The 57671-nt window shown below is 39.5% G+C and carries 55 protein-coding genes, 2 tRNA genes and 7 pseudogenes (1 of these 64 cut by a window edge); 33 read left to right on the top strand and 31 right to left on the bottom strand.

Annotation, left to right across the window (positions count from 1 at the left end; translation table 11 throughout):
* Positions 1–971: 971 nt before the first annotated feature.
* The 3 genes from AAZO_RS36820 (at position 972) to AAZO_RS04355 (ending at position 3606) form a co-directional block, all read left to right on the top strand.
* Entirely contained in the window at positions 972–1259 is a 288-nt protein-coding gene (locus AAZO_RS36820; protein ID WP_338027035.1) for a hypothetical protein, read from the top strand.
* A gap of 15 nt (positions 1260–1274) precedes the next feature.
* Positions 1275–1949, top strand: coding sequence for a site-specific integrase (locus tag AAZO_RS36815; protein ID WP_228371502.1), 675 nt, complete (start codon positions 1275–1277; stop codon positions 1947–1949).
* A gap of 1006 nt (positions 1950–2955) precedes the next feature.
* Complete coding sequence (locus AAZO_RS04355) at positions 2956–3606, top strand: hypothetical protein (RefSeq protein ID WP_013190320.1); 651 nt, start codon at positions 2956–2958, stop codon at positions 3604–3606.
* Positions 3607–3661: 55 nt separating this feature from the next.
* Here the strand turns inward: AAZO_RS04355 and AAZO_RS04350 are convergent, their stop codons facing one another.
* The 3 genes from AAZO_RS04350 to AAZO_RS04340 form a co-directional block, all read right to left on the bottom strand.
* Positions 3662–4333 (bottom strand): DCL family protein, encoded by a 672-nt coding sequence (locus tag AAZO_RS04350; protein ID WP_013190319.1) that lies wholly within the window; start codon positions 4331–4333, stop codon positions 3662–3664.
* 59 nt (positions 4334–4392) lie between these two features.
* Positions 4393–4728, bottom strand: a complete 336-nt coding sequence (locus AAZO_RS04345) for a hypothetical protein (protein ID WP_013190318.1) — start codon at positions 4726–4728, stop codon at positions 4393–4395.
* A gap of 73 nt (positions 4729–4801) precedes the next feature.
* Positions 4802–5257, bottom strand: a complete 456-nt coding sequence (locus AAZO_RS04340; protein ID WP_144031235.1) for a hypothetical protein — start codon at positions 5255–5257, stop codon at positions 4802–4804.
* A 47-nt stretch (positions 5258–5304) separates the two neighbouring features.
* Here AAZO_RS04340 and AAZO_RS04335 point away from each other — a divergent pair, with 47 nt between their 5' ends.
* Both AAZO_RS04335 and AAZO_RS04330 read left to right on the top strand, forming a co-directional pair.
* A complete protein-coding gene (locus AAZO_RS04335) occupies positions 5305–6339 on the top strand; it encodes a hypothetical protein (RefSeq protein ID WP_013190317.1) in 1035 nt (344 codons plus the stop codon).
* 301 nt (positions 6340–6640) lie between these two features.
* Positions 6641–6865 (top strand): hypothetical protein, encoded by a 225-nt coding sequence (locus AAZO_RS04330; protein WP_013190316.1) that lies wholly within the window; start codon positions 6641–6643, stop codon positions 6863–6865.
* Positions 6866–7088: 223 nt separating this feature from the next.
* Here AAZO_RS04330 and AAZO_RS04325 read toward each other — a convergent pair.
* A tRNA-Ala gene (locus tag AAZO_RS04325) sits at positions 7089–7161 on the bottom strand.
* Between the two features lie 230 nt (positions 7162–7391).
* Positions 7392–7478 (bottom strand) — tRNA-Ser (locus AAZO_RS04320).
* Positions 7479–7585: 107 nt separating this feature from the next.
* Here AAZO_RS04320 and AAZO_RS04315 point away from each other — a divergent pair.
* The 8 genes from AAZO_RS04315 (at position 7586) to AAZO_RS04280 (ending at position 13438) form a co-directional block, all read left to right on the top strand.
* A complete protein-coding gene (locus AAZO_RS04315; RefSeq protein ID WP_013190315.1) occupies positions 7586–7954 on the top strand; it encodes a 2Fe-2S iron-sulfur cluster-binding protein in 369 nt (122 codons plus the stop codon).
* A gap of 9 nt (positions 7955–7963) precedes the next feature.
* Positions 7964–8557 (top strand): thermonuclease family protein, encoded by a 594-nt coding sequence (locus tag AAZO_RS04310; RefSeq protein WP_013190314.1) that lies wholly within the window; start codon positions 7964–7966, stop codon positions 8555–8557.
* 278 nt (positions 8558–8835) lie between these two features.
* Positions 8836–9645 carry an inositol monophosphatase family protein gene (locus AAZO_RS04305; protein ID WP_013190313.1) on the top strand — a complete coding sequence of 270 codons (810 nt, stop codon included), beginning with the start codon at positions 8836–8838 and terminating at the stop codon, positions 9643–9645.
* A gap of 85 nt (positions 9646–9730) precedes the next feature.
* Positions 9731–10651, top strand: a complete 921-nt coding sequence (locus tag AAZO_RS04300; RefSeq protein ID WP_013190312.1) for a J domain-containing protein — start codon at positions 9731–9733, stop codon at positions 10649–10651.
* Positions 10651–11865 (top strand): ATP phosphoribosyltransferase regulatory subunit, encoded by a 1215-nt coding sequence (locus tag AAZO_RS04295; RefSeq protein WP_013190311.1) that lies wholly within the window; start codon positions 10651–10653, stop codon positions 11863–11865. The genes AAZO_RS04300 and AAZO_RS04295 overlap by 1 nt, the downstream gene beginning before the upstream one ends.
* A 64-nt stretch (positions 11866–11929) precedes the next feature.
* Positions 11930–12157, top strand: coding sequence for an indolepyruvate ferredoxin oxidoreductase subunit alpha (locus AAZO_RS04290; protein ID WP_013190310.1), 228 nt, complete (start codon positions 11930–11932; stop codon positions 12155–12157).
* Positions 12158–12334: 177 nt separating this feature from the next.
* Positions 12335–13063 carry an ABC transporter ATP-binding protein gene (locus AAZO_RS04285; RefSeq protein WP_013190309.1) on the top strand — a complete coding sequence of 243 codons (729 nt, stop codon included), beginning with the start codon at positions 12335–12337 and terminating at the stop codon, positions 13061–13063.
* A 135-nt stretch (positions 13064–13198) separates the two neighbouring features.
* Positions 13199–13438, top strand: coding sequence for an AAA family ATPase (locus AAZO_RS04280; RefSeq protein ID WP_013190308.1), 240 nt, complete (start codon positions 13199–13201; stop codon positions 13436–13438).
* Positions 13439–13602: 164 nt separating this feature from the next.
* On the opposite strand, the gene AAZO_RS36810 is transcribed toward AAZO_RS04280, so the two are convergent.
* The 3 genes from AAZO_RS36810 to AAZO_RS36800 all read right to left on the bottom strand — a co-directional run bounded on the left by AAZO_RS36810 (position 13603) and on the right by AAZO_RS36800 (position 14820).
* The gene (locus AAZO_RS36810; protein ID WP_228371500.1) at positions 13603–13968 is read right to left on the bottom strand and encodes a hypothetical protein; all 366 of its coding nucleotides are present in this window, start codon (positions 13966–13968) and stop codon (positions 13603–13605) included.
* Positions 13969–14049: 81 nt separating this feature from the next.
* The gene (locus tag AAZO_RS36805; protein WP_228371499.1) at positions 14050–14526 is read right to left on the bottom strand and encodes a hypothetical protein; all 477 of its coding nucleotides are present in this window, start codon (positions 14524–14526) and stop codon (positions 14050–14052) included.
* 15 nt (positions 14527–14541) lie between these two features.
* Positions 14542–14820, bottom strand: coding sequence for a hypothetical protein (locus AAZO_RS36800; protein WP_081462690.1), 279 nt, complete (start codon positions 14818–14820; stop codon positions 14542–14544).
* A 364-nt stretch (positions 14821–15184) separates the two neighbouring features.
* On the opposite strand from AAZO_RS36800, the gene AAZO_RS04260 reads away from it, so the two are divergent.
* From AAZO_RS04260 to AAZO_RS43330, 6 genes and pseudogenes are all read left to right on the top strand, one after another.
* A complete protein-coding gene (locus AAZO_RS04260) occupies positions 15185–15424 on the top strand; it encodes a hypothetical protein (protein WP_013190306.1) in 240 nt (79 codons plus the stop codon).
* 80 nt (positions 15425–15504) lie between these two features.
* A complete protein-coding gene (locus AAZO_RS04255) occupies positions 15505–16278 on the top strand; it encodes a carbonic anhydrase (RefSeq protein ID WP_013190305.1) in 774 nt (257 codons plus the stop codon).
* Positions 16279–16452: 174 nt separating this feature from the next.
* Positions 16453–16746 carry a Mov34/MPN/PAD-1 family protein gene (locus AAZO_RS28665; protein WP_144031234.1) on the top strand — a complete coding sequence of 98 codons (294 nt, stop codon included), beginning with the start codon at positions 16453–16455 and terminating at the stop codon, positions 16744–16746.
* Between the two features lie 8 nt (positions 16747–16754).
* Positions 16755–16882 (top strand): annotated as a pseudogene (locus AAZO_RS36795) (cytochrome c oxidase subunit 3); the annotation flags it as partial.
* A gap of 334 nt (positions 16883–17216) precedes the next feature.
* Positions 17217–18182, top strand: a pseudogene (locus AAZO_RS28660) (IS701 family transposase).
* A gap of 105 nt (positions 18183–18287) precedes the next feature.
* A pseudogene (locus tag AAZO_RS43330) lies at positions 18288–19434 on the top strand (DNA cytosine methyltransferase).
* Between the two features lie 164 nt (positions 19435–19598).
* On the opposite strand, the gene AAZO_RS36790 reads toward AAZO_RS43330, so the two are convergent.
* Positions 19599–20030, bottom strand: coding sequence for a hypothetical protein (locus AAZO_RS36790; RefSeq protein ID WP_013190304.1), 432 nt, complete (start codon positions 20028–20030; stop codon positions 19599–19601).
* 253 nt (positions 20031–20283) lie between these two features.
* Here AAZO_RS36790 and AAZO_RS36785 point away from each other — a divergent pair, with 253 nt between their 5' ends.
* Positions 20284–20472, top strand: a complete 189-nt coding sequence (locus AAZO_RS36785; protein ID WP_228371498.1) for a hypothetical protein — start codon at positions 20284–20286, stop codon at positions 20470–20472.
* Between the two features lie 410 nt (positions 20473–20882).
* Here AAZO_RS36785 and AAZO_RS42205 read toward each other — a convergent pair whose 3' ends face one another.
* From AAZO_RS42205 to AAZO_RS42180, 6 genes are all read right to left on the bottom strand, one after another.
* A complete protein-coding gene (locus tag AAZO_RS42205) occupies positions 20883–21197 on the bottom strand; it encodes a hypothetical protein (protein ID WP_338027031.1) in 315 nt (104 codons plus the stop codon).
* 6 nt (positions 21198–21203) lie between these two features.
* Positions 21204–21446: a hypothetical protein gene (locus AAZO_RS42200; RefSeq protein ID WP_338027030.1), complete on the bottom strand. Its 243-nt coding sequence runs from the start codon at positions 21444–21446 to the stop codon at positions 21204–21206.
* Positions 21447–21477: 31 nt separating this feature from the next.
* Positions 21478–21753: a hypothetical protein gene (locus AAZO_RS42195; protein WP_338027029.1), complete on the bottom strand. Its 276-nt coding sequence runs from the start codon at positions 21751–21753 to the stop codon at positions 21478–21480.
* A gap of 37 nt (positions 21754–21790) precedes the next feature.
* On the bottom strand, positions 21791–21925 hold the full coding sequence (locus AAZO_RS42190; RefSeq protein ID WP_338027028.1) for a hypothetical protein: 135 nt from the start codon (positions 21923–21925) through the stop codon (positions 21791–21793).
* A 24-nt stretch (positions 21926–21949) separates the two neighbouring features.
* A complete protein-coding gene (locus tag AAZO_RS42185) occupies positions 21950–22180 on the bottom strand; it encodes a hypothetical protein (RefSeq protein ID WP_338027027.1) in 231 nt (76 codons plus the stop codon).
* Between the two features lie 214 nt (positions 22181–22394).
* Positions 22395–23159: a DNA phosphorothioation-associated putative methyltransferase gene (locus tag AAZO_RS42180; RefSeq protein WP_338027026.1), complete on the bottom strand. Its 765-nt coding sequence runs from the start codon at positions 23157–23159 to the stop codon at positions 22395–22397.
* A gap of 625 nt (positions 23160–23784) precedes the next feature.
* Between AAZO_RS42180 and AAZO_RS04220 the strand changes: the two genes are divergently transcribed.
* Positions 23785–24003 carry a hypothetical protein gene (locus AAZO_RS04220; RefSeq protein ID WP_013190303.1) on the top strand — a complete coding sequence of 73 codons (219 nt, stop codon included), beginning with the start codon at positions 23785–23787 and terminating at the stop codon, positions 24001–24003.
* Between the two features lie 69 nt (positions 24004–24072).
* On the opposite strand, the gene ribD is transcribed toward AAZO_RS04220, so the two are convergent.
* From ribD to AAZO_RS04200, 4 genes are all read right to left on the bottom strand, one after another.
* The gene (gene ribD, locus AAZO_RS04215) at positions 24073–25200 is read right to left on the bottom strand and encodes a bifunctional diaminohydroxyphosphoribosylaminopyrimidine deaminase/5-amino-6-(5-phosphoribosylamino)uracil reductase RibD (RefSeq protein WP_013190302.1); all 1128 of its coding nucleotides are present in this window, start codon (positions 25198–25200) and stop codon (positions 24073–24075) included.
* A gap of 44 nt (positions 25201–25244) precedes the next feature.
* Positions 25245–25880 carry a rod shape-determining protein MreD gene (gene mreD / locus AAZO_RS04210; protein WP_013190301.1) on the bottom strand — a complete coding sequence of 212 codons (636 nt, stop codon included), beginning with the start codon at positions 25878–25880 and terminating at the stop codon, positions 25245–25247.
* A 134-nt stretch (positions 25881–26014) separates the two neighbouring features.
* Positions 26015–26812, bottom strand: a complete 798-nt coding sequence (gene mreC / locus AAZO_RS04205; RefSeq protein WP_013190300.1) for a rod shape-determining protein MreC — start codon at positions 26810–26812, stop codon at positions 26015–26017.
* Positions 26813–26904: 92 nt separating this feature from the next.
* Entirely contained in the window at positions 26905–27912 is a 1008-nt protein-coding gene (locus AAZO_RS04200) for a rod shape-determining protein (protein ID WP_013190299.1), read from the bottom strand.
* 441 nt (positions 27913–28353) lie between these two features.
* Here AAZO_RS04200 and AAZO_RS04195 point away from each other — a divergent pair, with 441 nt between their 5' ends.
* Complete coding sequence (locus AAZO_RS04195) at positions 28354–28716, top strand: single-stranded DNA-binding protein (protein WP_013190298.1); 363 nt, start codon at positions 28354–28356, stop codon at positions 28714–28716.
* Between the two features lie 71 nt (positions 28717–28787).
* Here the strand turns inward: AAZO_RS04195 and AAZO_RS04190 are convergent, their stop codons facing one another.
* Positions 28788–29534 (bottom strand): SIMPL domain-containing protein, encoded by a 747-nt coding sequence (locus AAZO_RS04190; protein ID WP_013190297.1) that lies wholly within the window; start codon positions 29532–29534, stop codon positions 28788–28790.
* 478 nt (positions 29535–30012) lie between these two features.
* On the opposite strand from AAZO_RS04190, the gene AAZO_RS04185 reads away from it, so the two are divergent.
* From AAZO_RS04185 to murI, 4 genes are all read left to right on the top strand, one after another.
* Entirely contained in the window at positions 30013–31395 is a 1383-nt protein-coding gene (locus AAZO_RS04185; RefSeq protein ID WP_041639454.1) for a cation:proton antiporter, read from the top strand.
* 791 nt (positions 31396–32186) lie between these two features.
* Positions 32187–34046, top strand: coding sequence for an N-acetylmuramoyl-L-alanine amidase (locus tag AAZO_RS04180; protein ID WP_013190295.1), 1860 nt, complete (start codon positions 32187–32189; stop codon positions 34044–34046).
* Positions 34047–34366: 320 nt separating this feature from the next.
* Positions 34367–36262, top strand: coding sequence for an N-acetylmuramoyl-L-alanine amidase (locus AAZO_RS04175; protein ID WP_013190294.1), 1896 nt, complete (start codon positions 34367–34369; stop codon positions 36260–36262).
* A gap of 147 nt (positions 36263–36409) precedes the next feature.
* Positions 36410–37264 carry a glutamate racemase gene (murI, locus tag AAZO_RS04170; RefSeq protein WP_013190293.1) on the top strand — a complete coding sequence of 285 codons (855 nt, stop codon included), beginning with the start codon at positions 36410–36412 and terminating at the stop codon, positions 37262–37264.
* Positions 37265–37310: 46 nt separating this feature from the next.
* Here the strand turns inward: murI and AAZO_RS04165 are convergent, their stop codons facing one another.
* Positions 37311–37508 (bottom strand): hypothetical protein, encoded by a 198-nt coding sequence (locus tag AAZO_RS04165; protein ID WP_013190292.1) that lies wholly within the window; start codon positions 37506–37508, stop codon positions 37311–37313.
* A 998-nt stretch (positions 37509–38506) separates the two neighbouring features.
* Between AAZO_RS04165 and sds the strand changes: the two genes are divergently transcribed.
* The gene (sds, locus tag AAZO_RS04160) at positions 38507–39478 is read left to right on the top strand and encodes a solanesyl diphosphate synthase (protein ID WP_013190291.1); all 972 of its coding nucleotides are present in this window, start codon (positions 38507–38509) and stop codon (positions 39476–39478) included.
* 70 nt (positions 39479–39548) lie between these two features.
* Here sds and AAZO_RS04155 read toward each other — a convergent pair whose 3' ends face one another.
* The gene (locus AAZO_RS04155) at positions 39549–40025 is read right to left on the bottom strand and encodes a hypothetical protein (protein ID WP_013190290.1); all 477 of its coding nucleotides are present in this window, start codon (positions 40023–40025) and stop codon (positions 39549–39551) included.
* A 171-nt stretch (positions 40026–40196) separates the two neighbouring features.
* Here AAZO_RS04155 and hetZ point away from each other — a divergent pair, with 171 nt between their 5' ends.
* From hetZ to AAZO_RS04140, 3 genes and pseudogenes are all read left to right on the top strand, one after another.
* Entirely contained in the window at positions 40197–41387 is a 1191-nt protein-coding gene (gene hetZ / locus AAZO_RS04150; RefSeq protein WP_013190289.1) for a heterocyst differentiation protein HetZ, read from the top strand.
* A gap of 149 nt (positions 41388–41536) precedes the next feature.
* A complete protein-coding gene (locus AAZO_RS04145) occupies positions 41537–42406 on the top strand; it encodes a hypothetical protein (RefSeq protein ID WP_013190288.1) in 870 nt (289 codons plus the stop codon).
* Between the two features lie 282 nt (positions 42407–42688).
* Positions 42689–45020: pseudogene (locus AAZO_RS04140) on the top strand (transglutaminase TgpA family protein).
* A gap of 461 nt (positions 45021–45481) precedes the next feature.
* On the opposite strand, the gene AAZO_RS43325 reads toward AAZO_RS04140, so the two are convergent.
* From AAZO_RS43325 to AAZO_RS43320, 5 genes and pseudogenes are all read right to left on the bottom strand, one after another.
* A complete protein-coding gene (locus tag AAZO_RS43325) occupies positions 45482–45670 on the bottom strand; it encodes a PEP-CTERM sorting domain-containing protein (RefSeq protein WP_041639452.1) in 189 nt (62 codons plus the stop codon).
* Positions 45671–45679: 9 nt separating this feature from the next.
* Positions 45680–45934: a hypothetical protein gene (locus tag AAZO_RS04130; protein ID WP_041639450.1), complete on the bottom strand. Its 255-nt coding sequence runs from the start codon at positions 45932–45934 to the stop codon at positions 45680–45682.
* Positions 45935–46142: 208 nt separating this feature from the next.
* Positions 46143–47816, bottom strand: a pseudogene (locus AAZO_RS04125) (IS1634 family transposase).
* 173 nt (positions 47817–47989) lie between these two features.
* Positions 47990–48313, bottom strand: a complete 324-nt coding sequence (locus AAZO_RS36780; protein ID WP_013190285.1) for a hypothetical protein — start codon at positions 48311–48313, stop codon at positions 47990–47992.
* 115 nt (positions 48314–48428) lie between these two features.
* Positions 48429–50061 (bottom strand): annotated as a pseudogene (locus AAZO_RS43320) (IS1634 family transposase).
* Positions 50062–50298: 237 nt separating this feature from the next.
* Here AAZO_RS43320 and AAZO_RS44570 point away from each other — a divergent pair.
* Positions 50299–50700 (top strand): reverse transcriptase N-terminal domain-containing protein, encoded by a 402-nt coding sequence (locus tag AAZO_RS44570; protein WP_049790542.1) that lies wholly within the window; start codon positions 50299–50301, stop codon positions 50698–50700.
* Positions 50701–51411: 711 nt separating this feature from the next.
* Here AAZO_RS44570 and AAZO_RS28640 read toward each other — a convergent pair.
* Positions 51412–51495, bottom strand: coding sequence for an element excision factor XisH family protein (locus AAZO_RS28640; RefSeq protein WP_081462689.1), 84 nt, complete (start codon positions 51493–51495; stop codon positions 51412–51414).
* A 167-nt stretch (positions 51496–51662) separates the two neighbouring features.
* A complete protein-coding gene (gene ahcY, locus AAZO_RS04100) occupies positions 51663–52940 on the bottom strand; it encodes an adenosylhomocysteinase (protein WP_013190284.1) in 1278 nt (425 codons plus the stop codon).
* A 484-nt stretch (positions 52941–53424) separates the two neighbouring features.
* On the opposite strand from ahcY, the gene AAZO_RS04095 reads away from it, so the two are divergent.
* A complete protein-coding gene (locus AAZO_RS04095; protein ID WP_013190283.1) occupies positions 53425–55038 on the top strand; it encodes a mechanosensitive ion channel family protein in 1614 nt (537 codons plus the stop codon).
* A gap of 196 nt (positions 55039–55234) precedes the next feature.
* Here the strand turns inward: AAZO_RS04095 and AAZO_RS04090 are convergent, their stop codons facing one another.
* Entirely contained in the window at positions 55235–55582 is a 348-nt protein-coding gene (locus tag AAZO_RS04090; protein ID WP_013190282.1) for a hypothetical protein, read from the bottom strand.
* A 402-nt stretch (positions 55583–55984) separates the two neighbouring features.
* Between AAZO_RS04090 and AAZO_RS04085 the strand changes: the two are divergent.
* Positions 55985–57052: pseudogene (locus tag AAZO_RS04085) on the top strand (ISKra4 family transposase).
* Here the strand turns inward: AAZO_RS04085 and AAZO_RS04080 are convergent.
* Positions 57025–57671, bottom strand: the 3' portion of a protein-coding gene (locus tag AAZO_RS04080) for a metal ABC transporter substrate-binding protein (protein WP_013190281.1). The gene runs 388 nt beyond the window's last position; 647 of the gene's 1035 nt are visible here — the last part of the coding sequence; the start codon falls outside the window, past its right edge; its stop codon occupies positions 57025–57027. The pseudogene AAZO_RS04085 and the gene AAZO_RS04080 overlap by 28 nt on opposite strands.

The following is a 57671-nucleotide window of genomic DNA, read 5'->3' as shown; positions in this document are numbered from 1 at the left end:
GCAGTTCATTATTTGTTATAAACCTCTGTCCTGTGATAAATGCAGGTTAGGTTGACTGTTGTGAGACAGTCGTGCTTTCTGACCCTGGTAGCTGCCCACCTGATTCCTGTTTACTGGGAACAGGAATCAGGTGCGTCCCCAGTAATAGATGTGCGGGTTTAGCGCAGTGGTGGCTACCGAATCACCTCCCAGTAAGGAGGAATCCACCTTAATTATTTATTTTTGGCAAACCATTAAGTGAGGTCTATTTCTCTGGGGGTTTGCCAAAAGTCTAAATCCTTTGTCTAGTCTGTATTTTAGATGTTGAGATGCTTTGATAATCCTCCCTTAAAAGGGAAATTGAGAGCAAATTTACGACATTCGCCAAAATTGCTTTTAGAAGTGTCTCTGCATAAGGGTTTAGTCGGGCGTAGTTTCAACACCCCTCCCGGAGTGGGGCGTGTTGAAAGCTGGCATAATATTTTTCCATTGTGTTTCAAAGCCTAATGAATTAAAATTGTGTTTTAAAATTAAGGTGGGTTGAAAGGAGTTCTGTGATCGGACACAGTATCAGATGTGTATACTACGTTGAGCAGAAATTTAAGGACAATTAATCTGTCAACACTAGTTGAAAGAAAAAAATAAGTCAAAGTGACAATTAATTTGGCAACGCAGGCAGCATTTTGGCAATACGGACATTAATTTTTCAATGCGGTCAAATAATTAATTTGGCACTCGACATTTTCAATGGAGAATAGGAGATTTGAACCCCTGACCTCTGCGGTGTGATCGCAGCACTCTACCAACTGCTAAACCCTTATATTTAAAGGTTTCCTGGCTGTCTTAATGATGCCTTTAGGACATCACTAGGACAAATGAGAGAAATCAAGCCAGTTAACAATAATGGCTCTATTCAGCTTAAGTTTAGTTTTGGCGGTAAGAGATACAGTTTTAACCCAGTCCCAGGCGGTCACTATGATGATAAAAGGGACATGGCAACAGCTAAGGCGATCGCTACACAGATACAGAATGATATCTTAGCTGGACACTTTGACCCTACCTTAAATCGCTACAGGTTAGAACCCAAAGCAGCCACTAAGGCACAGCCTAAGACCTTACTAGAACTCTGGGATGCTTGGGTAGACTACCTAGACCTTCCGCCAGCTACTCAAGCCAATCATCACAAATGGTTTAGACGGATGATAGCCAAAGCTAACCCAGGATTAAGCAATACTAACTGGTTAACTCACTCCAATATTTCACCTAGAACCTACAAATAACGCTTTAGCCTGATTATGGCTTGTGGTAAATGGGCAGTGGGTAAGGGCTGGCTAGAGGTTAACCCCTATGAGGGTCTGAAACCCAAGAAAGACAATCCCAAGGAAATCAAGCCATTTACCCAGGAAGAAATAAGAGCAATACTAGCTGGCTTTGATGAAGTAGCCCCGCACTATAGCCCCTTTGTGAGATTCTTAATGGCTACTGGTGTTAGGACATCTGAGGCGATCGGGTTACTGTGGGGTCATGTAGACTTCCAAAGGTCAGAAATAGTAATCAAGGAAAGCTTACCTAAAGACCTAACGGGTAATGGCTACCGCAGAGTTAGGAAGGAAACTAAAACAGGTAATATCAGGTATTTACCAATGTCCTTAGAGTTACAGGCACTCTTATTATTTCTTAGACCAGCCAAGGTTAACCCCGATAGCCTAGTTTTCACTACCCCTCAAGGCTGTGTTATAGATGCTGATAACTTTAGGTGTAGGCAATGGGCTAAGGTGCTTAAAGCTCAGAGCATACCATATAGGAAGCCTTACACCACTAGACACACAATGGCTAGTCATGCCATAGAGCAAGGTGTACCTATGACTGGTGTAGCTTACTTGTTAGGGCATACTGACACATCAATGGTAACTAAACACTACGGTCACATGGTTAATAGACCCACCTTACCTGCCATACCCATAGGCTAAAATACAACCATCGAATATCCGTAACACTCTTGGAAAATCCAAGAGTGTTTGTTTGTAGGGTATATCAAGAAAATACACAAAGCTTGTGCGTTCTTTAAGTTACATACTAAATAACCTAATATCACAATTATAGTCAATGACTGCATTGACTATAATGAATGTATCGACTTAAAAGGCTAAATGAAAAATATCACGGTAAGGCTAACAGATGAGGAGTACCAACGGCTACTTAAAGCCCAGTTGGATTACAGCCAGTCAGTTGGTCAGCAGGTATCCCTCAATACCTACATAAAGACAAAAATACTACCCGCAGAGTAACACTCTGAGATTTCGGATAAGTCTTAAGACTTACCGAGATACCGTAAATAATAAGCGCTCTCTGAGTACCAATCAGTAAAGCGCTAGGAATCCCTTAGTAACGTGAAAACCAAAGCAAACTTCATCATGTCTTAATAATACCACAGTTGATTCAGGCGTAAAATTAGCGGCTACAAACCGCCTTGATATCCCCGTTCAAGATTTCTATCTGAAGAAAATAGTTAAAGCCATGAACTTGGCTGGCATCCCTTGGGACGGTACTGTAAATCAGATTGATATCTTTTGTCTTAAAGATTCTCGCCGTGAGTGGAGACGACTGAACCCAAATAATAGAACTAAAAACGTAGTTTATATCCGCTATATCTACTAACAGCAATAACGCAGCCCTGAGCATAAGAAAGCACTAGAGGCGATCGCTCAGGACTTACTCGGAAGTTCTAACGTTAGCCTACTCATGAGAAACATAGCAGAGGGTAGGTTAACCGTTACTGGTCAAATGAATCCCGTAGTAGTGCTGAGGCATGATCTACTAGCACTAAAGCTACAACTAGAGGAGACTATCAAGAATAGTAATGCAGTCTTAGGGGTTTGACGGGTTCAATAAATCGACGCATACAAGACCGAAACCATTATATAGTAAGCCTTTGACTGGTTCAAACTCACGCTTTATAAATCACCAGAGGTTAATATGACTGAAGCATACAAGGCTAAGAGGCAGGTTATTCAAGTAGCTGGTAAAGAAGTAGAAGTATTTCAAATACCTAACGGTGAGTTTCCGTACAGTATTACATCAGTTGCGTCTTTGATAGGTAAAGGGAAAACAGACGCTTTCTACTTATTTGACTCCAAAGCGGCTAAAACTTTAATGGGTGAGGGTTATACACGTACAAGTGACACGTACAAGGTTGAGAGAACTAGAGTCTCTGCAATAACTGACTTAGAGGCTAATGCTTACATTACCTGGAAGGCTCAAAGAGGAGATAAGGAAGCGATCACCCTGTTAGGTGCTGGCTTCATTGAGATGCTTCACCGTCGAGCTTGTAATGCTTTCGAGGTTAAGGTCGTGGAAGATGCCCACGAAGAACGTACACGGTTAAACTTTGAACGCATACAAGATGCGATCGCTTGCCAAGTGGCGATAGAACAGCATAGAGCTAACCCAGGTTTGTACACGTCAGCCAAAGCCAAGCTAGACGCTACATTAGGGGCAATGTCACATGAGGAATACGAAGAGTATTGTAGGCAAGAAACAGCCAGAAGACAAGCAAGAAACGAACAGCTACACCAAAAAGCTATCGAAGCTTGGGACAGCCACATCAATAATCCTAGCTATCTGTAGGATGCTAGATGGTATTTGGGAGGGTTTAAACCTTCCCAGCGCCCATAAAGACTCATCAAGATTTCTCTTTACGCTTCCTAGTTAGATTATGCTCCTTACAAAGTAATCTTAATACTGCGTGTGGTTGATGATATTTCTGCCAAGCTTCCCCATACGCACTATCAGATTCTCGAAATCTTTTAGTGTATATTGTTCCTACAGCTTCCTCAAACTCTGTAGGTATGTCATCTTGTTCTTGCTCAAAAGAACTCACAAGTTCTTTAAATGATGGGTGTTGATGATCAACCTGTATATCTTTATTAGAAGTGCAACCTGGATGATCGCAACTCTGACTAGACTTTCTATGCACAAACCGATAATCGGTAATCTGCTGTTGAACCGCTTCCCTGTAAGCAGATTCCCTCCGTTTTTCTATTAATCTAGTCATATCAGATTTGCATTTTTCATAACTAAAATCATCATCTTCTGGGTTGTTTTCTCTAACAACCCAAAGACAGTTATAGTCTGTACGCTGACCTGACGGTCTAACTTCAATCTGCTTTACCCCTGCACCTATTTTATTATCAGCATCAGGGTGTAATAGTAATAAATCAAATGCTACGGCTAACTCTTGCCCTTCTAAAACTCTTTCACCCTTCTCAAGTATTGATCTAATATATTCATCACGTTCTGTTAGGGTTTTAAAGTAAATACCGCCAAGTTCTGAGGGTTTTGCTACCATAATCATCAGGTTAACTCCATAACCGTTAGATTACCCAGGTAGCTATAACGGGTTAGCATACTTGGTCAATCAAGACTACGACTAGAGGTTGGAAATAATAGAGTGATGTGCCAGATAATACTGCATCTTATGTAAGTATTCTTCTTAGTGATGCTCTGAGTACTATAGAAAATAGCCTGAGCCTGATAATCTAACGCACCCGAATGGGCATCTACTTGTCTTTGTAGCTGGTCAACTTTGACGGATAGTTGCTCTATTAGCCGTCTTAGCTCGGCTACCTCATTAACTCTACCCGCTACCCAGTCCTTCAGAACTTCACGAGCCATAGGCGCTATCTGGACACCTCGACTCTCAGCGATCGCCTCAAGCTCATCGTAGGTGTCCATGTCTAGCCGGATCATGATCTGTTTACTTTTGTTAGCTATAGTACCCGTTATGGGTCTTACTGTACCTATGACCAGCCTACACCACTGACTAAGATTGAACTACTTCCCACATTTCCCTAGTCTCGTCTGTAGGTTGCCATTTTAGCTCGTCTGGATCTCTCTTAGCAGTCGATTGGGATGCTTTAGTAGGCTTGATATTAGCTAAGGTGTCTGATAAGGCTCTCTTAAGATTGTCTCTACCCTCATCATTCTTAGCGGGGGTAGACAGTGATATATGTTCAGGGAATAGCCTATCTACTAAAGCATCCCTAGTTAATACTAATGGCTTCTCTTCAGTAGCACACACACCTTGGTATACCTGTTTGATATGTAAAGCTTCTGATTGGTTTACCAGTAGATAATCCCCTGCTTCCCTAACTAATGCGCTAATCGGTGTCCTGGTTTTCTCAGCCTCAGCCTCTAACCACTGGTAAGTTTCTAAATCAAACCGAATACCCGCTTGTTTAAGTTTAGCCATCCCTAAATGCCTCGACTTTAACCTCACTTTGTCAACTCAAAGTTGACCAAATCCCTATAAAACAGGGACTATTGATGGCTCGGATTATTAAAAATGGCAGAATAACCAAGTTTGACCCATTGAAATATCCTAGAGGTCAAAGAGGGCGTTTCGCAGATAAACCGGATGAGCCTAGTGTAACTGGTAGGCGTTCTAGCAAGACTGGAGGAGTAGCCAAAACAGATGTTAGAGGGTTAACTCAGAAACAGCAAGCGAGACTTGAGATATACCGATCGCTGACCCCTGAACAACGTAGACGGTTACAGCTTCTAGCCTCACTCAACCCAGAACAAAGGAAAAGGCTACAGGAGGTTATTGCAGGGAAGCAAAAGAAGGCTTTAGAGGTTAACCAGGAACAACCCCAAGTTACTAAACCCGTAACTACTCAGGCTCTACAAGGTAAGCCAGATAAGCCAAAGAAAGCTAAACGATCTACCCCTAGCGATCGCCTGTCTGCTAACCCAGATCACTTAACCATCAAGGGTAATAAGTTGGTCATGTGGGAAGGCAAGCCAGAACTTGGTAAGGCTCAAGGGGGCTTTAACACTAGGACAGTTAAAAACTTTGAGTACGCGGTAGAGGTTAACGGGCAACGTGTTGTACTCAACCGTCAGACTAAGATGCACGAGTATCTTGGTGATCGTATTTATGGGATGCCATCACTTAACACTAGATTGGCTAGTATGACCCCTACACAGTTAGCCGATGGGTTAGCTAAGTATATGACTAGGGTAGACGCTAAGGATACTACTGTGCCTGATTGGTTGCCTACGTTTCACGGCAAGGTAGATAAAAGCCTACTAAAAAACGGCTATGGCAAGATGCAACAACACCATATTCACCAGTGGGCTAGGATACCCTTAGAGAACATTGTTAAAGATTATGAGTCCGGCAAGATAAGCTTAGATGAGGCTAAGGCACGAACTAAAGCGATCCTAAGCAGGGAGTCTAAGAAGACTAAATCCGGCAAGCTTGTAGAAGATTGGGTATTAACCCCAGCCGATAAAGATCAACGGGCATTTGTGGTACTACCTGGGGGTTTACATGATATCTCTAACAAACCGATGTAGTATGCCAATCACCCTAAAGGGATTGATGTAGATGCCTCAGACTTCAAACTAAGATCATATAGATTACCTCAGTATGGTGACTCAGGTAGAGACTCGCACTCTAACGTATTTAGACCAGGGTCATGCTTAGAAATATACCGTAGAGAATCCTATGTACTACTAGGGGAACTCAACAGGCGAATAAGTAGAGGTGAGTTGTCACCTCAAGAGGCTCAAACCATCTTCATGCAAGGTTTAGCCAAGGTAGACAAGGCTAATCAATATAGGTCAAAATATAGTAATAACCAGGAAGGTTAAAAGCATGACCACTACAGATTATAAGTTAGATTTAACACCTACTGATGGCTCGGCTATCCAAATACTGGAAAATGATGTGGTAGAAGTCCGGGCATTAGATGATGATGATTATATGGAAGCTGAGGTGTTTGAGGTTACAACAGCCTCTGGTGAAACCTATGAGGTAGATTATGTAGAGTCGCCTGAGTCTACTCGTACTTTTTTATGGCAAGCCATTGACCCTGATTAGTGATTATATTAGCCATAACTTTAGGCTGACCTAATACCAACTATTTAAAGACCTGAGATAAATCTTGGGTCTTTTGGTTTGTAACCAGCTAATAACCTGTGGCGATCGTAGCTACGTTAAATGTTGGTAATATCCTCTAGCAAAGTGTCCTAAAGTGTCTTAAGCTTAGGACAGCATTAGGACAGTTAGGACAGGTTTTTAGAGCCTAAAAGGCGAAGCCTTATGGAGAATAGGAGATTTGAACCCCTGACCTCTGCGGTGCGATCGCAGCACTCTACCAACTGAGCTAATTCCCCGTGCGAGTCTGGAGCGACAAACCCCGACACCGATATAATAATATATTATTATCACCTTAAGCGATATCATATCATAGTATATTAACATTTTAGGCGTTGCAAAACACAAACAAATATGAATTGGTGGTACTTTATCTGACCTTCGCTGGTATTTGCGGTGATGAGAGCGATTGCTAAATTTGCCGCAAAGATCTTTGTGATTCGGCAAAGCCTTTATTTTTAGTTTTAAACGGAGAGGGAGGGATTCGAACCCTCGTATACATTTCTGCATAACAGACTTTCCAGGTCTGCGCCTTCAACCACTCGGCCACCTCTCCAGGTGCCATGAATTTCAATAATAAAACGAAACTGCAAAAAATGCAAATGTTAAACAAGATATTTCTACAATGAATTTAAAATTCTACATTCTCAAGCAAAAATTAAGATGGTTCAGACTCACACAATCAGAGTTCGCGATCGCGCTACTGGTGTATCATACACCTTACAAGTTCCAGAAGACCGCTATATCCTGCATACAGCCGAACATAATGGTGTGGATCTGCCATTCTCCTGCCGTAATGGGGCTTGTACCACTTGCGCTGTCAGGGTCCTGTCAGGAGAAATTTACCAACCAGAAGCCATTGGACTATCGCCAGAGTTGCGCCGTCAGGGTTACGCCTTGTTATGTGTGAGTTATGCTCGTTCTGACTTGGAAGTAGAGACACAAGACGAAGATGAAGTTTATGAACTCCAGTTTGGGCGCTTTTTTGGTAAGGGCAAAGTCAAAGCGGGTTTACCCTTAGATGAAGATTAGAGGCAAAAAATGAATATTGTGGCAGGGTGCAGATGCTTACAAAATAATATTGCTATTATACAAGTGTCCGTAAGCGTCTTGGGGCGAAAAATAGCAATATTATGCTGTTTGTTGTTATTGGTGAGTTGTCAAGCCAAAAATCAATCAACAAATATTCTCACTGAAGTGAAAATAGCGCGGGTTGTCAGTGGACAAACCTTAGAAGTGGTAGGGATGGCAGAACAACCAAATTGGATTTCCCAAGTGCGTTTAATTGGTGTGGATGCACCAGATTCGCGTCAGTTACCTTGGGGTGATGATGCTAAAGAAATGTTAGAAAAATTGATTGATAGCCCCCAAAAATCTATCAAATTAGAATTTGACCTAGAAGCTAAAGACAAATTTGGGCGCACATTGGCTTATGCGTGGAAAGATCAGGTATTTTTGAATGAACAAGTCCTCAAACAAGGGTATGCTCTATTTGTAGCGCGATCGCCTAACCACAAATACGATAATCGCCTAGAAAATGCCCAACAATGGGCTAGACTCATGGGTAAAGGCATCTGGAATCCAGAAAAACCCATGCGTTTGACTCCTGGTGAGTTTCGTCGTATGTATAGGTGATTGGGGAGTAGATATTGGGAGAGATGATGGAGATGAGGGAGATGGGGAAGTAATTTTCCTAATGACTAATGACTAATGACTAATGACTAATGACTAATGACTAATGACTAATGACTAATGACTAATGACTAATGACTAATGACTAATGACTAATGACTAATGACTAATGACTAATGACTAATGACTAATGACTAATGACTAATGACTAATGACTAATGACTAATGACTAATGACTAATGACTAATGACTAATGACTAATGACTAATGACTAATGACTAATGACTAACTTACAAATTTTTCTAGATATTGCTACTGAAGCAGCCTTAGCTACTGGTGTAATTTTGCAAGATTATTTGGGTAAAGTTGAAGATGCAATTACCGAAAAAGGACGACCTGGTGATTTACTCACAGCAGCTGATAAGGCTTCTGAAAAGGTGATTTTGGAAATATTACAACGTCATTTTCCTCAACATTCCATTCTCGCGGAAGAATCAGGGAAATTGGGAGATCAAACGAATGAATACCTCTGGGCTATTGATCCTTTGGATGGTACAACCAACTACGCCCATCAATATCCCTGTTTTGCCGTTTCCATTAGTTTAGTTATTCAAGGTGTACCGCAAGTTGGTGTAATTTATGACCCCTTTCATAATGAACTATTCCGGGCTGCTGCTGGCTTAGGTGCAACTCGCAACCGCCGAACTATTAAGGTTTCTAAAACTGCTGAATTGAATAAAAGTCTGTTAACAACAGGATTTGCTTATGATCGCCGGGAAACTACCGACAACAATTATGCAGAATTTTGTCATCTTACCCATCTTACTCAAGGTGTTCGGCGTGGCGGTTCAGCATCCTTAGATTTGGCTTATGTTGCTTGTGGCCGTATAGATGGTTATTGGGAGAGAGGTATTGCACCTTGGGATGTTGCTGCTGGTATAGTTTTAGTACAGGAAGCTGGTGGATTGGTAACAGCTTATGATGGTACGGCTATAAATATTGAATCAGGGAGAATCCTCGCCACTAATGCTTATATTCACAACGAGCTGAGTCAAAAATTAATGCAGATCTCGCCTCTCTCATCTTGGTAAATAAGAAAGACTGCTGAGATTTGAACAATAAAAATTACAGGCTGGTTAAACAATAAAAATTGGTGCTTGGGTGTAAGATTCCTATATGTCTTTAAAAATAGATGGTGGGCTATTTAAATATGATTTCATAGATTATCACGCAATTCTGTGTGTTCCTGTGTATGCGGATGTCAAAGTAGTACGTAGACGTTATCTCAAAATTGCTCGTCGCTTGCACCCAGATAGTTCCGTAGTTGCAAAGACTTCTGATAAAGATATAGCCAATATGTTGCTATCCAAGCTGGTGAATCCGGCTTATGAAAAACTGTCTGTAGAACGCAATCGGGGAGAATATATTTTGGTTTTGTCCCAAATTGGCAAACGTCTAGCACAAGAGTCAACAGAGATAGAACTTAAGACTGAGGCAGCTAAGGATTTAGCGATGGCACCCAACATTGATTTATCCTATAAAACTGCACTTGCTAAAATTGCAGAAATCCAATTTGCTGAGTTACAGCAAACGACCCAATTCATTACCCAAATTAGTGAATTGAATTTAGTGTACTTAATGCGGTGTCCAGGTAAGTTAAGTGTAACGACACCAGTTGTTAAACTGGCAATTCATTCCAGCACACCACCACCCCCACCAAAAGAAGACTCGGTGGTGGAACAGTACCTGCGACGTGCTCAAACTCTGATTAAGAATAACCAATTTGTCCCAGCCAAAGTAGAATTACAAGAAGCCTTGAAGTTGGAGCCGAAAAACAGTCGCGCCCATAGCTTCATGGCTATATTATATATACGGCAAAATCAGCTAAAAATGGCAAGAATTCACTTCGATAATGCACTGAAATTAGATGCCAAAGATCCTATTGCTTTGGAGTGGAAACCCAAAGTTGATCAGGTTTTAGGGAGTCAATCTGGTACTAGTCAGGTGAAAAAATCTGCCGATAGCGGAGAGTCACAACCAGATAAGTCTGGAAATGGTGGTTTGTTTGGTGGTTTGTTTGGTGGGAAGAAAAAATAATGGTGTATCAACCAGCAGCGGGAGCTAGGGATTTACTGCCCTTAGATGTGGCTCAAAAACGCTGGATTGAAGATAGGTTACAACAAGTTTTTCATCGTTGGGGATATCACAGGATTATCACCTCAACTTTGGAAAGAATGGATACTTTAATGGCTGGTGGAGCAATTCAACGCCATAAGGTAATACAGTTACAAAATGGGCAAGATGAAGAATTGGGCTTGCGTCCAGAACTCACAGCTTCTATTGCCAGGACAGTAGTCACTAGCATGGCAGAGGCTACTTATCCCCAACGGTTGTATTACAATGCTAATGTGTTTCGTCGTAGTAACTGGGAAAAGCGACATAATCGCCAGCAAGAGTATTATCAGGCTGGAGTAGAGTTGCTAGGATCAGGTGGGTTACTGGCAAATGCAGAAGTGCTGCTGTTGGTAGCCAATTGTTTAGAAGCTTTGGATTTGTGGGGATGGCATTTAATTTTAGGTGAAGCGGGAATTACCAAATTTCTGCTTGATGCTTTCCCGACTCATGTCAGAAGTAAAGTGCGGAGTGCGATCGCTCACTTAGATCGAGTAGCCTTAGATACCTTGCCTCTGAGTGAAGAACTGCACGAACGTGCCAGAATTATGCTTGATTTGCGTGGTAATAGTGCAGATGTCTTGGCAAAAATCAGCAGTTTAAACTTAGATGCAGATCAACAAGAAGCAGTAAATAATCTCAAATCTCTCGTCGAGTTACTAGAATCAGAAGGTAAATTCCCCTTAATTCTTGACTTGAGTTTGATTCAAACCATAGACTATTACACAGGTATAGTGTTTGAAGTAGTTAGTAATACTGATGGTCAGGCACAGGTACTAGGGCGCGGTGGTCGTTATGATCAGCTTCTAGGGTTATATCATCCTCAAGGAGAAAACATTCCCGGCATAGGCTTTGAGTTGAGCATTGACGATTTATACCAACTTCTTGCTTCTACTCAGCAATTACCGCAAACTACCCCAGCGAGTAACTGGTTAGTAGTGCCAGAAAGCAAAAATGCTGACGCTGCAGCCTTTGCTTACGCCCAACAACTGCGAGATTCTACCAATTTAGTGAGGGTAGAAATGGACTTAGGGGGAAGAGATGCAGAAGCAATTCGGAACTATGCAAGTCATCACTCTATCGCCCAAATCGCCTGGATTAAAGCTGATGGTTCACCCACAATTGAAGCAGTCCATTAACAGGTAATATTACAAATTGTTACGCTAGAAACTGCTGATTCAATAAAGAGAGGGAAGCAAAAAAATGCCACATACAATTGTGACTGACGTTTGTGAAGGTGTTGCTGACTGCGTAAGTGCTTGTCCTGTAGCTTGCATCCATGAAGGACCAGGCAAAAACATCAAAGGAACAGATTGGTACTGGATAGACGTTGCTACTTGTATCGACTGTGGCATCTGTTTACAAGTTTGTCCAGTAGAGGGAGCAATCTTACCAGAAGAACGCCCTGAATTGCAAAAAATAGCAGAATAGGTGACAGGTGACAGGTGACAGGTGACAGGTGACAGGTGACAGGTGACAGGTGACAGGTGACAGAAAATTATTGTTACCAATTAGTAATTACAGCTTCCCTGTTCCCTGTTCCCTATTTCTAATGACTAATGACTAATGACTAATGACTAATGACTAATGACTAATGACTAATGACTAATGACTAATAACTATTTATTAACAGTTGAAAATGTCCATGCGGGATATATTAAAGATGTAGATATCTTGCAGGGTATAAATTTCCGGGTTGCAGCAGGAGAATTAGTTACCGTCATCGGTCCTAACGGTGCAGGTAAATCTACTTTAGCAAAAACAATTTTTGGACTTTTGACACCCCACACAGGGACTATTACCTTCAAAGGGCAAAATATTACAGGTTTAAAATCAAATCAAATCGTGCAGAGGGGAATGTGTTATATTCCCCAAATTGCTAATGTTTTTCCCTCCTTAACAATAGAAGAAAATTTAGAAATGGGGGCTTTTGTGCGGAATGTGGCCCTCAAACCCTTAAAAGATAAAATATATACCATGTTTCCCAGATTGAGCGATCGCCGTCGTCAACGTGCGGGGACTCTCTCAGGTGGAGAACGTCAAATGTTAGCGATGGGTAAAGCATTGATGTTAGAACCCAGCTTATTATTATTAGATGAACCTTCAGCGGCTTTATCTCCTATTTTGGTAACGCAAGTATTTGAACAAATTAAACAAATTAACCAATCGGGTACTGCTATAGTTTTAGTAGAACAAAATGCCCGTAAAGCTTTAGAAATGGCTGATACAGGTTATGTTTTAGAGTCAGGACGTGATGCGATGTCTGGTCCCGGTAGAGAATTACTAAATGATCCAAAGGTGGGAGAATTATATTTAGGTGCAGGAAAAGGGCATTAAATATTCTTAATCTCATGCAGAGGCGCAGAGTCCCAAAGAAGAATGCAAGAGTGAAATGAGCAAGACTAGAAATTTAGTTTGTCAATAGTTTGACTTTAATTCCTGGAAATTGCCTAGAAGGATATATTGATAAATATGCGTATTGAAGAATTACATTTACAAAACTTTCGAGGTTTTCGAGAACTTAAATTGGACCTTCCTCCAGATTTAGCTGTTTTCATTGGTGTTAATGGTTCAGGTAAATCATCTATTTTAGATAGAATTGCTATATTTTTGTCTCGCTTTATCTCTATATTAAATCAGACCGTTAAACGAGATTCTAGCCTTCATCTAAGTGAAGATCATATTAATATAAATGCAACAGATGGAAATTGAACATTGGCAACCAGGAAGTAAATATCCAGAATTGCAAATAAACTATAAAAATCTCCTTGCCTCTTGTTCAGGTAATCGTGGTAGTAAAAAGGATAATCAGCATTGTAATCCCAGAAAAGGTGATACAGAAATTACGTATACCCTGAATACTTCGGGGGAACAAGTTATTCAGGCATCCATGAGCAACCAAAAGGATTGAGAGCAGATTTTTCGTCAAAAATAGTCGCCAAACAGGGAATATTTCTAACCTTAGAAATGCGGTCACGAATATATTCAAAAAAGCTAATTCCCAACTTACGAGTAGTAGGAACAAGAGACATAAAAGTATCCCAAGTCTGAGTCCCTTCGAAAGTCTGAGTGGCATCACTAATATTACCTCGCTGCACCATAGTTCTAGCACCTAACTCAGCCGGGTTATTGTGCAAAGGTAATTCAGGATGCTCTAAAACATAAAGCAACTCAGAAATTTTGACCAGAGTTAATTGTTTTCGCTCATCCAATTGTTGATAACCACTGTCAGTGTGGAACAACTTCCAAAACTTATACCGGAGTTTATCTGCCGTTTGCTGACTGGGAGAATCTTGATCAGGGAGTAAGTCTCGGTAGTAATTCTAGAAATCATCCAGGAATTTATCTAAAACCTTTTGGTGACAAGCAATAAACGCACTTAAGTTCTTATAATTTCTTCCTTCATCTACCCAACACAAAGCGATATTATCAGTCAGTAACTTCAATTGAGGAGCATCATCATAAACCAGAGTTTGTACCACTGGCCAATCAGTTTGTTGATGATAGAAAGCAATAGCTGCTGCTTCCATAATCAGAGTCCGTTGTTGTGAACCCAGTTTAGGCAGATGTGTATCCAGTAGGGTATGAAACTCTACCTCACTCAACACAGTTTCTTGAGGTAATACTTGGAGAGCATTTCTCCATTTAGTTGGTAGTTGAAAATGCTCGCGCAAGTCAATATTCTCTAGGAACTCTAACAACTTGCCTTGGGTCATGTTACTCCCATAGTACAAGCTGATAATCAGGGTTTTTATTCCTAGACCGAATTCTCCCTCATAACCCCAAGGAGGTTCTGCCAAATAGGTTTTTCCTTATCATGGTGAGTAGTATTTCTCTTTCCGGAATAGTACGTTATCGGTTGCCAGGATGATGTCTTGGATGATTACTTCTTCATACCCTTTGAACTGCGCCTCTGCTGGCAGTAATTCTTGGGGATATTCTAGTATTTCTTCTCTGTCTATTTTAATCCCAGCCTTCTTACTGCCTTTGTTCTCCTTTTTTGGCGTTTGTCGCTCTTTCTCCCATGAGTGATTGCTTGTGAAGCCTTTTTGATTCTTGGCTTTTATCTCTGGCTGACCCTTTTCTCCCTTCAATCGGTTGTTTTCATCTCTTAACCCTTGATTTTCTGCCCGTAATTCTTTTACTTCTGATTGTTACTGCTCTCTTAGATTCAGTCATATCTCTACTTTCTGACCCATGGATTCCTCTGCAATTCCTTTTCCCTCAATGCTTTGGAGCAACTCTGTTTGTGATAAGTCTTTTGCTAAAATTTTTTGCCTCATGTCTCATATTTTATAACGCCCTGTGTCCCACCCTCAACTTCTTCTTTTTTTCTCTCACCCCTACTTATTGCGCCGATACAATTGAGTATTAATCCCGCAGATTCTAAAAACTGTGAAAATTATATCAAGTTTCCTTCACAAGGAAAAATTTTTTCTGATGATGAAACCATGAATTATGAATTATGAATTATATACTATTTTGAATCTCAATATTCAAAGTATCCAAGAAAATACTAAAGTAGCTTTAGATGCAATCATTGAGGTGTTAAATAAAAATCTTCCCAATAGACCTTGGTCTAAAGAAGCTCTTAAGAAGAAACTCGAAGAACTGACTAGCAAAGATGAAGAAGGTAAATATAGTCCATACTGCCAATATATCGTTTGGTATTTAAGCAAAATATTAAATAACCCTTAAACCGTCTAATCAGGTACTCTCATATTACTGTCAAACCTGATATATTCCTGGCAATCATGTAGAAGTTATCAGGAAGATGAATGAGTATAATTAACGGTTTTATAGGTCATCGTAACTTCTTGAAATTTGCAGGTTTAACTACCTTAAGCATTGGCAGTATTACTGCCTTTAATGGCATGATTACCAACCGAGAAACAATTACTATTCCTGAAACTAATCCTAATCCTAACCCAGTCAGTGCAAATGAAGCCCGAAGAAGATTAATAGAAAGAAACAGAAGATTTATGAATCAAGATCGTCGATATACCAACCAATCAAAAAAACGTTTACAATCTGTTGCCAAAACACAGTATCCTTTTGCAGCAATATTAGGATGTGCCGATTCTTGCGTACCACCGGAAATGGTTTTTGATCAAGGACTGGGAGATTTATTTGTTGTGCGTGTAGCTGGTAATTTTGCTAGTGATGTAACCATAAGTAGTTTAGAGTATGCTGCGGCTACTTTAGGGACACAACTAATAGTCGTTTTGGGTCATCAAAGATATGGTGCAGTTCGAGAATCCATCAATAATACACAATTTTCTAATAAAATTAGATCTGTTGCTGACAGTATTGATGTTCCAGACAATATTGACGGTGTTGACAGTATTGAACCACCCTTTTCTGAAAACCAAACGAGAACAAATAATGTTGATAGTAATAAAAATGCAGTAATTAATAACATTCAATATCAGACACATAAATTGCGGCAAAATTCATCAGCAGTTTTAGAACGCTTGATTCAGGCTGGTAGATTAAAAATTGTTAGTGCTTTTTACGATATTCATACTGGTAAAGTTCAATTTTTAACTTGATTTTTGCCCTTCTCCTTTCTTCTTGAGATTTTATAGAGGAAAATTTCCAAACAACATCCATAATAAAACCATTTAAATATTTGTATAACCCAAATTTAGCTGTTATACTATTTTTTTATATATGCTAGGAATACCCAATATTTTTTGATCGTGAAATTAAAATAAAAAATATTTATGCATCTTCAACTCAACACGAATCATCTCCAAACTATCAAAAACCACCCTCAAACAACCTACCCAGACGAATGTTGTGGGCTAATCCTGGGCTATCTAAGTAGTGAATATAAAACGGTGGTAGAAGTCATACCTACAGAAAACGCCTGGAATACGGAAGCGTCCAATTTTACAGAAGAAACACAGAGTACCAAGCGAAGATATGCGATCGCACCGCAGAGGTCAGGCGTTCGAGTCTCCTATTCTCCATTTGTACATTTTCACATTAAAAAATTACTTATATCTAGCAATTGAGCGATTTTTTGATTCATTCTTTCATTCCCGGTAATTACAATAATAGTCACTTTGGTGTTAATTCAACTTCGTTGTTCTGGCACTGTGTGGATGTTATCTAGATTATTTCTTTCTGCTTATCTACATTTGGCAGTAGACATATTTTATTGTTATCTAATTTGAGTGGTTCTTGATCATAATTAGTTTTACTTTTTGTAATAAATTCGATTTTTGAATTTTCAAAATTCACATAATGATGTATATATTAGCAGCACTTAGGCAACTGGCACAGGCGATGGGTGAAATATAGTACGTCGGTATTAAATGAATCGGATATGGAAAGCTTTATCAACCCATAAGAAGTAGCTGTAACAGGAAAGATTATTCAAATATTCATGAGAAAATAGGTAGGAGATTGTATTAGATAAATGTTCCTGACGGTAATGAGATTTACTAAACTTGATTACTGCCAACACTTATGAACTAGTCAAATTAATTATACAATTACTAATTTAGCAGAGCATTTAGAAAGTATTAGCCATGATGCAATTAACTATTATTTAAAAACCGAAAAGTTAACATCTCGTTTACTATAGGATAAGGTGAAAGAGGTAGTAGAACCTGATGGTAATGGGTACATCATATTTGATGATAGTGTTTTACACGAAAGATATTCTGAAGAAATAGAGATGGTGAGGAGACAATATAGTAGTAATAAACATGGCATACTTAAAGGAATTGGTGTAGTCAGTTGTGTCTATGTGAATCCTAAAGTTCAAAGATTTGGGGTAACAGATTAGCGCATTTTTAATGCTGATGTGGATGGTAAAACCAAGATAGACCATGTGAAAGATATGCTGCAAAACCTGGTGTATCATCAGCTTTTCCCATTTGATACGGTTTTGATGGATACATGGTATGCAGTAAACAGTTTCATGCTGTATATTAATAGCTTAGACAAAATTTATTATTGCCCTTTAAAAAAGGATCGGTTAGTTGATGATACATTTGCCAAAGAAAAAGATAAACCTATTGAATTATGAGAATGGAGTACTGAAGAGTTAGAATGTGGTAAAATTATAAAAATTAAAGGGTTTCCCGCTCAGAAAAAAGTGAAACTATTCCGGGTTGCTGTTTCTACCAACAGAACGGATTATGTCGCTACTAAGGATTTATGTCAAAGTTCTACGAATGTTGTACAAGAGGTGTGTAAAATTCGTTGGAAAATCGAGGAGTTTCACCGAGAGATTAAACAAATAAGTGGCATTGAATCTTGTCAATGTCGTAAAGCTAGGCTTCAAATAAATCATATTGCTTGTGCAATGTTGGTTTGGATTAGATTAAAGAATTTAGCCTATCAAACTGGTCAAACTGTTTATCAAAACAAGCATAGATTCCTTTCTAATTATTTAATTCAGCAACTAAAACGCCCAAGTCTTCCTATGTGCTTGGTTTGAGTTAAATTGTTGCGTGCCAGGGCTACATCCCGCCCCCTATTTGTGCCAGTTGCGTAAGTCCTGATTAGAATATAATTTATTACCATAGTTGATATAACAACAATAATGATAAATAAACAACCGATTTCTATCTCCCTTTTTACAGGTGTTTATGGTTGAGACTTAGGTCTAGAACAACCAGGATTTCATAGAGTAAGTGTATTAGGAAAAAACCGGGATGCAACCAAGACAGATGCAACCAAGACAACTGGTATAAATAGACCTTATCTCCAAGAAAGTGCTATTCCTAGAGCAATAGAAAAAGTCAGTTCCCGAAAGTTGCTTGAAGAAGGGGGAAGAGTTTTAAATTTAGGTCGCGCTTTACGGGTTGGTGAGGTAGACTTAGTAACTGGTGCTCCCCCTTGTCAACCATTTAGCACCGCAGGAAAACGCGGTTCAATTATGGACCCTAGCGGTAGTTTATTTATGGACTTTATCCACATTTTTAAAGAAGTCCAACCCCGCTTTTTCTTGATTGAAAATATCAGAGGTTTACTTTCTGCTTCTCTTCATCATCGGCTAATAAACCTTAGAGCCTGATGAAATGAATGGTGCTGCTTTGAAAGTAGTATTAAGAGAAATGAAGGAATTAGGCTATAACGTAGTTTACAAAGTTTTAGAAGCAGCGGATTATGGAGTCCCTCAAAATAGAGAAAGGGTTGTTTCCATTAGTTATAGAGATGGTGAATCTGTTACATTTACTCTAGCTAAATAGAGCAAAAATGGTAAAATTTTACCGAAATGGTGGACTTTAAAAGATGCGTTTACAGGTTTAGTTGATAATGAACCAGAATTTATTGCTTACGAGGAAAGTCGTTTTAAGTTTTTAAGATTATTAGAAGCGGGATAGAATTGGAGATATTTACCAGAAGAATTGAAACCAGGGGCAATGGGAGGTCCTTATAATTCTGGTGGGGGAAAATTTGGCTTTTACAGAAGATTATCTTGGGATAAACCTTCACCAACTATTACCACCAGTCCCCAGCAAAAAGCAACTTATATGTGCGACCCTGTAGAACTGCGTCCTTTAACTGTGAGTGAATCTGCAATGATTCAAACTTTTCCTGACGATTGGATTTTTTATAGTTCAGTAACTTCTAAATATAAACAAACTGGTAATGCAATTGCTGTATTGCTTGCTAAATAAATTGGTGTTTAGCTTTTAAATTTAATGCTAGGAAATCAGACAAAAGGAAAAGAAGTGGCTGGATAACTTTCTTTCTTTTCTCTATAAAACTTAATTAGCAGCTAAATCTGCAAAAGCTATATCAATCTTGTGTAACAGATTTCTCACATGGTTCTTAATTAGGTTATAACCCATGTGAATTTTATCCCAAACTTGCCAGCTATGCGAGGAATTCTAGAATAGTTAAATTTCTATCTACCCAAATTAAAAGCTGCTATAAATAAGGGAAAGTCATGAATTCCTAATTCTTTCTTAGATCTATTTGTTTGCGAACCAGTCAAAGTACCTTTTAAAGTTTTTAATTGTGCAAACTTAATTTTTTCATCTATTAGTATAACAATATCTATTCCTTTAATTTTCACTCCAAACTCAAATTCAGGTATAATTATATAAGGACTTATATCAGCTATTTCTTCCCAAAGGTGACCCATTTTTGGACTAAGGCTTATTGTGACTAAATTACTAGTTACTACCAATTTTGCTCCACAGAGTTCAAAAAGACTTTCCGGGTTAGGATGATGATCAAGAATTTCACTTTTCTTTTCAAAATCTGCTTTTAAGGATTCAATAAAATTATCTCCAAATTTCTCTGTCTTCTGGCTGATTAATAAGGACAGAGACATTCTGATGATCTTGTTAAATTTGATATTCAGAATAGTCTGATGCTATTGAGGAAATGACTTTCCCATGTTTATATGCTGTATACGAATCTTCATCTGTTATGTGAGTAGCATCAATTAATGAAGCATGATGTAAAATTAGTTCTTTTCTTTCTTATATAGAAAGTGGTATGAGGATCTCAGCAGTTAACTTGATCAGCATAAAATACCTGTAGTAAACTTTTTTTATATAAATATCATATAGTGGTACTGATATATGAATATCACAGAATTAAAACTAGGTAAATATCTCACATTAACATTAGAAGAATTCTACACCTGCACCCAGACATATCATAAATATGCCCAAAATATTAACCCATTTCCGCAAAATATCAAAGAAGTAATTCCCGCATTACAAGACCTAAATAAATATATCATCGACCCAATTATTGATAATTACTGAATCGCCAAATTTCATCTTACCTATGGCTTTTGTCCACCAGACTTAAAAATATATCTTGAAAGAAAAAGACCCAGTGACAGCTAGAAAGAATGGTCGTGTTGCACCTAATTTAGATCAATAAATAAGTCATGTAATTAATAACAATGGTAAATACTCTTGTGAAAGATTAGGTGCAGGTTGTGATTTCTTTATTGTATATTTACCCACTCAATAGAGTGTAGAATGGATTTTACACACTAAATTACTCTTTGATTTTCTCTATCTTTACGGAAACAAAAGACTAATTCATATTAGTTATAGACTCCAGCATAAACCAGATATTTGCATATTCAATCAATCAGGAATACCCACATAAAAAGGAATTGAGGATTGGGTTAAGTTAGCTAAAATGTACAGCTATAATTCCTGATTTAAAAATTATTCTGACTCCTGACTCCTGACTCCTGACTCCTGACTCCTGACTCCTGACTCCTGACTCCTGACTCCTGACTCCTGACTCCTGACTCCTGACTCCTGACTCCTGACTCCTGACTCCTGACTCCTGACTCCTGACTCCTGACTCCTGCTGAATTTTTACGACTTCTAATAGAAGATTGTAATATCTTCACCTTATATGGATCAGCATCTTTACGCCAAGATAACTTATAACCGTGAAGAAAAGCACAGTGGTCTTCTAAAGATTTATTCCACCCAGAAAGATGACTGATACTACGCCAGTTTTCCAACAGTCCTCAATCATCCTCTTGACGAGTTAACTTAGCAAATTTCTCATATTGGGGATAATCAGGAGTTACCAAACTATCTATTTGGTGTAAAATTAACGGATCATCATTACCATCAAAATCTCGATAAGTTACGTGCAAATTTCGTAAATCAATTTCCATGGCTCTATATAATCTGGGATGGGGATTATCATCAAAATCAGGATAATATAAATAGTAAATTCTCGGCGTTTTCAAATAAAATTTAATCACATTTGCTTCTTCTCACCGCCCAATAGTCCGACTATGCACAACCTTCATAAAGATCTAACAAAGGATCAAGAGCTTGCAATGTAGAAATATGAACCCAGAGAGAATTAGGTAGTTTTTTACCAATCTTACTTTCTTGATAACGTTTGATAATCAGTTCTGTATTTCCCCAGCTGCGTAACATTTGGTCAGCCTCCACACAAGCTTCTTTATAACTGCTATATAAACCAACTATATCTTCTTGTACTGTTGGTGCTAATTGTCCTAACTTGGGACGACGACTAAAATTGCATAATGCTAAATAAACCATTAAATCTTGACGACGTTTATCTGCGAGCGCATCCTATTCATTCTTCTGAGTCAGTGGCCTGTATAATGACATGAAAAGCACGTCTTAAACTCCCAAACTCTGCACAAATTTCTGCTTCTTTGACTAGTTCACCCTTGCTAGAAATTCGTCCCCGTTCAGTGATAAAATCCATCAGCAGTGTTAAAAGTTCTCGAAATTATTCAAACCGCTTCACACAAGCCGTAACTTTAGGAGTAGTAGCAGGAGAACGGAAACGAGAAGCCCGAAATAACTCCGTTTCAGCATCATCTCGAAACACAAAATACACACCCAAAGCCACAGGAATAGCATCAACCTCCAGCACTTGGTCAATGTAAATTTTTAATTCTTCCTGTTCATAATATTTCTGAAATGTGTTCCGACTAGCTAGTAATAATCCCATCACCATAAGCCACAACACCTCTTTGACTATCAGCAATTAAAACCTGAGCCGATACCAACAAAACTTTCTGTGTTAACTCCCAAGCGTTAATCAACGCTTCCCGTCGCTCACTTTGGTTCTCAATGACATTAATTACAAAACCAATATTGACAACATCCGCAGATCTACAGGGAGTTTCTGGTGAATAATAAGGGTCCCAGCCGGAACTAATATAACCCTGTTACGCAATCTGGTTCACATCACCACCATGTCCACAACGATAATCAAAAAACGTAGTTTCTGGACTAAACAAACCAGCATCCAAAGCTAACCGCACAGGACGGGATAAATCATGACGAACAATAGCCGCTTTATGTCTTTCTATTTTTGGGATTAAATTAGCGGCAATAAAATTTATAGGTTTTTGAATCAAGCTATGTCGCTGTATTTCTACACCATAAGCTTGTAACCGCTTTTCCCAACCCGACCTTGTACCAGTACCTCTAGTGTTATCTAGCAAACCTAAAGCCTCTTGAGCGCGTGTTAAGGCCGCAAATTCTTCGTAAATAGGATAATCAGGAGTAACAAAAGTTTCTTTCCGATGGCGAATAGGAGGATTTTCTGTGTCTCTATAATCTCGATAGTTAACAGTGACAGTTTCTACGTCAACTTGAATACTCGCTTGTAACGCTGGATGAGCATCAGTCTCAAAATCAGGATAAAACAAGTAGGAAATCTTGGGTTTAGTAGTGGTAAATTTAACTAGTGTTGCCTTCTCCCCTTGAGGTACAGTACTGCGAGCGCGGTTTTCATATTTCTGAAGGTATATATCAAGGGTATGCAGTGCCAAAATATCGATGTAAAAAGCATCAGGTAAAAGTTTACCAAAGTGGCTGTTGTAGCAATAAGCCGCCATGCCTGCGGGGTTCCCGGAGCGTCTCGAAGAGAGCGAAGTGATCGCACCAACCTCAATCTGCTCTGAAGGAAGGTAGGCAAATTTCCTCAAGGGTGTTCAAGCTGTTGTCAGACTTAACCATTGCACTCAATAGTAGAAAACTGCCGCGATCAATAATCTTAAAAGCGACATTTTAATCTCAACTTTCTTATCATAATGATGATTTGATATTTTTCTGATCAATAATATTTATGATTTGTCAATTTACCCACAAGTGAGATTCCTGGAACCAGGATTATAGCTATTATTTCACTCTGACAGATAAATATTATCAATATAATTGCTGAAATTTTCTGTAAGATCAACTACTTTTATTTCTAGTTTTTTAAGCTCCATTTATAGTAAATCTACTCTAGTAAATTCTTGCTAAACTCAGATTATTATTGACATAATACATTATATAAATGTTGATTGAAATAACCGAAAAAAGGGAATAGCTCAGTCATAATTATATACATCTCTATTTTGTGACCAATAACTATAAGCCAACCCTAAGTTAAGTTAATTTTCGTTAACTTAAATGATCAGAATTTACCATTCTTAATCTTTATCAAGATATAAATCTGTTTATTAAGTTTTTGATAATAGTTGTCTCAACTTGTGGATTAATTGCGTCAGCTAATATCGAAATTGTGTAATCTGGAAACAACTAAGCTAATAATTTAATAGAGGTCTGATGACTCCTACGATTATGCGTCAGCTTTGGTCTATAGTTGAAGCCGCCCAAACGGTAACTCTTTTGCAGCTCGACGATGCCAGCTTGGTACAGTGGTTAGTTAAACAAACCACAAAACAAGCCTTATTAGACCCCAATGAAACGGATTTTCTTTGTGACTACATTCGCGCTCGGCTCAGTCTCATCCGTGATCTTGCTTATGAACGTCAACAGTCATAGGGGACTAGGGACTGGGGACTGGGAAAATTAATTAACTTTTGCCTTTTGCCACTGACAACTGACAACTAACTATTGACTTTTTTCTGGCAAATAACCTTCTACTAAACAGTCCGAACCCACCACACGCCAACAAACTTTTTCTAAACGCAAAGCCTCTGTCATGGTGGTAAAACCTAAGTCACCTACTGGTGTGGGAGCATGACTACCACCAATGATTTTGGGGGCGATAAAAGCCAAAATTTTTTGAACTGCACCTTGAGCGATCGCACTAGCAGCTAAAGTACCACCACATTCCCACAGCACACTACAAAAACCAAGCTCATACAAATGAGCCATAACATGATCTGGTGTCAGTAAGGGCAATTCTATCACTTCCACACCTTTGCCATGCAACATCTTTTGGAAATCTGGGGAACTGCCCACCTCAGTCAACACCAAAGTCGGAGCTTCAGCAACGTTCCACAACCGAGCATCTTCTGGCAAATTCAAACTACGACTCATTACCACCCGCAGAGGATTATTCCCATCCCATTGATGACAAGTTAAAAAAGGATTATCCTGCCTGACAGTATTTCCACCGACAATTACAGCATCACAAGCCGCCCTCAGTTGATGAACCTCACTGCGAGCATCTGGATTTGTAATCCAAGCACTATGACCAGAACTAGTAGCAATTTTGCCATCCAAAGTCATAGCATATTTCAAAATTCCCAAAGGTTGTTTGTGAACAATACGATGGATAAAACCTTCATTCAACTGTCGACAAGCAGCTTCTTCCACCCCCACCAGCACTTCAATTCCCGCCGCACGTAAACGCGCAATACCACCCCCAGCTACCAAAGGATTAGGGTCAACCATACCCACCACCACCTTAGATATACCAGCCGCTATCAAACCTTCCGAACAGGGAGGAGTGCGTCCATAGTGATTACAAGGTTCAAGACTGACATAAATCGTAGCTCCATGAGCCTTTTCTCCTGCTGCTCTGAGGGCAAAAACCTCAGCATGAGGTTCACCAGCACGGGGATGAAACCCTTCTCCCACAATCTCTCTATCCTGAACAACCACCGCCCCCACTAATGGATTTGGTGAAGTGCGACCCAAAGCACGCCGAGCTAGTTGCAAACACCATTGCATCATCAGAGAGTCAAATTCACTGCCTACCATATTTGAGGATACTGCTGTTGGGGTTAACATCCCTATTTTCCACCTACGAATTACTAATTACTAATTACTAATTACTAATTACTAATTAATTTCATCTGTTGCCACCAATGATTTAGAGGATAATAAACTACAGGAGCCCACAAACTACTAAGAATCGCCGAAGCTAAAGCAACACGCTGGTAATAAGTCCAGATATCTTCAACTTTGCGGATGCATTCTTCCCCACAGCTACCACCCATTAAAGATAACTGCACAGCAAAAATAGTATCAGCTATAACTGCCATCCCAAACACGATTAAAGCAATAGAGATAAAATCTTCTTGAATAAAACGCTGCTTCTGAATCAGACTCGTCAACATTCCTACTATTCCTAAACTCAGAGCATGGGTGGGATTAGGGGCTGTCAAAGCATCTTGCAGTAGACCTAAAACAATTCCTGCTACTGCACCCTCAAAGACAGAACGTTTCACACTCCAAGCCACCACCCAAATTAGTAACCAGTTTGGACCAATGCCTAATAATTCCATACCTAGGAGTCTAGTAGGCAACATTAGTAAACATAACAGCACAGATCCAAATGTCACGAAACAATCCAAGAATTGACGCACACGCGGATGCCAAAGTTTCCACTGCGGAATCAAAGATTTGAATTTTCGATCTGGCTTTGTGGCTATCTTATTTTTGTTGCCCAGAAATCCAGGAATCTTCATTGTTTTACAAAATCTTCAAGAATTAAGAAAGATATTTTTCTGCTCAGAATCCAGAATCTAGACTGGAGTTTAGCAGCCAGCATACTGACTCCTGAAACCTGACTCCTGAAACCTGACTCCTGAATTCTTAACTTCTATGGCTGTTTATTTTCCACGTTTGGTTTTTCCGGATCTCTGTTTTCTGTCTTTGGATATAGAGTTACCCAATCCAAATAACGAATGGGTGGAAATAGTTCAACTTTGGCTACTGATGCCGGAAGTTTCTTTAAATCTAAAGACTTGATTCTTCCCACCGGCACACCCACAGGAAACTTCTGACTATAAGTGGAAGTGGAAACTAAATCTCCTACTTTCACATTAGGAACTTTTTCATAAAACTCTAGCACTCCTTCAACGGAAGAATCACCACGCAAAACTCCCTTCGCTGATGTCCGGCTAATAGTAACACCCACTTGACTTTTCAAGTCACTAACCAATAAAACACGACTGGTATTAGGAGTAATAGTTTCTACTAAACCTACCAAGCCACCATCAGCCTTGACAACAAAGCCTTCCTTAATTCCAGCGTTTTTACCAATATTCAAAGTCACTTGCTGCCACCAATGGTCAGCACTGCGCCCCACTACCCGCGCTATAATCGGACGTTCTGTCAGCGGTTCTTTTTCTATGTAACCCAATAAACTTTGCAGTTTTTGGTTTTGACTTTCTAGATCAACTATCCGCGTTTGTAACTCCAACAACCGGGCATCACGAATACGATCTTCAGGACTTATCCCTGGCTGTAACGTCTGCAAAGGACGGGTAATGCCTTGATATATTTCCATTACCACCGCACCCTGGGTCTGTCGTAGCATCCAAGCACTACCCACAACCAGAGTTAACAAACCTATTTGTAATGCCTTATGTTCCCACTGACGTCGTGTAGTAAACATTTATACCTGTATATACTTGCTAATTTATTCTACATAAATAATGGATGCCATATTTCCTGGATACAGAATCCATCATCTTTTTAACCTTTTGGTTACATATTGCGAGAACGACCACTGAATACTCGTTCTAGCTGCTTGAAGTTTTCTAACACACGACCAGTTCCTAAGACAACACAACTTAGGGGATCGGCAGCAATGTGAGTGACAATACCCGTTTCATGACTAATTAAGGTATCTATACCTTTAAGCAATGCGCCACCACCAGCTAACATGATTCCCCGGTCAATAATATCTGCTGCTAATTCGGGAGGTGTGCGTTCTAATGTCCGTTTGACCGCTTCTATAATTATTGATAGCGGCTCTAACATACTTTCTCGAATTTCTCCACCTTTAATAGTAACTGTTCTCGGTAAGCCAGAAAGCAAGTGTAAGCCACGAACCTCCATAATTGCGTCATTATCATCGTTGGTCGGATAGGCCGAACCAATGCGAATTTTGATATCTTCAGCAGTCCTTTCTCCAATTACCAGGTTATGAAGTTTCTTCATGTACTGGATAATTGCTTCTGTTAATTCATCTCCAGCAATACGTACTGACTCGCTAATCACAGTTCCTTGCAGACTGAGTACAGCGACTTCTGTTGTCCCACCACCAATATCAATGATCATGTTACCAGTGGGTTCAGCCACTGGTAAGCCTGCACCAATCGCTGCTGCTACCGGCTCATCAATTAAATAGACTTCTCTAGCCCCCGCTTGAGTAGCTGCATCCATTACGGCTCGTCTTTCTACCCCTGTAACACCGCTGGGAATGCCAATCACAATCCTTGGTAATATTAGGGATCTGCCCTCGTTGACTCGCTGAATAAAGCTTTTGAGCATCAATTCAGCGGTATCAAAATCAGCAATAACACCATCACGCAATGGACGGACGGCTATAACATTGCCTGGAGTCCGACCAAGCATTTTTTTGGCATCTTCTCCTACTGCCAGTGCTACTTTTTCATTTTGATCAATGGCAACTACGGAAGGTTCTTGAAGTACAATTCCTTTACCAGATACATAAACTAGGGTATTAGCTGTACCGAGGTCGATACCCATATCCCATGATGAGCGAAAGTTCCTAAACAGGCCCACGCGTCTCTATGCCCCCTATTTGTTCTAATTTGTGAGTAATGATAACACTGAGAATTTATTGTGCTGGATTCTTATGATGTTTTGCTGCCTGACTCCAGCAAACCAAACTATTTTTTTCTATAATTTTTGTCAATCTTAATGGATGTTTTAGCCATCTTATTTTCTCTATTCCAAAGTTACTCAGTATAACCGTATAATTTTGACAATTATGACAAGTAATTTTTAAATCATTTTTTTGATTCAACAATAATATATATTGCTAAAGGATTAACATATTTTAAAGAATTTTACAAGATAACTTAAGAAGGGAGAAGAAGGAGTTCAGGAATCAGAAGGATAACTGCTAACTTGGGTTATTATAGAGTTCAAAATAAATAAGTACACCTGTACTTGAAGGTAAAATCCATGAGCATCAATGTTGTCACCCTTGTTGGTCGTGTAGGCGGAGACCCAGATATAAAGTATTTTGAGTCGGGTACAGTTAAATGTCAATTAACATTAGCAGTCAACCGCCGATCGCGTAACAATGATAAACCAGACTGGTTTAATCTAGAACTCTGGGGTAAAACCGCTGAAGTTGCAGGCAACTATGTCCGTAAAGGGAGCCTAATCGGGGTTAAAGGTTCCTTGAAATTTGATTCGTGGAGTGATCGCCAAACAGGTACACTCCGTTCCTCACCAGTTATTAACGTTGAACAACTGGAGTTACTAGGTTCTAAACGTGACGGAGACGGCGGTATGTCCGATATGTCTCCAGATAATTTCTAGTTTGTCAGTTGTCAGTTGTTTTTTCTTTACTACAGACTACAGTAGGGGCGGGATAACCCCGCCCCTACTGACTAATAACTAATTTGCAACGTTACTGATGCTTGTACTTCCTGCTCACCAGCAACTATTGGGGTAGAAGCATCAGCACTAGCCAGTTTCATAGCTTCAGCCCTTTGTAGCATTGGTGGTGTTGGCGCACTTGCACCATTAATTTGAATACCAAGTATTTCTTCCTGTTGTAATCCTAAACTGCTGAGAACAGCTTCAGCTTGCTCTTTAGCATCCTGGGTAGCTTTTTTCAGTGCTTGTTTTTGGGCATTTGCGATCACTTCATCACTAGCCACAAAACTCACACCACTAATTTGTGTTGCCCCAGTTTTTACAGCTTCATCCAATAATCTACCAGCTTGCTCAGTGGGAATGCGAAAACTCACACAGTTGCTGGCGGCATAGCCAGTAATTCGCTGTACATTATTGGTGTAGCTATAAACTGGGTTAAGACGAATACCTGTCGTTGTCAATTTTTCTACATTTCTGCTTTTCAGGAAAGCCACCACATCTGATGACCTGCGAGCCTCTTCTTTTTGTACCTCTTGGGCTGTTTTTCCTTGAATTTCTACACCTAAACTAACTTGTGATAAAGTTGTAGGAATGGCTTCCATACCACGACCACTTACAGTCAAAGTCCGCCAGAATTTTTCTTTTTCTTGGGCTGAAGCAGGCAATGTAAACATCATAAATAACAGTAAAATCAAAGACAGTTTTTTCCCAAAGTTACCAGGATGAAAACGAGAAGCAGATAAAGTATTTCTAAGCATTAGATATACACTCCTCAAAAACTTATTAATTTATAATGTAGTGGCTATAACCGTTACAGGATAACCAGCCAGTGGAATTCCTTGATTCTGAACTCCTTCCTTATAATTTGACACTGCTAAACTCAAAAAGTTGCTTGGTTACAATTTTGGTAACTAAAAAAATCACATCAGAGTCGTTAATTTATTAACAGGGCTGATCCACCTATTGTTGTCGAGGTTGAGAATAATGCCCAATGCCCCATGTCCTATTTATTGTTGCTGTTAGGACTCCCAAGAATTTTATAACCCCTAAGATGGAAAAATGAATCTTTTTTAAGTAATGCTGGGGAAAAGTTACCGGAGGCTAAATTTCATCCCCGACTTAAAAGACTATATAAGGGTAAAAACTTTTTGGCTTTTTAGGGTTCTATTCGGGGGTTTTCAGCCTCTTTTTTATAAAAGAGTAGTAAAAATAAAGAGAAGGATATTCACAGAAGCAATGCAGTTTTTCAGCACAATAAATTTTACTGTTCCCCTGTTGGCTAGTGCCACAGAGTCAGCAGACAGTTCAATGGTGGTAGCAGCCGTACTGCTGAGTTTAGTAGTAATTTACTTCGCCAGCAAAGTTGGTGGCGAATTATCTAACAAAGTAGGTTTGCCCCCTGTCTTAGGTGAACTTCTCGGTGGCGTGATCATCGGCACATCTGTATTACATCTATTGGTATTCCCAGAAGGTGGTACAGACAGTTCTAGTTCATTAATTATGACTTTCCTGCAAATCACTGCTGGTTTAACTCCAGAAGCCACGCCACAGGTTTTTGCCGCAGAGTCAGAGGTCGTTTCTGTTTTAGCAGAACTGGGTGTGATTATCCTGCTATTTGAAATTGGTTTGGAGTCCAATTTAAAAGACTTAATGGCAGTTGGTATCCAAGCCGTTGTTGTGGCAGTTGTGGGTGTAGCAGTACCCTTTGCAGCAGGTACTTTTGGTTTAATGACTTTATTTGGTATCAGTGCTATACCTGCTATTTTTGCAGGTGCGGCTTTGACTGCTACTAGTATTGGTATTACCTCCAAAGTCCTTTCAGAAATAGGACGCTTGAATTCTAAAGAAGGCCAGATTATTCTCGGTGCGGCGGTGATAGATGACATATTGGGAATTATTATCCTGGCTGTAGTTGCCAGTTTGGCGAAAGATGGTGCAGTGGATGTAGGTAATGTCATTTATTTGATTATCAGTGCCACTGCTTTCCTCATCGGTGCCATTGTTTTGGGCAATGTTTTCAGTAAGTCCTTTGTAGCGATCACAGAACAACTCAAAACACGCGGTGAACTGGTTATACCAGCTCTCATCTTCGCCTTTGTAATGGCCTACCTAGCCGACATTATTCACCTAGAAGCAATTCTTGGCGCTTTTGCAGCAGGCTTAGTCCTCGAAGAAACAGATAAACGCAAAGAACTGCAAAAGCAAGTAATTCCCATTGCCGATATGCTGGTGCCACTTTTCTTTGTCACCGTCGGGGCAAATACTGATTTAGGAGTCTTAAACCCAGTAATTCCCAGCAATCGGGAAGGCTTAATTATGGCAATCTTCCTGATTACAGTCGCCATTCTTGGTAAAGTGATCACAGGTTTAGCCGTGTTTGGTCAACCTGGAATTAACCATCTAGCAATTGGCGTGGGTATGATTCCTAGAGGTGAGGTAGGTTTAGTATTTGTAGGTGTTGGTGCAGCTAGTGGCGCTTTTCCAAAACCACTAGCTGCAGCAATAATTATGATGGTAATTCTCACTACCTTTTTAGCTCCCCCTCTGTTAAGATTCGTCCTTCCCGAACCAAAAACAGCTGCTGCTTTAGATAGTTCTTCTAACACATCATCACTCTAGCAACAGCAAATGATGACAGGAGTTTGGCAGTTACTTCAGATTCTCAGGATAGCCTAAATAAGTACAAGTAGTCTTCTTCTGATATTTACTTGTCCATTGTTGATTATGGACAAGTATATCTTGGTTTATTGTCTCAGTGCCTGCTATTTTATAGCAGTAGTTAGGAGTTAAAGTCTCTTTATATATGGCTTTTTACGTAAATTTTGTACCTCTTTCAAGTGCATACTGCTATAACTAGTACCGCCGTGAATTCAAAATTTAAAATCTCTGAAAAGCTCACGCCGTATTCATTTTAAATTTTGTTCGCGTAGCGTCTCCGAAGGAGATATTTTGAATTCACGGCGGTACTAGTTCTACTCACCTGTTATATCCTGAATATTTATTCAAAGATTAGGAAGTAATACCCAACAACTGGACTTCATCAGTATTATTGAAGTTGGGACAACATCAATACTATATTTTGCTTGTCTTTGCTGTAGACTGTTGTTAGGTATTAGCTGACCGCTGAATACTGATAAATTGACTCTTGATCAATTATCTTGTTTCTTACCTACAGTGAATAACTAGCAACTGGAGTTATTATTTAATAATCATTTATTATGCCTTTGTATTTCATTCAGAACAATTCTAATATCCAACTTTGTCTGCCGAGAATAACCTTGTAGCAGAGAATTTTAATTTAAAATCTCCCATCCAAAATTTAAACTTGTTATAAGTGTTGACAGTGTGTAAATTTGCCAAAATTTTGAGATATTGATCGCTTCTATAAATGCAATTCAGGAGAAATAACTGTGAAATTACAGTGGTTACTACCCGGTACTTTTGGAACTGTTTTACTACTATCTTCGCCAACTTTAGCTGCAAAGTTGGAATCTTGGCGGTTTGATAAAAATCAAAACAGATTAGAAATTAACTCTTCCGGTCCGGTACAACCCCAAGCACAATTAATTTTTAACCCAACTCGATTGGTAATTGATTTGCCCAACACTCAATTCGGGCGATCGCAGTTAACACAACCAATAGGTGGAAGTATTCGGTCAATTCGAGTTGGCCAGTTTGAAAAAACAACAGCCCGCTTAGTAGTTGAACTCGCACCTGGTTATACCCTCGACCCCAAACAAATCAAATTTGTCCCCATAACTGCTAAACGATGGACAGTACAATTACCAAAATTAGAAGCAGAACAACTACTATCCCCGACCAGCAATAAAAATAATAACACTTATAGTTTAGCAACCATAGAATCCCAGCCTAAACTTGAATTTTCCCCAGCAACCACCATCTCAACCGGCATAACCCAAATTCAGAAATTACAAAGCACAGGAGACGGGTTTTTTATTCGCACCAGCGGTGGCAATCCTCAAGTTCAAGTCAATCGTAGCCTTGATCGCACCACCATATTCATGGATATTGCCCCCGCTACTTTATCACCACTGCTGTCCCAAAAAGATTTACCCATCAATGAGCATGGTGTTAGCCGCCTCGAATTTACCCAACTGCGAACAAGACCAAGCAGTGTCAGATTCACATTACGGGTGGATAAAAGTAGTCCCGATTGGCAAGCAAGTACAAGTAGTGTTGCTGGACTGGTGCTACTACCGAGCAAAGGTGTTGTCCGCTTACCTCAAAGTCTTAATTCATCAAGACCTATTATCACCTCTGAAAACCCAATCGTTACTAACTCCCCAGCTACCATTGAGTCTGTAGAATTAGCTGGTAATAATACACAACTACTGATTAAGTCCGACCAAACTTTATCTGCTCAAGGTAGTTGGCATAGAAGTTCTGGACTATTTCGCATCACCATTCCTAATGCTAAATTAGCTCCCAGAGTCCAAGGGCCAACTTTTAATGCCAATAGCCCTGTCCTTAGGGTGCGTTTGCAACCGCAAGCCCCCAACACAGTAATTATTTTTGTCCAACCAGCTTCAGGAGTTACAATTGGAGAACTCAACCAGGTCGGCAATCAACTTTTAGCTCTACAATTACAACGATATCGTCAAGTCAGACCTCCAATTAGTTTACCTCCGTTACCATCACCCAATAATGTAGAACTGCCAAACCCAAATATCAGAACTCCCCAGCCCCGTATCCGTTCCATTGTTCCCAAAGGAAAATTATTGGTGGTCATCGACCCCGGACACGGTGGTAAAGACCCAGGAGCAATTGGTATCAGTGGCTTAGAGGAAAAAGATATAATTTTACCAATTGGTAGGAGAGTGGCAGCAATTTTGCAGCAAAATGGCGTACAAGCAGTAATGACAAGAGATTCTGACTACTTTGTCAGCCTCCCAGGACGAGTAGAAATGGCAGAACGAGCTAACGCTGATGTATTTGTAAGCATCCATGCTAATTCAGCGGGTGCAAACCGTCCCGAAATTAGTGGCTTGGAAACGTATTATTACGACAACGGATTGAGGTTGGCTAGAACTGTCCACAATAGAATTCTTCAAAGTCTCAATATCAAGGATAGGAGAGTCCGAAAAGCTAGATTTTATGTTCTTAGAAAAAGTTCTATGCCCTCAATTTTAGTAGAAACAGGTTATGTAACAGGCAGAGAGGATGCAGCCAAGCTCAGCACTTCAGCTTATCAAAATCAAATGGCAGAAGCGATCGCTCAAGGTATTCTCCAATACTTAAGGCAAAGATAAGTCATGAAGCTTCAAGACAGGAAGTGAAAAGTAACAACTGGCAGTAGGGGTTTAGCAATGAATGCTGAACCCCTACAACTGATGAATGCGTAAAGCTAATTTTGATAGCTATTTTTTGCTGTAATCTAATGCTTTGCACGTTAAATTGGTCTATGCTCATAGCATGGCAAAATTCTGAGTATATGCTATAATTTGACGCCATTAGTTAGTTGTATCCCGATACCACCACAAAGCCAAAGTTTGGGCGGTAGAGGTGTGAGGATTTGCCAAGATGTTGAGATATTGACGACTCCCATGAATGCGAATCAGGAGAAATGACTGTGAAACTACATTGGTTAATACCCAGCAGTGTTGGAACTATCTTCATGCTATCATCGCCCGCAATGGCTGCAAGATTAGAATCCTGGCGGTTTGATACCAATAAAAATCGACTAGAAATTAACACATCTAGTCCTGTCCAACCTCAAGCACAACTGATCTTTAACCCGACTCGGTTAGTAATTGATTTGCCAGGTACTACCTTTGGCCGTCCGCAGCTAACCCAACAAGTAGGTGGAGCAATTCGCGCTCTCCGCATTGGACAGTTTGACGAACAAACCACACGCCTAGTTGTAGAACTGGTGCCACGTTATACTCTAGACCCCAATTTAGTAAAATTTACAGCCAATACTGGCAGTCGCTGGCTAGTAGAATTACCACAAATAATAGCTCAAGCACTTCGTTCCTCTGGAAATGTAGGCGAACAAGCAACAGAAACACCTGCATTTATACCCCCTCAATCACCCTTTACTCCAGCAGCCACCACCAGCAATACTTACAATATGGTGACAACATCTCCTGTCACCCTGCCTAATCAAGAAGTGGCTATCAGTCCCACAGGAAGGGTTACTCAAATTGAGAATTTGCAAGTCACAGGGGATGGTTTTTTTATTCGTATTAGTGGTGGAAAACCTCAAATACAGGTTAATCGCAGCCCAGATAACCGAACTATAAATCTAGAAATTACAGGGGCAGCTTTATCATCAAATCTAAGACAACGAGATTTGTTAATTAATCGCTATGGTGTTAGGCGCATTCAATTTACCCAAGTCTCAAGTAGAACCCCTACTGTTCGCATCACTTTGCAGGTAGATAGCAACAGCGCCGATTGGCGAGCAATAAGTAGTGGTAATGACGGTTTTGTGGTACTGCCTAATCGTTTCACCAGATTACCAGACAGTCAACCCTCTACACAAATTCTCAGTAACTCTCCGGCGACAATTCAGGCTGTGGAATTGGCTGCTAATGGCACGCAATTACTAATTAAAGCTAACCAATCTGTATCTGCTACAGGTGGTTGGGATAGAAGTTCTGGTTTATTTCGCATTATTATTCCTAATGCGAAGTTAGCTAGTAGAGTACAAGGGCCTGCTTTTGATGCGAATAGTCCTGTTCTTAGGGTGCGTTTCCAACCACAAGTGCCTAACAATGTAGTTGTATTAGTTCAACCTGCATCGGGTGTACAAATTGGCGAACTCAACCAAGTGGGAGAACAAATTTTAGCTCTGCAATTACAAAACTCCCGTCGTTTACAACCTCCTATTACTCTGTCTCCCTTACCAGGAACTAGAGGACAGCTACCATCTATTGAAGAAAATCCTCAACCACCTCAACAGCCCCGTTTATCAGTTCCCAGAGGCAAATTAATAGTCGTTATTGACCCCGGACATGGTGGTAAGGACTCTGGGGCTCCCGGTATAGGTGGGCTATTAGAAAAAGATGTGATTCTGCCAATTGGTAGGAGAGTGGCTGCAATTTTGGAGCGAAATGGCGTACAAGCTGTAATGACGCGAGATGCTGACTTTTTTGTGGAGCTGCAAGGGCGGGTAGATATAGCCAAGCGAGTAAATGCTATTTTGTTTGTTAGCATTCACGCTAATTCTGTTGATAGTCGTCCTGATGTAAATGGATTAGAAGTATATTATTACGACAGTGGTTATGATTTAGCAGAAGTTGTTCGCAAGACTATTCTCCAAGATATCAGTACTATCAAAGATAGGGGAACGCGCAAAGCCAGATTTTATGTGCTTAGAAAAAATACTATGCCCGCAATTTTAGTGGAAACAGGCTATATGACAGGTCGTGAGGATAATCCTCGCTTAGGATCACCAGAATACCAAAGTCGGATGGCTGATGCGATCGCTCGTGGTATTCTCCAATACTTAAGGCAAAGATGAAAAAATAGGGGACTGGGAAGAAATGAATTCAACAATCCCTACACCCTACACCCCATAACCTATTTCCTATCAAAAGTAGTCAATTATCAGATTGTCTGCTAAATTCTGTATTTTAAATAGCAAACTCTAAATCAATATTATTTGCCTGTGTATTCATCTTCCATTTTTGAAGGTAATTTTGACGATTTTTCTGACCAAAACTCTCAACCTGCCATTGGGGTGTTTGATAGTGGTGTCGGAGGTCTAACGGTATTACGACAAATTTATAAGCAGCTTCCCAATGAATCTATTATTTACTTTGGAGATACTGCTCACCTGCCTTATGGTATTCGTTCACAAGCAGAAATTTTACAATATGTGAGGGAAATACTGAAGTGGATGCAGCAGCAACGGGTGAAAATGGTAATTATGGCTTGTAATACCAGTTCTGCCCTAGCTCTAGAAAATGTCCGCCAAGAATTTGACTTCCCCATTCTCGGAGTAGTGTTGCCAGGAGCAAGAGCCGCAGTACAGCAAGGCAAACGAATTGGTGTCATTGCTACTCCAGCTACTGCTAAAAGCAATGCCTACCGTCAGGCTATTATGGAAATACAACCTGATGTTCAAGTCTGGCAAGTTAGTTGTCCAGAATTTGTGCCACTAATTGAACAAAATCGCATCCATGACCCCTACACCACAGAAGTAGCTAAATCCTATCTAGAACCTTTAATAAAACAGGAAATTGATACTTTAGTTTATGGTTGTACCCATTATCCACATTTGGCACCTGTATTGGGAGCGCTCCTCCCTTCCTATGTTAAATTAGTTGACCCATCTGTTCATGTTGTGGCAGCTTGCGCTCAAGAGTTAGACCTATTAAGCATCAGAAATACTCGCTTACCAATGCCTACTCGCTTTGCTGTCAGTGGTTGTCCACAACAGTTTGCTCAGTCGGGATTACAGTGGTTAGGCTACACTCCTCTGGTAGAGCAGGTCTACCTGACTGATGCCACAGTCTCATAGTCATTCGTCATAGGTCATTGGTCAAAACATTAACCAATGACCTATGTTATTGGCTATTAGCTACCTCAGTCACCTTTGTTCTTAACCCTCTTTCCTGCTTGTGCTGTTCCTGGATAACACAATTCCTACTTTTAATAACATTATTTCTACCTGTTCGTTTTGCTAATGCTAATAATAAGTAGACAGTAAATAAATATCCAGAAGCTAAAATAAATATCATCATAGGCATATTTCCATAAATCATTGTTCTACCAACTCTGCTTTCAAAAGAAGATAAAATTTCATACGAAAATAGCAGAACTTCAGCAAATCAAGAGTGTGCTTCATTGCTGTAGTTGGCTACGGAAAGCCAACCAGTAGAGTCATTATCCTCTCCGGTCAAGCAATTTATTATTTAATTTGCTTGTTCGCAGACCACACATCCGACAGCAGTAAAATTGCTAAACAGCAATTTTAAACTGCACTCCTCAGCAGTCTACCCAGTCTGCGTTATTTACCCTCACACCAATCAAGTAAGACCTACACCCATACTCAACTTAAGATTAATGAGTGTAGTGGCTTCCCGCACAGGAAACACATAATCCAACCAAAGAGGTCTTCTGGCCGGACATCAAACAATCAGGAATCATTCCCTTCATTCTGTCGGCAACTGGTTATTTTAGACTCACAAGTCCAATGAGTAATATCACCTAAAGATGTTTTACTTTCTTGGGAGTGAATATCTGAAAAGATTTAAAATTCCTATAATCTAGCGTAACACAACAGACCTGCATTTTTAGCTAACTTCTAGACTAAATTTCAAATTTTCTCAATGTTGACACACAAGCTTTTCTAATTTTTCATAGTGCGCGAAAAATTATCAATAAAAAAAGGTTAAAGGGAAATTATAAAACGTAACGTTGTATATCTAAATACACCAGCACAATGGATAAGCTGAACTATGTAGAATTTTGTAGGGGATAAGGAGAATGCTTCAAGGGTAAAGGTTTTCCCTTTACCCTTGAAGCATTCTTAATATAGTTATGATTATTTACGTCTACCTACTTAGGTAGTAATTGTTAACTTTTCGCCTACTGTTAATTAACCTTCGTTTTGACCCAGATGACAAGGGAAGTTATTTGTACTAATCTGAAAAGTGGGACATGGGAGTTCCAGATGAAAACTTTGCGCTGGCTATGGTTTATCTTAAAATGAGTAAAGGATATGTAAACTTTCGTAACCTAAGTCAGAGTCCGCCCATCCATGACCCCAGCCACCTCTCTGTTTACCCCTGTGGAAGCAGACCTGCGAATACTAGCAGATAACCTCACACAGCTAGTTGGAAATCGCCACCCCATCCTCTATGCAGCTGCCGAGCATTTATTCGGAGCTGGGGGCAAGCGTATCAGGCCAGCAATAGTGCTACTGATATCGCGGGCAACCATGCTAGAAAAAGACATTACACCCCGTCATCGACGCTTGGCGGAGATTACGGAGATGATTCACACAGCCAGTTTGGTACATGATGATGTAGTCGATGAATCTAATGTACGGCGTGGTGTGCCTACAGTTCATAGTTTGTTTGGAAATCGGATTGCTGTATTAGCAGGAGATTTCCTTTTTGCTCAATCTTCCTGGTATTTAGCTAATCTGGACAATTTGGACGTGGTCAAACTGCTTTCAGAAGTGATCATGGATTTGGCCGCAGGGGAGATTCAACAGGGTTTGAATCGTTTTGATACAAATCTTTCTACAGAAACGTACCTCAAGAAGAGCTATTACAAAACAGCCTCATTAATTGCTAACAGTTCTAAAGCTGCTGGCTTACTCAGTGAAGTTTCACAAAAGAGTGCTGAAAATTTGTATAACTATGGTAAGCATCTTGGTCTGGCATTCCAAATAGTAGATGATATTCTAGATTTCACCGGTTCGACAGATACATTGGGTAAGCCAGCCGGATCGGATCTTAAAAGCGGTAATCTAACTGCACCAGTGCTATTTGCCTTGAAAGAACAACCTTACCTAGAAGTTCTGATTGAAAGAGAGCTTGCCCAAGAAGGGGACTTAGAGCAAGCAGTAGGGCTGATTTTAGATAGTCAAGGCATACAGAAGGCCAGAGAATTAGCTGCTCACCATGCTAAAGCATCTGGTGAACAGATTGCCACGCTAGAACCCTCAGAATCACGGCAAGCACTAATTAACATGACTGATTATGTACTGAGTCGACTTTATTAGGGAATTTTGGATTTTAGATTTTAGATTTTAAGTTCAATCCCAAATCCAAAATCTAAAATCTGAAATTGGTTCAAGCGAGATTGGGAGGCACTTGTTGATTGGGTTTTTGCGGTTGCAGGCACTGCTGAATCAGGTTTTTTAACTCAGTTCGCTGCACTTCAATAGGGTTACTGGTCCTGCCAGGAGTCTCAAAAAAAACTATACTATCTACTGGTTCTAATGCTACCAGTTGAAACAAAATATTAATTACAGGAATGGCTTTACCTGCTACTTGAGGGTTAAGCCCAGCAGATGAAGAGAGGGAAATATCCTGTAATCTAGGAAAGGCGTAAACTACGTGCTTCTCCAATTTTGGATTTTCCTTGTTGCTTAATGTAGTTAAAATCCACCTTTCCTGCAAATTCTGGAGAATATAGTATTGAGAGTGGCGTAACTTTTGAGCGATCGCTCTCAGAGCCGGAGCAATTGTAGCCACAAGTTCTGGTGTCTTACCATCATGAGGTGCATTGTCAATCAATAATTGAATTTGTGCTTCTAGATCAGTCATGACTTGTAAATGGTTTCTGATTGATGTCCAAAATATTAAATTAGGGAACAGGGAGCAGGGGGAACATAATAACTGATAACTGATTAGCTGATACGCAAAATCTATTAAGCTAACACCCACAGCCCTACAGGTTGTGTTTAAGTATGTTAGGGTCTTTTTCAAATTCTGACTATGAATTCAGCCGCAACTGCAACTACTCAGGGAGACAAATCTATCGGCGTGGAGGTTATATTTCAATTTCTATTGAAAGAACTACAGCAGTCAACCAAGGCTACTCACAAGAATTGCCGCGACGTGGCATTGCGAATTACGGGTGAAGTCCTGCGGATTTGCAATGAAAGTAAACGCATTCAAGCTTCTGGTGACATAGAAAGCTCTGCCATGACCCTAGCTCGACATCGGCTACAACAATGCCTTCGGTATTATCAGCTGGGGTCGAATCGTAGCAGGGTGGAACTACACAGTACATTAAGTGCCATAATTTATCGTTACATTAATCCTCCTCAGAAGCAATTGAGCTATCAAGGGCGGCTGACTATCATAGAAGATTTTCTTCAGAATTTTTATCTGGAGGCACTAAATGCTTTTCGTAGGGAGAACCAACAAGAACCTACCTATCGCCCCCAAACCCTACTAGAATTAGCCGAGTACATGGCATTTACAGAACGCTATGGCAAACGTCGTATTCCCTTACCCGGCCGTCAGCAACAGCTAATTATTCTGCGAGCGCAAACTTTTTCGCAACAACAGCCCCCAGAAACTAGTGTGGATATAGAGCAAGCGGCCGAAGGCAGTGGTAATGAAACTGACAGTTTTTGGGAAGAACCAGCTGTGCAACAATTGCGTTCTGCTATGGCTATGCAAGCAGAAGCCGAACCGGAAGAAGATACTTTGCGTTCTGTTGTAGTTACCGAATTAATGAATTATCTCGAACAAAGACAACAATCGGACTGTGCTGATTATTTCTCTCTCCGTCTCCAGGATTTATCAGCACAAGAGATTGAGTCAGTTTTGGGTTTAACTCCGCGTCAACGAGATTACTTACAACAGCGTTTTAAGTATCATTTAATTCGGTTTGCACTTTTGCATCGTTGGGAATTAGTTCATGAATGGTTGGAAGTTTCTTTACCCACTAATTTAGGATTAACTCCCCACCAATGGCAAGTCTACACAGGAAAGTTGGACGATAAACAGCGGTCTTTGTTAGATTTGAAGCAACAAGGACAGTCTGACGAAGCTATTGCCAAAACTTTAGGCTTGTCAATGGCACAACTGCAAAAACGGTGGTTTAAGATTTTGGAACAAGCTTGGGAAATTCGTAACTCATTTGTGTCCGGATCTGGTGCATCTACCCATGAATAGTGACTCACAACCCTTACAATACCAGTAACTCGTAGGAGCTTGACAAATAATGTCAAACCGGCGAGCATCCCTCGGTAGAGTATGAGAAAATTGATGGGGTAGAAGACCCTCTCAAGGAAGCCGCTACATTATTAAGTGGTAAGGCAGAGTTGGGAGGACAACCCCTAACCTTTCAACTAGGAGAAATTCCTACTGTGCAAGAACGTTTTCAAGCCGTCCTCAAGCGTCGGTTACAAGTCGAAATCCAAAACCACCCACCTTTATTCCCTTGGGAAAGCCAGTTAATAGATTATCCAGAATTTGTGGAAGAGCCGTCGATTGCCTTAGTTCCTGCCTGGGGGTGGTTGGCACAGCAATCCAAGCTCAATCTGCCAGTTTCTTTACCAGATAAAATTTTTCAACAATTAATGGAAAAGTGTCAGTTATTACTGACATCTTCTCTGCCTTTAGGACCTAAGCTGGTTCAGGCAGTAGAAAGCCTTTTTCCGGAAGATTACCAGTTAATTAATGATTTAGCTGGATTGGTACTCAGAACTTCCTATCGCTCTGTCGATGCGCTGGAGACTATACCCAATATTCAGAGTGATTATTCAGATTTACAACCACGTCAACAAATGGCGTTGTCGTTAATAGCAGCTAAACAACTGCTGGAAAATCTGACGTTGCCAATTTCTTTTACTAATCCGGTGATTGAGAAACAATGGCAAACTAACGCTGGAACTCTGAGTATTCGAGTAGAATTACAAGCTTTGGGTCAGAAAACGAAGTTATGTGTTCATGGTGAGTTACCCACTTCAGGCGTTTTGAAACTGCACGGAAATAGTACCCAAGTGATTGGCAGCACTAGTGCTGGAGGTAATGCTCCTGGCACAGGGGAGGTAGTAGCAGAATCTGCGAATTTAGCCAATCCTAGTGTGGAATTATTCTGTGAACGCGCCAATAAAACCTATACTCTGGAAGTTGAATGTCCAGAAATAGAAGAACAACCTCTGTTCTTGGCGATTAATCTCATGATGTAATCCTAGTTACTGCTGCCAGCACTCTCAGTTGATAAACGCCAATAAAACAAGATTATAATCCTGGTTTTCAAGTTTACTCCTCTTTGCAAGAAAGACTAATTAGGTCATCTATAGTAGGTAGCTATGAGGAGGACACTTCCTAAAACAGCGTAGATTCCCTTAGATACCTAGAGGGAGTCTAAGGCTAGGATAGAGTAAGGCTAAGGTTGAAGACAAGGTTATTAGCTTTGATTCCTAGCATTGTGTCCTTAGCGTCTATATCATAGTTCTACTTACTTAAAAATGTTAAATTTTTCCAGGATAAATCGGTTTTGGCGTGTACCCGCAGGTGATTACTGGCGACAAAATAAACAAAGGTCGTCTTCAGCAGAAGTGGAAGATTCTATTTCCTTGCGGGTGCTGGTGCTAGGGCTGGTGGTGTATAGGAACTGTGGCGACGGATATTGCATCTGAGACTAATTTTAGTCTTTGGGCTGTTCCTGTGAGTATAGTTGGTGCAATTTGGAGTTACTACCGTCGCCGCAATGCTAATATTCCGGTTAAGTTCTGCATTGCTATTGGAATGTTGGTTGCCTTGGGGGCTTTTTTTGGTAGGTTTTTGGGCGACTGGAATGATACAAGGATCAATTGGGCTCAATTGCTTATTGAGCTTCAGGTGCTGGACGGCTATGATACTCCCCGACGCAAGGATTTGGGTTATTTCGATTGTGATTGGGTTAATCTTGTTGGGTGTGGCTGCAACTGTGAGTCAAACTATGGGTTTTGCTCACAGTTGCTGTTATTTTTGGGTGTGGCTCTACCAACTTTGGTTTTAGATTATCGGTCACGGTTGGGTTTGAGGCCATTAACAAGAGAAGGGTTGGGCAAAAAGAATTTTACGAGTGCCAATTTTAAAATTTGAATTGTCAATTTTTTACTAATTTTGGATCTAGTCCTAGGAATTTTCGCTGTTTTTCCTCGTTTTTCTGGTTATCAATTACGTTCTTTTCCTATGAGTGCGCCGATTGATTTAAAGGGTGATTTTACAGGTCGTAATATTAATAATCCTGGTTATGTCCGTCAAGGTAATGGTGAAGATGATGGGAATGGTACTGGACAGGGAAGAAGTGGTGAACCAGGAAAAGTAGATAATAATTTTTATTACGGTTTTAATAGTGAGATGAACCAAAATCTGCGGGGGGAAATGAAACCCAAGGTGGTGATGCGGATTAGATCCCAAGCAGAAGGTTTTTGGCGTGTTTTGGCTTTTGACCGTTATACAGGTAAGGGATGGAAAATTTCTCGAAATGATGATGTTATTACTTTGAGGCGTTCTTCTTGGTCTTACAGAATTTCTCTTGATCTGCCACTAATTACAAATCCTAGGAAGGAAGTAGTACAAACTTATAATTTGGTATCAGATTTGCCTAATTTGATTCCTCCTTTGTCTTATCCGAAGGAAATCTATTTTCCAGGTCCAGTGATTGCGGTTGATCAGGAAGGGGGTTTACGATCACCTCTGCAATTATCGGAAGGGATGACTTATACGGTAGTTTCGGAAGTTCGAACCCGCGAGCGCACTTTGTTGGGTAAGGCGGGAAATAAATACCCACTAGATATTAAAAATTATTATTTGCAAATTCCACCAGAAATTGCTGATAAAGTCCGGCAAAAAACCGAGGAAATTCTGGCAGGATATCATCATGAACGCGTTTCTCGCACTCAATAGACTACAACCCTGGATTCAGCTTACAAAAAAGCCCTTTACTTAGCTCAGTATCTCAAGCAAAAATATTCTATCCCTGAAAATCCTTTGGGATTACCTTATTTGGATGCAAAAGAAGATTTGGTAGAAGCCTTCTTGTTTAAACATCAAGGTGGCTATCCAGACCATTTTCCTACTGTGCTAACTGTGATGCTGCATTCTATTGCTATTCCGGCACGGTTGGTAGCTGGGTTTGCACCGGGAGAGTTTAATCCGTTTACAGGAATGTATATTGTCCGTAACACTGACGCTTACTCCATGACGGAGGTGTATTTCCCTAAATATGGCTGGTTCGCGTTTGCTCCTATTCCTGGTCGTCCCTTAATTCCTGCTTCTATTGAAGAAGACCGGACTTTTAGTGTATTGCGGCAGTTTTGGAACTGGGTGGCTGGTTGGCTACCTTCCCCGGTGACAGGTTTGCTTAATGGTGTATTTGGGACATTATTTAGCTGGTTGTTTAGAGCGAGCGCTTGGTTTATAGCTTTATTCTCTCAAGGTTGGTTAAGTGTTTTGACTGCTATTATAATAGTAAGAAAAATTACAGCTTTTTTAGGTTTGTTGGGTTGGGTAGAGTGGCGAAAATGCCTCTAAAGTAGGTGTTTGAAGAAATTACCACCCGTGGAAAGCTTGTATCAACAAATGCTGCAACGGACAGCCACAAAAGGTTTAGGTAAACATCCCTCTCAAACACCTCTGGAATACGCCCAAGTGTCATACAACCAACATCCCAGAGAAACGGCTCAAATCATTGACCAAATTTGTCAAGCTTATGTGAGTTGGCGTTATGGTGAACTTACTCCTAATTGGCAAGAGTTACAACAAAGTTGGAAAGAGTTGCAAAAGATGAAGACTATAGGAGGTGACAGGTGACAGGTGATAGGTGACAGGTGATAGGTGACAGGGACATAGCAGGGTGAGAAAATTCCTACTAAGAACTCAGAACTCAGCGCTCATTACTCAGCACTCTGCTATAAGTGCCCACCATGCCAACTTGGTAAACTGGGCGCACTCAAACGAAGTACAACTAAAAGCCAAATAGGCTATGACTAATGCTTCTATTCCCCGGTATAGTGATTTAATTACCTGCCAAAACACCATCCTAATAGCCCTAAATAGGCAGCTAAACCGAGTAAACCTACAGATAAGGATGTATCAAAATTAAATTTTGTGCTTTTGTTGTGGGTAGTAGCAACGTTTGCATCTGCCCTTTTTTGTCCAAATAGTCAGAGTTCAAATGACCTAAGCGAGTTAGCTTACCTGATGTCACACGACAGTAAATATGGGCATAAGCAACACCGTAACCATTGCTCCCCCATCCAAAAAAAGGACGTTCAAGAACTCCATAATTTGCTATCTGCCACAAATGAACTCGAGCTAATATCAGTCAAGGATTTGATAAAGACCCATGCACCGAGTAACAACAGTCCTAATGTTGATGTAGATTCGGGTACAGAGGTAGGTGATTCAGAATCTTCATCAATCTCGATGTCATCATTTCTTGTTTCTTCTTCAGCAGCCAAGAAGAGTTTCTAAATTTTAAGAAATGACTCGTCTTGTACTTCATAGCATTCTGGCTCATTGATATGAAATTCTGGTATTTCTTCTTCAATCCAGTTCATTTCATCAATATTGGAATAAAAGTTTTCCTGATTTATGTTCTCATGCTCAAATATCTCATCTGTTTGTTTTTTATTGCACCCACCAGTACACACAGGTGGTGGTAGATCACAATTTTTACTCAGACTCTTAGCTGGACAACCTTCATCCCACATTGCGAACTTCAACAAGTAGCATAAATAAACTACATTCATAGGCAATTCAGAACTATAGTTCTTAAAAATCCAGTAGCCATGAAAATATAAGTTATGCACGTCAAAGTTCCAGCTTTCTTATTGTGTAAAAAAAGCTAGTTAGACAACAATGTTGACTTTGAATTTTTCAATCACTTATGAAAATACAAGACTATGCAATAGTGAATTAGAGATTTGAAAACTAAGAAAATAAATAATACTTTTGACAAGCTGTAGGTAGGAATTGGAAAATTCGACAACCTTCCTCTGTCAAGTTCAGAATCCTATGAACTCCTTGTGTACTCAGAAAAAGTATCCCTTGAAAACATACGCCAGTTGCTACCTCTTTCCGAGGAGCTTCCCTAACAAGTCGGGGAACCAGTCCAACGCACTGGCTCTGAAATATCCAATGTAAAGTAGGGGATTCTATAGGTTTATTCAGTTTATTTTTAACTGTCGCTTTTTGCGTCTTTAACGAGATTCTTAATTGTCTTTCTCCCAGATTATAAACCAAAAGACACAATGCCATTAAAATTATCATTATCTCTACTCTTTCTGAATTCTTCACAAAAAGACTATGGGCGAAAAATAACGGGTCTTTGATAAATCTAAATACTCCTTCTGTTGATTGCTGTTCTCTATATATTCTCAATATTCCTATGGTTTCTAATTCACTTGCCTCTAGAATATTCGTTGCTAGAATAAATCGACCACAAGAGTTATGATGTTGGGTGATTAACTCCTGATTTCCTATTAGTTTACCTATTACTTGAGCAACTACTGTTTGTCCTTTATTTAATCGGTCGGTAATTTCTAAGTCCGATATTTTATGATATTTTAATTGTGCTGCGAGTTCTTTAATCTTTAATTCCGCTAAGGATATCTGTTCAAATTCTCCTTTGACTAATCTACCTACTTGTCTACTGGTTTTTAGAAACTCCTCTTGAATGCTTTGGGTTAATTTCTTTAAGTCTGCTTTTTTTCTGTCTCCACTGTCTACTCATAGCCATCTTTGCTCTATTCCCCCATAAGATACTTTTTCTTCTTGATAGCTATATCCTTTGCTTTCACTTGGTTTCAGTTCTGTACTGGTAAATCCTTTGACCAAGTTTTTGGCTTTTTTAATGGATAAGGGTACTCGACTTATCCATTTCATGTTCGACATTAATTTTAAATTACTTTTGCTATATAATGCACTATCAGCCACCATTATACTTTCAAAATCTATTTGTTTGTCATACTCCACCAAGATTTGAGCAAATACTGGTTTATCTGATTCATTTCCTAATGATCCTCTAAAAAATCAGGGTATATCTCCGTCACTACTTACTAGTAAATCTAATATAGATTGTGTTAAGTCTGGACGATGGTCACGAGAATATCCTTGTGTGATGTTAATCTGATTTTCTCGGTTCATTCCTAATTCTTGTCCTCAATTATTTAGGCAATTATTATACTCTCCATGCAAATGCAATGAGGTTGAACCTAAATGGGAATATTTGGTGGGAATATTTGGTTGCTACTCCATATTTTTTTACTACTTCTGAGGTAATTATTAGGAACAATTTAGTTAATCCATATTTGTATAGCTTATCCATTAGTCTGCCTATTTTATCATCATTTAAATCTTCGCCTTCAATTACCGCTCCTAATAAATGTTCTATGGCTTTTTCCTCGAAAAGTTGAGGAAATAAATATAATGGTCTCCATAGAGAACCTAGTCCATAATGATTGCTTTGACTATTTCTCCTGTATTCACTTTCTCTCTACTATCTATTCAGAATATCTTATTTATTTCTTCTACAATTCCTATCTCATCTATTATTCCCAAGTGCTCCAAGTTCTTACTCTCAAACTCTTCTTTTTGGTAATTCATATTTTTGGGTATTTTTATTTAATTCAGGCTCATTTACATTCATCTATTCTGAATTTATTGTCAAGACTTACGAGTTCCAAGTTGTTGGCAATTTGTATTATATTGTCTATTTTTTTACTATTTCAATTATGTGCTTACTACGTAGCTTTCTGTGATTTTTTTACATTTGTATTTTACATTTGTATGTGTACTACAAAATGAAGTGCAAAATGTGGGCTGGAAAAGGTTACCTTGGAAGAAATTCCGCCGGAACCTATTCCGCCTACAAAGACGCGTATATAACCCACATTCCGTACCCTAAACTGCCACAGAGGGAAATTACGGAGAGAAAAAATCCAAGGGAGCATAAAAACAAACAGATGCAGTGAAAAAAGGCATTGGAGAAACAGTAAAGCACCAAAAATAGGATCAAAAGCTATTCTCAATAAGGAGCAATAAGAAAGAACACCGCCCAGAGGAGTCAACAGATAAATGAAGATATTCAAGAGATAAATCATAACTTAGACTAATAAATCGAAGTAAAAAAAGAAATTATGGACATAGTAAAATAGAGCTATAAATCAAAGATATTAATTTATTTTCTGATAGAAATTAAATTAATAGAGAGAAGAATTAGGTAACTAATTGATAGTAGGGAAAACAATGCTCTGGTAAAAGATTCACAATGAAATCTCTCTCTTGAGTCTAGTGAGAGATGTGTTGTTCTTGGTTAAGTGTAACTAAATGAATAGACTGAAAGCATGGAAAAATCCAGCGTAAAGTGGGGCGGTCAGTTGGTTTGCCCAATTGATTTTTTACTGTTGATTTAGACTCTCTCAAAGGGGTTCTAATTTGTCGTTGCCCTAAAGTATAAACCAGCAGATATAAACCCATAATCATTCCCAGGGACTCTATTCTCTCTGGACTTTTTAGGAAAATACTGTCTGCAAAAATAATGGATCTTTGAGAAAAGCAAACCCTCTCTGGCAAGACTGTTGAGCTTTATATTCACTCAAGATGGAGTCACGGGTAAGTTCATTGGAATCCAAAAGGTTTGTAACAATAATAAAAGGCCCTGCCCTCAGGAATTCTGTATTAATTTTACTTTTATTCTGGGAGACTGTAGCTGATATTTCAGAGGATATCTCTCCTGAACTATCTTTTTTCTTACATTTGATTTGAGTAACTTTACTCTGGTTAATTTGGTGATATTTGAATTGTTTGAATAGTTTAGATAACCACTTGATAGCATCAGCTTCACAAGCAAATTTTTCTGGTGATAATTTTTTCAAGTCTTGCACAGCTTTTGATTGTGCCTTGGTAATTTTTTGTGAGAGTTTACCCAGGTCTGATTCTCTTCTTTCTTGACTTTGCACTACTAACCATCTTTGTTCTATTCCTGGATAATTTACTGTTTTTGAAGCTAGTTTATATCCGGGTAAGTTACTATCAACAAATTCTGGTTCTGGTAATGTTGATATTCATCATTGTGCTGATTTTACGCTTAATGGCACTGGACATAACCAGCTTAAATCTGACATCATTTTCAGATTTGATTCTGTATATAAGGCCCAGTCCGCTACTATGAGACTGTTAACTTTTAGTTAACTTTTAATTATTTTTGGTACTCTACTGCTATTTTACCAAAGCATGGTGAATCTGCTTGGTTTCCCGATGCTAGTTATAAAAATATTGGTATGTCTCCATCTCCTGAACATATCATTTCTATGATGAACTGTTTTAACTCCGGTCTATGGTCACCAGAATAACCGTAGGTGATGGTTATTTCTTTTGGTGATTTTACTGCTAATTCTTCTATTTCTTGATTATTTCCTACTTTTTGACTCTCAAATATTACTTCTGGTAAGCTGGTATTATATTGCCAATGTATGTGCATTTATGATGAGTCTAGATGCCCTGCTCATAGGGATACTCCAAATTTTGGGGCTGCTTTTAAAGCGACAACAAAAAATATTCTATCCAATCCTTTTATAAATAGTTTATCCATGACTCTCCCCAGTTTATCGTCCTTGAGATATTCTGGTGTTACTCCTGGTCCTATTAGATGGTCACAGGGGATTTTTTCAAAATACTGGGGAAACATATATAACGGTTTCTATACAAATCCTAACCCGTTGATTATCATGGGTTTTACTACATGACCCGGACTTAGTTTCTCTCCAATTTCAAGGATTATTTCTACTACTCCTATGGCGTCTATTATTCCTGCTACTATGCCTAAATGGTCTAGGTTTTGAATTTCCATTTTTTGAAGCTTTGATTTTACAACAGAATTATCCACAACTCCTGTTGTGATTCAATCATTTCTTCTTCTGTTCTAATTTAATTTTTAAATTATTAAATTTTCTTTTCTTTTATCTTCTTTACAAAACTTTATTCTCTCACTCTATTCCCATTTTAATCATACTTATTCTCATTAAGCCTTTTCTTCCTTGCAGGATCTTTAGTTCTTGTGTACTACTTCACCAGCTTTTTTTGATGTGTGACAGTTAGGGTGCCGAAGGTAGGATATAAAGCTATTCAAGTTGGCTACAAGCGGAAAGGGCAGTCACTACAAAAGCTGATTCTGAAATCTACCTCTGCAAGATTACTGGCTATCTGTCAAGTAACACAGCTAAATGCTGAGAAAAAGACAGGGGGAATAGAGGGGAAAACCGCACTCTCCTTTGAGCAAAGGTTTGAACTAAGTGAGAAGCTGAGAACCGAAGGTAATAACTGGAAACATCAGGGATTACGTGAAATACCCATTCCCAAAAAGGATGGTAAAACCCCGATTCTCAAAGTCCCTACTATTGCAACTACTAGACAAAGCATTCCCATCAGTTCCTTACTCCGAAAACAAACACATCAATGTCAAAGGAGAGAAATCACCCTAGGACGGTGATTTAACTTATTGGAGCGAACGCAACAGTAAGTTATAGGACGATAATACCTCTAGAGCAATTAAACGGCAAAACCATAAATGTGGACATTGTGGATTAAAAATGCTTAGTGATGAGAAGGTACATCTCCATCATATTGATGGGAACCATCAAAATTGGAAAACTAAAAACCTTCTAGCAATACATGAAAGGTGCCACAATTATATCCATATCAGCAAGTGCGAAAGCTAAGAAAATCGGAAGCTCGGTGCGGTGAAAGTCCCAGGCCCAGATTTAACTGAGAGGGGCGGGGAATAATATCCCCCCTTGACTCAACCAACTAACAGTTGACACGAGAGAAATTTATTCTCGCCTACCTGGAAATATTTTTCCAAATAGTAGATTTAGTGTTCAGACTCCAGATAGTCTATTAAATCAATTAGTTGACACCAGAGAAGTTAATAATGTAGTGAGGAATTTATCTATCTTCTTATTAGATAGACGTTGGAGAGTGGAAAATGAATATGATGAAATGATCTCTCAATTAATTTCTCCATTTGGATTTACATTTCGGCTTGAGTTTTTCTAATTTATCAAAATCACTCAATTCCACCCATTAAACCATAAAGAGGGGATAAGTCCAAAAGCCTACCCCCACAAAATCAACTATTTTGATTTTTGATAGCTTGCGTGGCGTAGCCATAGAAAACTCAGTTTAATATTCTGGAATCCTCTTACAAAGGATGATGAGTAATTTGCCAATTCTCTTTTCCTAAAGCTAACCTAACTGCATTATGAAAAAAATCTTTCGCTGACATATAAATTTTAAATGATATTCTCTATCTTATCATACTTTTTGAAGTAACTTATTCCTCCCTCTACGCTCTCTGCATCTCTGCGGTTCTTTAAATAAATCCATAACACAAAACGAAAAAAAATGGATAGGCTTTTGGGCCTATCCCCACAAAATCAACTAATCAAAGTCTCAAGTACCTGAAGTCCAAGAATTGATATACTCAATTTGATCTGCTGTCAAACTATCAATGAAGATCCCCATAGCTTGCAACTTCAAGCGAGCAATTTCTTCATCCACTTCTCGAGGAATAGAGTGCAAACCAGGTGCTAACTTACCCTTATTCTTCACCAGGTATTCACAAGCTAAAGCTTGGTTAGCAAAACTCATATCCATAACCGCACTAGGATGTCCTTCAGCAGCAGCCAAATTAATCAAACGTCCTTGTCCCAAAACGACAACGGATTTACCATTTGTCAATTTATACTCTTCAGTGAAAGGACGGACATCTTTGATTTCCTTAGCATTAGCAGCCAAGTATTTTAAATCAAGTTCCAAGTCAAAGTGACCAGAGTTACAAACTATCGCACCGTCTTTCATGACATCGAAGTGTTCACCCCGAACGACGTGCTTGTTACCTGTCACAGTAATAAAGATATCACCTAAAGGAGCAGCTTCCGCCATTGGCAACACGCGGAAACCATCCATAACGGCTTCAATTGCCTTGATGTGATCAATTTCGGTAACGATGACGTTTGCACCCATACCACGCGCGCGGAGGGCTGTTCCCTTACCACACCAGCCATAACCGACAACCACAACAGTCTTACCAGCTAACAAAATATTTGTAGCGCGGATAATCCCATCTAGGGTAGATTGACCGGTACCATAGCGGTTATCAAAGAAATGCTTGGTGTCTGCGTCGTTAACGTTAACTGCGGGGAAGGTGAGAACACCTTCTTTAAACATGGCGCGTAAACGCACAATACCGGTGGTAGTTTCTTCGGTACTACCAATTAAATCAGCGATTTGGTGTTGACGGTGTTGAACTAATTCTGCTACCACGTCGCTACCGTCATCAACAATGATGTTGGGGCGATGATCTAATGCGATTTGGACGTGGCGGTTATAGGTGGCGCTATCTTCGCCTTTTTGAGCAAAAACGGGAATTTCATGATCAGCTACAAGACTTGCAGCTACGTCATCTTGAGTTGATAAAGGGTTACTAGCAATCAATACAGCATCAGCACCACCGGCTTTAAGGGCGATCGCTAAATGTGCTGTTTCTGTGGTCACGTGGGCGCAAGCTACAAGGCGTAATCCAGCAAATGGCTTTTCTTTCTCAAAGTGATCGCGGATTTGCTTCAATACAGGCATTTCCCGTCCAGCCCATTCAATTCGTTGTCTTCCCAAGGCAGCGAGAGCGAGGTCTTTAACCTCGTGCTTTAATCTGGGAGTTGTTGCGGTCATTCAAATTATCCTCTAAAAAACAAAAAGGTCATCAGCATTCAGCTATCAGCCATCAGCAGTCAGCTTTTGACAACTTGTGATTAAACTCACTACTATTTGATAGTATACCAATTTATCAAGCATTCTGACTCCTGACTCCTGAATACTTATAAACAAAAGGTCTAGAAACCTTTACGTACTTTAACAATAATTTCTTAAAAGTGGCAAATTTTCCCTGTAATTGCCGAATCAGAGGGTATTTAACACAAAAAAAGCGAGAATTTATCAATCACAATTTTGATCCAAGTTGTCAATTTTCACCAATCCCTGCTATTAGTATTATGAACAACAGCTCTGGTAATGGCTATCAGCATAGTGTATCTATCTCCAGATAGAAATAACAGCAACTAAAGGCAGATTTAACCAAAGATAGATAATATAGCCTCTATGTTGGAAATAACTCTATGATTACCCGATCATAAATTTAATTCAAGGAGGTATTTGAGTGCGTTTAAAATTTTTGGCAATCGCAGTTTCAATGGGTGTTACCGTTATCTCTGTTCAAAAAACTACAGCCCGGACTCCTCTTTTACCCTACTTGCAAACTCCTAGTAATCTAAGTAATTCTACCGGAAATCAAACTGTTTCCGAATGGATTTATTTAGATGGTCGCCCATTATTTCAAATCGCTGCATCAAAAAACGATGTTTCCGAGCGGTTACAAAGTATCCAACAGAATTTACAGGAAATTAGCCAAGATTACTTTCAATCAAAAGCACCAGAATTTAAGATACAAATCCGAACAACCAAAGATTTGCCAGTAATTTATATCAATGGCAAATATCTGATGACCATCAATTCTCAAGATGCTAAATTACGTCAATTAAAGGCGTTGACATTGGCTAATGAAATCGCCGATAATTTGCAGGATAACCTGGAAGTTTCTAAGAAAGAACGCCAAACTTCATCTTTAATTAGCCAATGTAAAATAGCTGGTGCTATTGCTTTGGTAATGATTTTGTCAAGTTCATTAATATATCGTTATCAACGCCGTTCTCAAAAAGATGATGTAGAACCAATTTGTCCAGATGCGGAAACAGGTCAACCGATTACAACCCAACTAAATCAACAGGAACATCAACATTTAGCAGAAGTTAAAAACCGCCTATTTCAATTAAGTCAAACAGGCATTTGGGGAGGTGGAAGTTTTGTAATCTTGGGTCTATTTCCCTACACCAGAGCATTACAAATGGCACTTCTTGCAGTTGCCCAAATTCCTCTAAAAGTAGGTATTGTGGTATTAGGAACTTATGTAGCGGTTCGTTTTAGTTATGCCCTGATTGATAAATTTACCACAACTCTAATTAGCGGTGGTTTTTTATTAAATTCAGAAACTTCAGAACGGATGGAGTTAAGAGTTTCCACATTTTCAGGAGTAACCAAAAGCATTACTACCCTCATTTGCATGGGAGTAGGAATTTTATCCATTTTGATTTCATTAGGTATAGATATAGTTCCTTTGTTAGCAGGTGCTGGTTTAATTGGTGTAGCTGTATCTCTCGCTTCTCAAAACTTAATTAAAGATGCCATTAATGGCTTTTTGATTATCATCGAAGATCAATATGCCCTTGGTGATGTGATTAATGTGGGAAACGTAGGAGGTTTAGTCGAGAATCTCAATTTACGCATGACTCAAGTACGGGATGCAGAAGGACGTTTAATTACAATTCCCAACAGTGAAATCAAAGTAGTTGCCAATCTTTCTAGTCGATGGTCACGGGCAGATTTAACTATTCCGGTTTCATATCAAGCCAATATTGATGAGGCTTTGAAGTTAATTGAAGATGTGGCTTTGAACATGAATCAAGAACCAAAATGGAAGCGAGAAATCATTGAAAAACCGAGTATTTTAGGAATTGATAATTTTAGCGAGCGCGGTATGATGATTCGTGTCTGGATTAAAACACAACCCCTCAAACAATGGGAAGTAGCGAGAGAATATCGTCGTCGTCTAAAAATTGCCTTAGATCAAGTTGGAATTTCCATTCCCATACCTCAACAAACCATTTTAGTGAATCATCCTCAACTGTTGAATTCTGCCAGAAATAATTCAGATTAAGGAGTTCAGTAGTATGGCTGACGCCACGGCCATGCCTATGACTTCTGCGTCGCCACGCAAGCTATCGGAACACTAAGTACAGCTTGCTTCCCCTCGGGTATGCTATCAGGAGTCAGGAGGTAGAAGTAAAGATATATTTCCCATTCCCTAGTTCCCATTTTTTGAATTTTGAGTTTTGAATTCTTCCTCTATACCTTTACCACCAAATACGATTTTCTTCTTCATCGACTCGTGCTTGACGAATCATATCAGAGATTTCTTCTGCATCCTTGACATGGTGGAGGGCTTTTTTCTCACCATCAGGAGTTTCCACTACAAAATAAGTTGGAACCTTTATGTGATCACCAGTAATATCAGGTACGTCTACAGCAACTTGTTGGGCTTTTTCTTCAATTGATTGGGGTTTTGCAGAGATTCTATCCCCAGGATTTGCTGTTAAATTCCTTTCTTTAACATTTGGTTCTTTTCTAGAAAAGCTATCTTCACTTACTGGCTGATTAATTTGGTTATCTTGATTATCTTGATTATCTTGATTATTAGTCATGGTTTAAAAATCCAATGTATAAGTTCTATGCATGAGTAGCGGATCTCATTCCTCTATATAACAATCCTGGATGAAAGTCTGGTCTTCATCAGTAAATTCATAACTCATGGGACTGACGCAAAATATTTTTTGTCATAGTGTTCGCGCAGCGTAGCTAAGTATCTCGGCGATTCTTCATTTCGCTAACGCTACATTCAGAATGACAGTTTTTTGGTCAAAGTGCGTAAGTCTTGATTCCAATAGGACTACCATATCAATCTAGACAATCCAAAATGTAAGTAGTTCTTTCTCTAGAGAGAGTTTAAGAATGAGATTTACTTCTTCAACACAGGGAGGATCCACTATTGGAAGATACACAAGTATTAGGAGAATTTAAGGATAAACAAGTGTGGATTAGCAACCATGAACCAGGAAAAAGAACGGCTTAAAGCCTGCTTAGAAGAATTAGCAACTTTATATGAAGAAGCAGACAAAAGTCAGATAACAGACTTGGAAGGAATAGAAAAAACAGTAAGGAGTCAAATATTAGAAGTGGTAAGTCCAGAAATAGCCCTTTTTTATTGAAGAAACAACCGGAAGGAAAGTAGGTAAAACCAGGAAAGTCAAAACCTTGGTAGGAGAGGATAACTAAAACTAAAAGCTAAACAGTTGCAGAGACTGGGTTTGAAGCTAAGAAGTCGATTAAGTCCATTACTTCAAAAGTGCTGCTTGAGGCTATCAGCTAAGGAATCATATCAACAAGCAGAAGTTGAAATTGAAGCATTAACAGGAGTAAAAGTTGGCCATAGGAGGCAACAAAAACTAGTTGTCGAAGAAGATTGGGAGCTACCACAAGGAAAACAACCTGTCTGTGAAGTGAGCATGGATGGTGGAAAAGTACGACTAGGGGCAAACTACAAGCAGGCTGGTACTGGCGAGACTGTAAAACCCTTCGTCTACAAGGAATTTATGATGGCGCATTTTTTGATAACAACTAATCAATCATGAGTTGATTATGTTAATAGCCAGTCTTTGGTTAACCCCCTTGTGTGTTTGGGGGATGGTCATGATGGAGTTTGGAATTTAGTTAAAGAGTTTGGAACTGAAAAATTCAAACCTTTGGAAATTTTGGATTGGTATCACCTCAAAGAGAATCTTTATCAAATTGGTGGTTATTTAAAGCATCTCCAAGCTGTTGAGAGTTTATTGTGGCAAGGTCAGATAGAGCCGATTCAACCTTTATTTAATAATTGTCGAGGTAAACAAGTTAAAAAGTTTTTCAAGATAAGCAAAAAATATCCCACTAGCATTATTAACTACACCTACTACCGAGCTAAACAACTGTGTTCTATTGGTTCTGGATCTGTCGAATCTGCTATTCAACAGATTGGAGCAAGGATTAAAATTTCTGGCCCACAGTGGAATGTTGAAAGTGTCTACCAAGTCCTTTCCCTTCCTTGTGCTTATCTCAATGGTTTGCCTCCTATTTGAGTCTTTCTGCCAAAACCCGATGCTCCCTTCAAAACAAAGGGCGTATACTTACCCCCCAAGGCTTCCACAATAGTGCGGGTATTAGCTTCCATCATTTTTATATAAGTATCACCATCACTTCCTTTTGCACCAATAGAATCAGAGTAAAGTTGATTCTTGACAAGTTTTACCCCTACTTCTTGGGCAACAGTGGTAATTAAAGCTGGGTTAATCGTGGTTTCCGCAAAAATTGCAGGTACGCCTATTTTTTTAACTGAATCTACTAATTTACTGACCGTTTGGGCGCTTGGTTGTTCTTCTGTGCTAATACCAATTAAAGTTCCCGCAATTTCCATCCCATAATTACTTCCATAATATTGAAAAGCATCATGGGTAGTGATAAGTTTCCGTTTTTCTGGAGGAATAGTTTGAATTTGTTGCGTAATCCAGTTATTGAATTGTTGTAATTCTTCAGTCAATTCGGCAGCTTTTTGAGTAAATTTATCTTTGTCTTCTGGTGATAACTCAATTAATGCTTCTTTAATTGCTTTTACCATAGATATGACATTTTCTACACTTCCCCAAATATGAGGATCGGGAACAATTTCTCCTTTACTTTTCTGTAACTTTAAAGGTTTGA

The organism is 'Nostoc azollae' 0708, from assembly GCF_000196515.1.
In the GTDB taxonomy this organism is placed as follows: Bacteria; Cyanobacteriota; Cyanobacteriia; order Cyanobacteriales; family Nostocaceae; genus Trichormus_B; species Trichormus_B azollae.
This window is presented reverse-complemented; position numbering and strand designations above follow the sequence as displayed.

Coding starts and splice junctions, on each gene's coding strand:
- AAZO_RS04200 (WP_013190299.1), bottom strand. CDS start 27,912: ATGGGTATCGACCTCGGTACAGCTAATACCCTAGTTTATGTATCTGGT.
- AAZO_RS04220 (WP_013190303.1), top strand. CDS start 23,785: ATGACTCCTACGATTATGCGTCAGCTTTGGTCTATAGTTGAAGCCGCC.
- AAZO_RS36790 (WP_013190304.1), bottom strand. CDS start 20,030: ATGTCTCTGTCCTTATTAATCAGCCAGAAGACAGAGAAATTTGGAGAT.
- AAZO_RS36820 (WP_338027035.1), top strand. CDS start 972: ATGGCAACAGCTAAGGCGATCGCTACACAGATACAGAATGATATCTTA.
- AAZO_RS04255 (WP_013190305.1), top strand. CDS start 15,505: ATGAGTATAATTAACGGTTTTATAGGTCATCGTAACTTCTTGAAATTT.
- AAZO_RS04280 (WP_013190308.1), top strand. CDS start 13,199: ATGCGTATTGAAGAATTACATTTACAAAACTTTCGAGGTTTTCGAGAA.
- AAZO_RS42190 (WP_338027028.1), bottom strand. CDS start 21,925: ATGGATTTTATCACTGAACGGGGACGAATTTCTAGCAAGGGTGAACTA.
- AAZO_RS04295 (WP_013190311.1), top strand. CDS start 10,651: ATGGTGTATCAACCAGCAGCGGGAGCTAGGGATTTACTGCCCTTAGAT.
- AAZO_RS04290 (WP_013190310.1), top strand. CDS start 11,930: ATGCCACATACAATTGTGACTGACGTTTGTGAAGGTGTTGCTGACTGC.
- AAZO_RS04315 (WP_013190315.1), top strand. CDS start 7,586: ATGGTTCAGACTCACACAATCAGAGTTCGCGATCGCGCTACTGGTGTA.
- hetZ (WP_013190289.1), top strand. CDS start 40,197: ATGAATTCAGCCGCAACTGCAACTACTCAGGGAGACAAATCTATCGGC.
- AAZO_RS04330 (WP_013190316.1), top strand. CDS start 6,641: ATGACCACTACAGATTATAAGTTAGATTTAACACCTACTGATGGCTCG.
- sds (WP_013190291.1), top strand. CDS start 38,507: ATGACCCCAGCCACCTCTCTGTTTACCCCTGTGGAAGCAGACCTGCGA.
- AAZO_RS04285 (WP_013190309.1), top strand. CDS start 12,335: ATGACTAATAACTATTTATTAACAGTTGAAAATGTCCATGCGGGATAT.
- AAZO_RS28665 (WP_144031234.1), top strand. CDS start 16,453: ATGCATCTTCAACTCAACACGAATCATCTCCAAACTATCAAAAACCAC.
- AAZO_RS04355 (WP_013190320.1), top strand. CDS start 2,956: ATGACTGAAGCATACAAGGCTAAGAGGCAGGTTATTCAAGTAGCTGGT.
- AAZO_RS04300 (WP_013190312.1), top strand. CDS start 9,731: ATGTCTTTAAAAATAGATGGTGGGCTATTTAAATATGATTTCATAGAT.
- AAZO_RS36785 (WP_228371498.1), top strand. CDS start 20,284: ATGAATATCACAGAATTAAAACTAGGTAAATATCTCACATTAACATTA.
- ahcY (WP_013190284.1), bottom strand. CDS start 52,940: ATGACCGCAACAACTCCCAGATTAAAGCACGAGGTTAAAGACCTCGCT.
- AAZO_RS28640 (WP_081462689.1), bottom strand. CDS start 51,495: ATGTCAGCGAAAGATTTTTTTCATAATGCAGTTAGGTTAGCTTTAGGA.
- mreC (WP_013190300.1), bottom strand. CDS start 26,812: ATGTTTACTACACGACGTCAGTGGGAACATAAGGCATTACAAATAGGT.
- AAZO_RS04310 (WP_013190314.1), top strand. CDS start 7,964: ATGAATATTGTGGCAGGGTGCAGATGCTTACAAAATAATATTGCTATT.
- AAZO_RS04350 (WP_013190319.1), bottom strand. CDS start 4,333: ATGATTATGGTAGCAAAACCCTCAGAACTTGGCGGTATTTACTTTAAA.
- AAZO_RS04260 (WP_013190306.1), top strand. CDS start 15,185: ATGAATTATGAATTATATACTATTTTGAATCTCAATATTCAAAGTATC.
- ribD (WP_013190302.1), bottom strand. CDS start 25,200: ATGTTAACCCCAACAGCAGTATCCTCAAATATGGTAGGCAGTGAATTT.
- AAZO_RS42185 (WP_338027027.1), bottom strand. CDS start 22,180: ATGGTGATGGGATTATTACTAGCTAGTCGGAACACATTTCAGAAATAT.
- mreD (WP_013190301.1), bottom strand. CDS start 25,880: ATGAAGATTCCTGGATTTCTGGGCAACAAAAATAAGATAGCCACAAAG.
- AAZO_RS04190 (WP_013190297.1), bottom strand. CDS start 29,534: ATGCTTAGAAATACTTTATCTGCTTCTCGTTTTCATCCTGGTAACTTT.
- AAZO_RS04335 (WP_013190317.1), top strand. CDS start 5,305: ATGGCTCGGATTATTAAAAATGGCAGAATAACCAAGTTTGACCCATTG.
- AAZO_RS04305 (WP_013190313.1), top strand. CDS start 8,836: ATGACTAACTTACAAATTTTTCTAGATATTGCTACTGAAGCAGCCTTA.
- AAZO_RS04185 (WP_041639454.1), top strand. CDS start 30,013: ATGCAGTTTTTCAGCACAATAAATTTTACTGTTCCCCTGTTGGCTAGT.
- AAZO_RS04090 (WP_013190282.1), bottom strand. CDS start 55,582: ATGACTAATAATCAAGATAATCAAGATAATCAAGATAACCAAATTAAT.
- AAZO_RS36815 (WP_228371502.1), top strand. CDS start 1,275: ATGGCTTGTGGTAAATGGGCAGTGGGTAAGGGCTGGCTAGAGGTTAAC.
- AAZO_RS04345 (WP_013190318.1), bottom strand. CDS start 4,728: ATGATCCGGCTAGACATGGACACCTACGATGAGCTTGAGGCGATCGCT.
- AAZO_RS36780 (WP_013190285.1), bottom strand. CDS start 48,313: ATGATTTATCTCTTGAATATCTTCATTTATCTGTTGACTCCTCTGGGC.
- AAZO_RS42195 (WP_338027029.1), bottom strand. CDS start 21,753: ATGGTTTATTTAGCATTATGCAATTTTAGTCGTCGTCCCAAGTTAGGA.
- AAZO_RS04165 (WP_013190292.1), bottom strand. CDS start 37,508: ATGATTTATGGAAATATGCCTATGATGATATTTATTTTAGCTTCTGGA.
- AAZO_RS04195 (WP_013190298.1), top strand. CDS start 28,354: ATGAGCATCAATGTTGTCACCCTTGTTGGTCGTGTAGGCGGAGACCCA.
- AAZO_RS04155 (WP_013190290.1), bottom strand. CDS start 40,025: ATGACTGATCTAGAAGCACAAATTCAATTATTGATTGACAATGCACCT.